The organism is Rhizobacter sp. P2_H3, from assembly GCF_056403355.1.
The window spans coordinates 1-44,913 of record NZ_JBFUFQ010000028.1 but is presented as its reverse complement, the minus strand read 5'-3'; the positions used below and the strand labels follow the sequence as shown (position 1 = coordinate 44,913).

Genomic DNA, 44,913 nt, shown 5'->3' with positions numbered 1-44,913 from the left:
ATGCCACGCTGCTGACCGGCCGCGAACGCCAGCGGCAGACGCGCCTCGGCTGGCTCGCCCGCTTCCAGACGGCCGATGGCGCCGTGCCGGCGCTCGCGCGGCTCGGCGTGGCCGGCGGCATCATCGCCGCGGTGCTGGGCCTGGGCGGCTCGGTGGGCGATGCGCAGATCGTCGTCTACAACGGGCTGGGCACGCCGGTGCAGGTGACGGTGGCCGGGCGCCCGCCGCTGGCGGTCGCACCGAACGCGCTGCAGCGGCTCACGCTGCCGGCCGGGCACATGGTGCAGGTCGAGTCGCGCACGCCGAAGGGCGCGCTGATCGAGTCGTTCGAGGCCGATGCGAAGGGCAGCTTCGGCACCTACGTCTACAACGTCGCGTCGGCCGCGCCGCTGGTCGAGTGGACCGCGGTGTACGGCCGCACGCAGAGCATTCCGGAGCGCATGCTCGGCACGCCGCGCTGGTTGTCGACCGGCGCCGAGCATGTGTTCGAGGAGCCGCCGAAGTCGATCAGCACGAAGGGCGGCGGCGGCACGCGCACCGTGTTGCAGGGGCTGGTCGACATGCCGCCCGATCGGCAGCTGGACGCCTTGGCCAACGACGTGCAGCGCCGCCAGCTGATCGCCACGCACCTGCGCTGGGAGGCCGGCGGCAGCGGGCCGGCCGTGCCGTGGCTCGGCATGGTCGGCGACGATGCCCAGCTGCTGGCGCTGGTGCGCGAGCGGCTGAAGGCGACGTCCGACGAAGTGGCGTCGCTGCGTGCCGAGCAGGACGGCACGCAGAATGCTGCGCATGCCGAGGTCTGCGCCCGCCATGTGGCGGCCAGCCGGGCGGCGCAGGACAACCCGAACCTGCGCTATGCCGCGGTGCGCTGCGACACCGAGAGCCCGCAGAAGTGGCAGGCCTTCATCGACGGCCATGCGCGCTGGCCGGCGCACGCGTGGTTCGGCTATGCCGCGGCGTATTCCGAACTCGACTTCGGCCGCCTCGATGCAGGCCTGGCCGGCCTGGGCRAAGCGCGCGGGCGCATGGCCTCGCTGGCGAGCTACATCGCGATCGACGAGGCGCGGCTGCGCCGCTTCCTGAAGCAGGACGACGCGAAGCGCATGGCCGAGCTGACCAAGGCGTCGCCGGTGCTGCGCGCGCGCCTGGCGATGGAGAGCGGGACCGCGCCGGCCGAGGAAGGCCTGCCGACCGAGTACGCCGAGCTGGCGCGCGGCCGCATCGATGCGGCGATGAAGGCCGCGGCCGGCGGCTCCGCGCACCGCCAGGCCCGCCTGCTGCGGTTGGCGGCGGCGTCCGACGGTGCCGATCAGCCACTCGTCCTGCGTGCGATCGCGCTGCCGACGGACAGCGGCGTCGACGATGCGACCGCGTGGCTCGCTGCTGCCGTCGCGGCACGCGGCGGGCAGGACATCGAGCCCTTCGTTGCCGCCGTCGCGCGCCGCTCGCCGACCGATGCAGCGCTGATGCGGGTGTTCTTCGAGCAACTGCAGAAGACGCGCGATGTCGGCGTGGCCGAGCGCGTGCTGGCCGAGATGTCGTTCCAATGGCGCGTGCACGCGTACGCGGCCGGCGTCGTGCTGCTCGGCCGCGAGGCGCCGGCGGCGTGGCGCGATGCGGCCCGCCGGCTGCTGTTCGCCGACGAGCGGCCGTATTTCACCCCGCCTGCATGACTTCGCGGATCAGCGCGATGAACGCCCGCAAGCCCGCCGGCACATGCCGGCGTGTCGGGTAGTACAGGCAGATGCCGGGGTAGGGCGGCGTCCAGTCCGCGAGCATGCGCAGCAGCCGTCCCTGCTTCAGGTCGTCGCCGACGTGCAGCTCCGACAGGTAGCCGACACCGACGCCGGCGAAGACCGCGCTGCGCATCAGTGACGGCTCGTCGAGCGTGATCGGGCCGGGCACGTCCAGCGTCAGCGATTCGCCGTGCCGCTCGAACTCCCAGCGGTAGCGCGCGCCGCTCGCCAGGCGCCAGCGGATGCAGCGGTGGTTCATCAACTCGCCCGGCGTGGCGGCGCTGCCGTGCGCCGCCACGTAGTCGTGCGACGCGACCACCGCCATGCGCATCGCGCCGCTCATCGGCACCGCGATCATGTCGCGCGGCACCGTGTCGGCCACCCGGATGCCGGCGTCGTAGCCCTCGGCGACGATGTCGATCAGCCGCCCTTCGGTGACCAGGTCGACCTGCATCTGCGGGTAGCGCTTCAGGAACTCGAGCACGATCGGCTCGAACACGATGCGCGCCGCACCGACCGAGGTGTTCAGCCGCAGCGTGCCGGCCGGCGTGTCGCGCAGCAGGTTCACCGCCTCCATCGCGCCGCGGATGTCGCCCAGCGCCGGCGCGATGCGCGCGACGAACTGCTCGCCGGCCCCGGACAGCGCCACGCTGCGCGTCGTGCGGTTGAAGAGGCGCACGCCGAGGCGCGCCTCGAGCCCGGCCACCGCGCTGCTCAGCGCCGAGGTCGACATGCCCATGTCGGTGGCGGCTGCACGGAAGCTGCCGTGCCGCGCCACGGCCAGCACCGCTTCCAGTTCGACGAGGCCTGACTTGTGCATTGTCCTGATTACCAGAACTAGTCATCGGGATTCGTGCAGCTTATCAAATCAATGCCCGGCCTCTAGATTCGATGCATCCCTTCATTGCACAGGACATCGACATGCACGGCATCACCCGGATCTACATCGACGGCGCCTTCGTCGCCCCGCACGGCCAGGAGCGTTTCGACCTCTTCAACCCGGCCACCGAGGCGCTTATCGGCCAGGTCGCGCTCGGTGACGTGGAGGATGCGCGCCGCGCGATCGCCGCCGCCCGGCGCGCGCTGCCCGGCCTGTCGCGCAGCCCGAAGGCCGAGCGCGTCGCGATGCTGCGCCGCCTGCACCGGGCGGTGCTGGCGCGCGTCGACGACATCCGCGACGCGACCATCCTCGAGTACGGCGGGCCGGTGTCGCGGGCGCAGTGGGGCGCGCAGTACGCGGCCGACGCCTTCCTGCTGGCGGCGCAGACGCTGGAGGCCTATCCACTCGAACGGCGCATCGGCAGCGCCGACGTCGTGATGGAAGCGGTCGGCGTGGTCGGGCTGATCACGCCGTGGAATGCGAATGCCGGCTTCATCTGCAATAAGCTCGCCACCGCGATCGCGGCCGGCTGCACTGCAGTGATCAAGCCCAGCGAGATGAGCGCGATCCAGACCCAGGTCGTCACCGAGGCGCTGCACGCGGCCGGCCTGCCGCCGGGCGTGTTCAACATCGTCAACGGCCGCGGCGACGTGGTCGGTGCCGAGATCGCCACGCACCCCGATGTCGCGAAGATCTCGTTCACCGGCTCGACGACCGTCGGCAAGGGCATCCTGCGGGCCGGCGTCGAGACGATGAAGCGCGTGACGCTCGAGCTCGGCGGCAAGTCGCCGACCGTGATCCTCGACGACGCGGACACCGACGCGGCGGTGAAGCTCGCCGTCGCGGCCGGTTTCATCAACAGCGGCCAGGCCTGCATCGCCGGCACGCGCATCCTGGTGCCGCAGGTGCGGATGGCGGAGTACGCGCAGCGCATCGGCGATGCGGTGGCGCAGGTGCGGGTCGGCGACCCGGCCGATCCGTCAACGGCGATCGGGCCGATGGTGAGCCAGCGGCAGTTCGATCGGGTGCAGCGCTACATCGGGATCGGCATCGCCGAGGGCGCCCGGCTGGTGACCGGCGGCGAGGGCCGGCCCGACGGCCTGCCGCGCGGCTGGTTCATCCGCCCGACGGTGTTCGCCGACGTGCGCAACGACATGACCATCGCCCGCGAGGAGATCTTCGGGCCGGTGCTGGCCCTCATCGGCTACTGCGACGAGGAGGACGCCGTCGCGATCGCGAACGACACCGTCTACGGGCTGCAGGCCTACGTCGCGTCGTCGAACCCGGCGCGCGCCCGCGCGGTGGCCACGCGGCTGCAGGCCGGCCGGGTGCTGATCAACGGGCTGCACAACGAGCCGCGCGCGCCGTTCGGCGGCTTCAAGCAGTCGGGCCTGGGCCGCGAGTTTGGCGCGTTCGGGCTCGAGGCGTTTCTCGAACCGAAGAGCGTGCTCGCGGGGGCCTGATCAGTCCGGCTTGCGGTTCAGCAGGCTGAAGCCGTGGCTCCAGTGGTTGTTGCCGAAGCCGTAGCGGATCCAGATCATCGCGAGCGACTCCAGCAAGCGGGCCTGTTCGATGCCGCCGAGGTCGATCGCGCTGCGCCAGCCGAAGCTGCGCAGGATCGCCGCGACCTCGGCCTTGGCGCCGGCGTCGTTGCCGGCGATGAACATGTCCGGCTCGCCGTCCGGCAGCTTCGGCTGCACCATGTGCGACGCCGTGATGATGTTGAAGGCCTTCACGACCTTCGACTGCGGCAGCAGCCGCTGCACCGTCTCGCCGGCCGAGTCGGTGAAGCCGAGGGCGAGCGCCGGCTGGCCCGAGCTGAAGTCGACCGGGTTGACGGCGTCGATCACGGTCTTGCCGGCGAGCGCGTCGGCGAGGGCCGGCGTCAACGCACCCTTCACGGCCGCCCACGGCAGCGCGATGACGGCGCTGTCGGCCTGCCGGGCGGCATCGACCAGGCTGGCTGCGGTGCTGCCGGGGACGGCGTCCAGCGCGGCGCGGGCCTTGGCGCCGGCGCTGTCGCGGCTGCCGAAGACGACACGGTCGCCGCGGGCGGCGAAGCCCTTCGCGAGCGTCGTGCCGACGGTGCCATTCCCAAGGATGGCGAAAGTGGAAGAAGGCATGTGGGGCTCCAGGTAGATGTCGATGGAAGGCATTGTGCGAACCGGTCATCCTCAACGTAAGATGGCTGAAGGTTCATGAACTCATAACCCGAGGTTGGGAATGGATGCAGCGCAGCGGGTGCCGGCCATCCTGTCGTTCGTGCAGACCGCCGACCGCGGCAGCTTCGCGGCGGCCGCCAAGGCGCTCGGCATCTCGGGGGCGGCGGTCAGCAAGAACGTGGCCGCGCTGGAGGCCTCGCTCGGCGTGCGTCTGCTCAACCGCACGACGCGGGTGCAGCGGCTCACGACGGAGGGCGAGGCCTTCCTCGAGCGGGCGCGCATCGCGATCGATGCGCTCGATGCGGCGGTCGACGCGGTCGCGGCACAGCGCGCCGAGCCGAGCGGCCGGGTGCGCATCTCGTGCCCGAGCAACTACGGCCAGCACTTCGTGCTGCCGCTGATGCCGGGCCTGCGGGCGCGCCATCCGGGGTTGATGGTGGAGCTGGATTTCGACGACCGGCAGGTCGACCTGATCGCGCAGGGCTACGACCTCGCGCTGCGCGGCGGCCATGCGAGCGATTCGAGCCTGGTGTCGCGGCCGGTCGGCCGGCTCGAGATGGTGCTGGTCGCGACGCCCGCCTACCTGGCCGGCCGCGGCGTGCCGCGCGGCCGTGCCGACCTGCCGGAGCACGATGTCGCGATGGTGCGTTTCCTCAGTGGCCAGGTCTCGCCCTGGACCTTCCGAGAGCCCGACGGCTCGACCGTCGACCTGTGGCCCGAGCGCTGCGTGATGACGATCTCGACCGGCGCCGCGGTGGAGGTGGCGCGCATGGGCCTGGGCATCGTGCAGGTCGGGCTGCCGCAGGCCTGGCCGCTGCTGAAATCAGGGGACCTGAAGGCGCTGCTGGTCGACGAGCACGTCGCGGGCGAGCGCGAACTGGCGCTGCACTACCCGCACCGTGCGTTGATCGCGCCGCGCGTGCGGGCGACGGTCGATCACCTGGTGACGCAGCTGTCGTCGAACGAGGCGCTGCACGTCACGCGCCAGGACGTGCGGCGCTACGCGGCCTGAGCCGCGCTCATCCGGTCACTGGAAGGCGACCTCCGCAAAGCTGCGCAGCTTGCGGCTGTGCAGCTGGTCGACCGTCTGCGCCCGCAGCAGCTCCACCGCCCGCATGCCGATGCGCAGGTGCTGGTCGACGCGCTCGCGGTAGAAGTGGTTGGCCATCCCCGGCAGCTTGATCTCGCCGTGCAGCGGCTTGTCGCTGACGCACAGCAGCGTGCCGTAGGGCACGCGGAAGCGGAAGCCGTTGGCCGCGATCGTCGCGCTCTCCATGTCGAGCGCCACCGCGCGGCTCTGGCTGAAGCGGCGCTCCGGCGTGCGCTGCGGCAGCAGCTCCCAGTTGCGGTTGTCGGTGGAGGCGACCGTGCCGGTGCGCAGGATGCGCTTGAGCTCGTAGCCGGTGAGCTGCGTGATGTCGGCCACCGCCTGCTGCAGCGCGACCTGGATCTCGGCCAGCGGCGGGATCGGCACCCACAGCGGCAGGTCCTCGTCGAGCACGTGGTCCTCGCGCACGTAGCCGTGGGCCAGCACGTAGTCGCCCAGTGCCTGCGTGTTGCGCAGCCCGGCGCAGTGGCCGAGCATGATCCACGCATGCGGGCGCAGCACCGCGATGTGGTCGGTGATCGTCTTCGCGTTGGCCGGGCCGACGCCGATGTTGACCATCGTGATGCCGGCGCCGTCGCCGCGCACCAGGTGGTAGGCCGGCATCTGCGGCAGCCGCGGCGGGATCGCGCCCAGCTCGTCGCCGGGCCGGTGTGCCGTGCCGGTGCGGCGCGTGATCACGTTGCCCGGCTCGACGAAGGCGAGGTACTCGCTCGCCGGATCGGCCATCGCCTCATGGCCCAGGCGCACGAACTCGTCGATGTAGAACTGGTAGTTCGTGAACAGCACGAAGTTCTGGAAGTGGTCGGGCGCGGTGCCGGTGTAGTGGCGCAGCCGGTGCAGCGAGTAGTCGACGCGCGGCGCGGTGAACAGCGACAGCGGGTGCGATTGGCCGGGCCGCGTCTCGTAGGTGCCGTTGGCGATCGCGTCGTCCATCGCGGCCAGGTCGGGCAGGTCGAACATGTCGCGCATCAGCAGCCGGCGCTCCAGGCTCAGGCTGCCTTCCAGGTGGTCGTGCTCGGCCAGCGAGAAGTGCACCGGGATCGGCTGGCCGCTGACGCCGACCTCGAGCGCGACGTTGTGGTTCTTCAGCAGCAGCCGGAACTGCTCCAGGTAATAGCCCTGGAACAGGTCGGGCCGCGTCAGCGTGGTCTCGTAGGTGCCGGGGCCGGCGACGAAGCCATAGCTCAGCCGCGAATCGGCGCGCGCGACGGTGTCGGTGTGCACCCGCACGAAGGGGTAGCAGGCCCGCACGTGCTCGGTGGGGGCGGTGCCGGCGACGAAGCTGTGCAGGGCACCACGCAGGTGCGTGAGGCTCTGCTCGTAGATGGCCTGCACCTGCGCGAGCGCGGCGACCGGGTCGGTGAAGCGCTGGGAGTCGAGAGACATGGAATGTTCCTGGAGCCGTTCGTGACCATTCTCTCGCGCCGCCATCACCCGTGCCGGCCGGGGTTTCCTACAATTTGCGCCATCAAAACATCGGAGGAGGAACGTTCATGCCCATTGCAGGCCTCGGGCTTCACATCGTCATCGCGCTGTTCTTTGCCGTGCACGCGGTGCGCAGCCGGCAGCAGACCTACTGGCTGTTCGTGCTGTTCTCGTTCCCGCTGCTCGGCAGCATCGTCAACTTCCTGGCGATCTACCTGCCGGATTCGCGGCTGGAGCGCGGTGCGCGCAAGGCGATCGTCGCGGCGGTGAAATCGCTCGACCCGACGCGCGAACTGCGCGACGCCCGCGCCGCGTTCGAGTACACGCCGACCGCGCAGAACCAGATGCGGCTTGCCGCGGCGCTGTACGACGCCGGCGAGTTCGGCGAATCGGCGCAGACCTGGGAGGCCTGCCTGAAGGGCCCGTTCTCGACCGACCTCGAGATCCGCCGCGGTGCGGCCCGCGCCAATTTCGCCCGCGAGCGGCCGCAGGAGGCGATCAGCCACCTGAACGTGATCCGCCAGCAGGACCCGAACTTCCGCGAGGAAGAGATCTCGCTGCTGCTCGCGCGTTCGCTGGCCGCCGCCGGCCGTCACGGTGAGGCGCGCGACGCCTTCGAAGCGACGGTCGCGCGCTTCGGCAGCTTCGAGGCGCGGGCCGAGTTCGCGATCTGGGCGCTGGTGCAGCGCGAGACCGAACTCGCCGGGCGCCTGCAGGTGGAGATCCAGCGCGCCACCGAGCGCTGGAACCGCCACACCCGCGAGCTCAACGGCGAGCTGATGCGCCGGTTGCGCGTCGCGCACGAGCAGACCAGGACGCCGCCGGCCTGATCCGGCGCCAGCGGTTTCAGGCCGCCGCCGGCTCGCCCAGGTAGACCCCGCGCGGCGCGGCCAGCCCCTGCCGCACGTTGCGGCTGAGGTCGTCGGCCAGCACTTCCTCGGCACCGCTCGCGAGTGCGTCGACCACCTGCTGCGCCACCTGGTCGGGGTTCGCCTTCGCCGCGTCCAGGCCCTTCGTCATGTCGGTGTCCATGTAGCCGACGTGCACGCCCACCACCTGCGTGCCCTGCGCGCGCAGTTCGCCGCGCAGGCCGTTGGTCAGCGACCAGGCAGCCGACTTGCTCGTGCTGTAGGTCGCCGCGCTCGGGATGTTGACCCAGCTCAGCACCGACAGCACGTTGACGATCGCGCCGCCGCCGTTGGCCTTCAGCACCGGTGCGAAGGCCTGGCTGAGCGCCAGCGGGCCGAAGAAATTGGTCTCCATCTCGGCGCGTGCCGCCGCGGCACTGCCGGCGGCCAGCAGCGGCGAGCCGCGCGTGATGCCGGCGTTGTTGATCACGACGCTCACGTCCTTCAGTTGCGCGGCGGCGCGCGCGACGTCATCGGCGTTCGTCACGTCGAGCTTCACCGCCTCGACACCCGGCAGCGTGATGCTGGCCGGGTCGCGGGCGGCGGCATAGACCTTCTTCGCGCCGGCGGCGAGCAATTGCTGGACCAGCGACTTGCCGAGGCCACGGTTGGCGCCGGTCACGAGGAAGACGGCATTGCGGATGTTCATGGCGGATCCTTTCGGGGGGATGCAGAGATGTTTTATATGACGGTCGTCATGATTGAAATTATATGACGTACATCATTTATCATGTCAAGCGGCATCTTGAGCGTCACCTCGCCGGAAAGGTCTTCTCCCCATGAAAGTCAGTCGTGAACAAGCCGAGCAGAACCGCGAACGGGTGCTGCAGGTGGCCGCGAAGCTGTTCCGCGAGCGCGGTTTCGACGGCATCGGCGTGGCCGACCTGATGAAGAGCGCCGGCATGACGCACGGCGGTTTCTACGGGCAGTTCGGCTCGAAGGAAGACCTGATGGCCGAGACCTGCGCGCGGGTGTTCGCGGCGGGCGGGCAGCGCTGGCAGCGGGTCGTCGGCGAGGCGGCGGCGCGCGGCGACAGCGGCATGGCGGCGCTGGCACGCGCCTACCTGTCGGCCGAACACCGCGACGATCCCGGCGACGGCTGCCCGGTGTCGGCGCTCGGTGCCGAGGCGGCGCGCCAGGGGCCGGCGCTGCGGGCCGCGTTCACCGCGGGGGTGCGCGACGCGCTGGACTTCATCGGCGGACTGGTCGGCGGGCGCAAGGCGCGGCGCCGCGAGCGCGCGATCGTCGCGTATGCCGCGATGATCGGCGCGCAGGTGCTGGCGCGCGCGGTCGACGACGAGGCCTTGTCGACCGAGATCCTGCAGGCGGTCGCGGCGGAACTCGGGGACGAGCCCGCCGCGGCCTGACCAGGATCAGTTCAGACCTTCAACGCAGCGGCGCGAACAGTGCCGCGAGCCGGTCCGGCGTGCCGTCGATGCGTTGCAGCGTCGGGTAGCGCAGCCCGCCGCGCCACTCGATGCGCACGCTGCGGTAGAGATCGCCGGACTTCAGCAGCAGCTCGATCGGCCCGCCGCTCTTCGCGGCGGTCACCGCCTCCTTCAGCAGGTCTTCGGTGTAGGCCCGGCCGTTGACGGCCAGCAGCGTCGCACCGGGCGCCATGCCGGCGTCGAAGGCCGGGCTGCCCCAGTTCACGTTGCGCACCTTCGCGGCTTCGCCGAGGTCGAAGCCGAGCGAGTAGCTGAAGTCGGTGACCTTCCAGGCCCCCATCTTCGCGCTGTAGTGCTCGCTCGGCTTGTCGCTCCAGCCGAGCTTCCAGCCCGACGCGGCGATGCCGGCCATCGGTGCCGGCCGGTCGTGCGTGTCCAGCCGCTGGCGCAGGAAGCCGGCCCAGTCGTACGCCTGCACGCGGTTCAGCTCGCGCACCACGTCGTCGAAGGTGTAGGTCAGCGGCTGCACGCGCTTCGGCTCGGCACCGAAGAAGGCGCGGGCGAAGTCGTCCAGCGAGCGCTTGCCGTTCGAGCGCTCGCGGATCAGCATGTCGGCTTCGAGCCAGATCAGCCGCGACTCGTCGTAGTAGTCGGCGCTGCGCTGCCACGAGCTCCAGTCGCGGCGCCCGCGCGTCGCCCACAGCAGCGGCTCGTTGGTGGTGTCCTGCAGGCTGCGCCAGGCGCGGCCGGCGCGGGCGTCGAGCCAGGCTGCGGTCTCGGCCAGGTCGGCGCGTGCGTCGGCGGCGCTGACCAGGCCGGAGCGCGCGGCCAGCACGGCGCCCCAGTACTGCGTCTGGCCTTCGTAGACCCACAGCAGGCTGTCGCGCATCGGCGTGTTGAAGTGCGGCGTCCACAGGTCGGCCGGGCGACGGAACTTGCCGTTCCACGAGTGGGTGTACTCGTGCGGCAGCAGGTCGCGCCCGGTCGAGCCCTTGGCCCATTCGGTGAAGTAGGCCGCCTTGACGCCGTTCTCGCTGGACTGGTGGTGCTCCAGCCCGATGTGGCCGAACTGCTCGCTGAGCGCCAGCAGGAACTCGTAGTGCGTGAAGTGCCGCGACGCGAACACCTTGTCGGCCTGCGTGACGAGCGCGCGGTGCGCCGCGAGCTGCTCCGGGCTGATCACGTTCTGCGAGGCGCGGTCGGCGACCACGTTCAGGAACACCGGCGCGCGGCCGGCCGCGCTGGCGCCGGGGTCGAGGTCCAGGCGCTGCAGGTGGCGGCCGGCGAACACCGGCGAGTCGACCAGCGTGTCGAGGTCGGTGGCCTTGAACGAGAAGCTCGCGCCACCGGTGGTGGCAACGGCCGGCGAGGCCAGCTCCAGCGCGGTGCCGGCCAGCCAGCCGGCCGGCAGCGTCAGGCTGGGCTGCACGCTGATCTTCGCGGCGGCGTAGCCGGCCGGGTACAGCACGACGGCGTTCCACTGCACGCCGAGCATGTCGGGCGTGACGACCTGGCGTTCGCTGCCGGGCTCGAGCGGCGTCAGGAACTGGAACTCGATGTCGAGTGCCGCCGCACCGGCCGGCACCTCGATGTGGAAGGCCGCGCTGTCGACGGCGTCGCGCACCCAGGCGACGGGCTTGCCGCCGGCGCTGACCTGCAGGCCGCTCAGCTGCGCGAGTGCGGCGCTGGGCGAATGCGTGCCGGGCAGCCAGCGCGGGTAGTACAGCGCGAGCGGGCCGGGCGAGACGGGGATCGTCTCGCGCACGCGGAAGATCTTGCGATCGAGGTCGGTGGCATCCACCGAGAGGCTGATCACGCCCGGGTAGGGCGCGTCGCTCAGTGCCGGCAGGGTTTGCGCGGCGGCGAGCGGGGCGAGGGCGGCCAGGCTGATGGCGGCCACCGCGGTGCGAAGGGTCGGGTTCATCGGGGTCCTGTGAGTTGGACCGAAAACGATAAGCGAAAAGACGGCCGGTTCGCTGTGACAAACTGATCTCACGTCGAATCCGTGGCGACAATCCACCCTCGCAGTACCCGCCACCATGGACCCCGCCACCGTCATCCTGATGCTCGCCATCCACCTGATCGCCAGCGGCGGGCTGATGGCACTCGTGTGGCGCCGCATGCCGGGGGCGCCGGGGCTGGGCCGCTGGGCGCTGGCGAGCGGCCTGTTCGGTGCGGCCTACCTGGCGCGCCTGCTGGCCGGGCTGCAGGGGGTCGATGCGCTCGGCCTGGTGTCCGACGGCGTGATGCTGCTCGCGGTGCTGGTGTTCGGCGACGGCGTGCGCGAGTTCGTCGGCCGCGCGCCGGTGCCGCCGCGGCGCGTCGGCGTGCTGGCGCTGCTGCTGATCGGCACCGAGGTCGCCGCGGCGGCCTTCGGCGGCGCGCAGGCGCGGCACGTCGCGCTGAACGCGATGATCGGCCTGCTGTATGCGCAGATCGCCTGGATCCTCGCCGCCGAGCGCACCCGCCAGAGCGCCCCGCTGCACGCGCCGCTGGCGCTGCTGGTCGGGATCGTCGGCGGCCTGTCGGCGCTGACGCTGCTGCGCGGTGCGCACATCGCGCGCGACGGCATGCCGGTCGCCTTCCACGGCCCGATGGCCCAGGGCTACTACCTCTACGCATCGGTCACGGCGGTGGTCACCGCGCTGACGCTGGTGTGGATGATGCTGCTGCGCCTGAACGGCCAGCTCGCCGACCTGGCGACCCGCGACGCGCTGACCGGCGTGTTCAACCGCAACGGCCTCGCGCAGGCGCTGAAGCAGCATTTCGACCAGCGCCAGGCCGCGCCGTTGACGCTGCTGCTGATCGACATCGACCACTTCAAGCGCATCAACGACACGCTGGGCCACGCCACCGGCGATGCGGTGTTGCAAGGCGTGGCGCGCGAGCTGCAGTCGCAGCTGCGCGCCGGCGATTTCGTCGCGCGCATCGGCGGCGAGGAGTTCCTGGTCGGCTGCGTCGGCGCGGACCGCGCGATCGTGCTCGCGCTGGCCGACCGGCTGCACCGCAGCATCGGCCGCCTGCAGGTGCCGGCGGCCACCGGCAGCGAGCGGATCGGCTGCACGGCGAGCATCGGCGTGTCGGCCAGCTTCGACCGCTTCGACGGCTGGGAGCCCGCCGCCTCGCAGGCCGACGAGGCGCTGTACCGCGTGAAGGCGGCGGGCCGCGACGGCGTGCAATCGCACCTGGTGGCGTGCAGGACCTGAGCCATGGCCACCGACCCGGCGCCGCAGATGCGCATCGGCGAACTGGCCGAGCGCACCGGCCGCAGCGTGCATGCGATCCGCTGGTACGAGGCACAGGGGCTGCTGCCCGGCGTGCTGCGCAACGCGGCGGGCCGGCGCCTGTACGGCGAGCGCCATGTCGGCTGGCTGGAACTGATGGAGCGGCTGCGCAGCACCGGCATGTCGATCGCGCAGATGCGGGCCTACACCGCGCTCGTGATGCAGGGCCGGCGCACGCTGCCGCAGCGCCAGCAGCAGCTCGCGGCGCACCGTGCGCAGGTCGAGGCGCGGATCGCCGAATGGAAGACGGCGCTGAAGGAGCTCGACCGCAAGCTGGCCTTCTATGCCGACTGGGTGGCGCAGGGCGCGCGCCCGCCGACGGACCCGCAGGGCCGGCCGCTGCCGCGCCCTCGCCCTCTCAAGCCGAAGACCAAGACCCTCAAGCGCTGACGGGTATCGCTTGATCTAGAGCCTGCTCTAGATCGCCCACTGGCGGCATGACCCACTCCCCCGTCAACGCCATGTCCTCCTTGTCCTCTTCTTCCGACAACAAGCTGCTGCTGCAGCGCATCTTCGGGCAGCTGGCCGTCGGCAACGGCCGGCCGCTGGTCGACGCGATGGCCGACGACTTCTGCTGGACGATCACCGGCAGCTCGGCCTGGTCCGGCACCTGGCGCGGCAAGCCGGCGGTGCGCGAGCGACTGCTCGCCCCCCTGTTCGCGCAGTTCGAAGGCACCTACACCAACACCGCCGAGCGCTTCATCGCGGAAGGCGAGCACGTGGTGGTGCTGTGCCGCGGCCGCGTCGACACCCGGGCCGGCAAGCCGTATGACAACAGCTACTGCTTCGTCTTCCGGCTCGCAGCCGGTCAGCTGAAGGAGGTGGTGGAGTACCTCGACACCGCGCTGGTGGATGCGGTGCTCGCGCCGCCGCCGCCGGCCGCAGCCTGACCGCGCATCTGGCGCAGCCAGCCGCCGGGCGTCAGGCCGGTCGCGCCCTTGAAGCGGCGGCTGAAGTGGCTCTGGTCCGCAAAGCCGGCGTCCAGTGCCGCGAGCGCGGGCGCGACGCCGGCCAGCAGCAGGCGCTTCGCGTGTTCCAGCCGCACCGCGTTCAGGTAGACGTGAGGCGGCACGCCGAAGTGCTGGGCGAACGCACGGCTCAGGTGCACCCGCGACAGCCCGGCCTCGCGCGCCAGCTCGGCCACCGACAGGTCGCGCGACGCATGGGCGCGGATGTGGTCGCGCACGCGCAGCATGCGCCGTGAACCGGCGGCCAGCGGGCTGGTGCCCGTCGCCGGTGTCTCGCCGTGCCGCTGCAGCAACCGCACCAGCACATCGGTGGTGAGGGCCTCGCCGCGCAGCGACTCCTGCGGCTGGCCGATGGCCGCCATCGCGCGCTGCAGCGCGGCGGCGGCCGGCGGGTCGTGCACCACCGGCTGCCGGAAGAAGGCGCTGGCGAGCGTGCCGGCCTCGCGTTGCAGGTGGCGCGGCAGCGCGGCCGGGTCGACGTAGAGGATCGCGTAGCCGAATCCTTCGTCGGTGCCGCGCTGGCCGTCGTGGGCCTCGTCGGGGTTGAACAGCAGCAGGTCGCCGGGCAGGCTGGCGTGGGCGGCGCCGCGGCAGTGGAAGGTCTGCACCCCGCTGTGCGTGACGCCGATCGCGTACTGCGCGTGGCTGTGCCGCTCGAACACATGCTCGGTGAAATGCGCCCGCATCAGCGTGATGTCGGGCGTGGCACCCGGCTGGAAGCGGGCCCAATCCGAAGGACTCGAGGCGTTGGCGTCGCCGGAAGGCAGGGTCGACATGTGACAAGCGTACAAGACCGTTGCCGCACGCGGCGGCAGACTGCGTGCAGTTCCACTCTCGATGCCAGGATTTCCATGAACGCGATCGACCTGCACGGCAAGCTCGAACTCTTCAGCGACCACTGGGCCCCACGCACCGTGGCCGAGTACAACGGCCACGACGTGATGGTGGTGAAGGTGAACGGCGAGTACCGCTGGCATGCCCACCCCGACACCGACGACTTCTTCCTCGTGCTGAAGGGCCGGCTGCACATCGATCTGCCGGACGGCACGGTCACGCTCGGCCCTGGCCAGATGTTCGTCGTGCCGCGCGGCGTGCAGCACCGGCCGTGGGCCGAGGAAGAAGTGCACATGCTGCTGATCGAGCCGACCGGCACGCCGAACAGCGGCGATGCGGCGACGGCCGCGCCGCGGCGCGTGCTGTGATGCCACGGGGTGGGCAGACAAAGCGCCGCCCGCGTGGCCGCTGACGGAACCGCCGGGCCGGCGCGGTCACCCACTGTCCGTCTTCAATCCTCCGTGAAAGTCACGCCGTGGGAGTTGCTCCTGTTGGAAATGCCGCGGTGCAGCTGGGCCTGATCGAGCCGCTGATCGCCGCACCCGACCGCCAGGCCTACCTGCTGCGGAAAGTGTCGATGTGCCGCGGCGGCGCCCGCGTCACGCTGGGGACGGCGGGCTTCGACGGCTCGGACGGGCAGGGGATCGACGCGCTGGCGGACGTGACCGGCGGGGACCCGCCGGGGGACGATGGAGGCTCCTTGGGCGCGGCGCCTTCCACCTCCCGGACGAAGGGCGGTGTCGCGCGTGCGACCCGCCCGTCGCGCGGTGGGCGCCGCCGGCATGGCGGCCAAGGCGATTCGCGGGGACGCGACACGCCCGATGACGGGGACAGCGACGACGAGGACCCGGAAGATCAGCCTTTCACCACCGCATAGCGCTCGAGCGTCCGCACTCGCGCCTCGTCGTGCATCACGACCGGCAGCGGGTAGCTGTCGCCGAGCCGCACGCCGGCTTCGGCCAGCTCGATCGGCCGCGCCAGCCACGGCGCATGGATCGCCTGGTCCGACAGCCCCGCCAGCGCCGGCAGGTAGCGCCGGATGAACTTGCCCGCGGCGTCGAACTTCTCGCTCTGGCTCACCGGGTTGAAGATGCGGAAATACGGCTGCGCATCGCACCCCGTCGAGGCCGCCCACTGCCAGCCGCCGTTGTTGGCCGCCAGGTCGTAGTCGTTGAGCTTCTCGGCGAACCAGCGCTCGCCCCAGCGCCAGTCGATGCCGAGGTCCTTGGTCAGGAAGCTGGCCGTCACCATGCGCAGCCGGTTGTGCATGTAGCCGGTCTGGTTGATCTGCGCCATCGCGGCATCGACCAGCGGGTAGCCGGTGCGGCCCTCGCACCACGCCTCGAACAGCGCCTGCGCGTGCTTGCCGTGCTCCCACTTGATGGCGTCGTACTCGGGCTTGAAGCTCGCGTCGACCACCCGTGGGTGGTGGTGCAGCACCTGGTGGTAGAAATCGCGCCACACCAGCTCCGACAGCCACACCGCCGCGCCCGCCGAGCCGTGGTGCATGCGCTGCGCCGCCTCGCGCGCCAGCGTGCGGATCGAGACGGTGCCGAAGCGCAGGTGCATCGACAGGTAGCTCGGCCCCCTCACCGCCGGGAAGTCGCGCGCCTCGCCATAGCGCTCGATGCGCGGCAGGAAGTCGTCGAGCAGCGCCCGTGCGCCGGCCTCGCCCGTCCCCTGGTGCAGTTCGTGCAGGTTGGTCGGCTCGAAGCCGATCTCGGCGAGCGACGGGATGTCAGCGGCGACATCTTCCGCCGGCGGTGCCAGCCGGTGCGCGTAGCGTTCCACCGGGTACGCGCTGACGTAGAACGGCTCCAGCTTGCGCAGCCACGCGTTCTTGTACGGCGTGAACACGCTGTAGGCCTTGCCGCTGCCGGTCAGCAGCTCGCTGCGCTCGAACACCACATGGTCCTTGCCGGTGTGCAGCGCGATGCCCAGGTCGGCCAGCGCGCCGCGCACCCGGGCGTCACGGGCCAGCGAGGCCGGTTCGTCGTCGTGGTTGGCGTACACCGCCTGCACGTGCAGTTCGTGGGCCAGCCGCGGCAGCTCCTGCGTGGCCAGGCCGTGCCGCACCAGCAGCCGGGCGCCGGGTGCGAGCGCTTGCAGCCGGGTGTCGAGCGCGACCAGGCAGTCGCGGATGAACTCGACCCGCCGGTCGGCGCGCGGCAGCGCATCGAGGATCGCCTGGTCGAGGATGAACCCGCAGTACACCTTGCGGGCGGCCTTCAGCGCATGGAACAGCGCGGCATGGTCCTCGGCCCGCAAATCACGCCGGAACCACACCAGCGCGGCGTCCAGCGAGGGCTCTGTAACCTTTTCCATCGGGCGAGTGTGCCGCAGTCATAAAATGCCCCGATGCCTGCCGCGACCATCAACCTGACGAACCAGTTCCTGATCGCCATGCCGGGCATGGCCGACGACACCTTCGCCGGCGCGGTGATCTACCTGTGCGAGCACACCGAGAAGGGCGCGCTCGGCCTGGTGATCAACAAGCCGATCGACATCAAGCTGAAGAACCTGTTCGAAAAGGTCGAACTGACGCTCGACCGCCCCGACCTGGCCGATGTGCCGGTCTACTTCGGCGGCCCGGTGCAGACCGAGCGCGGCTTCGTGCTGCACGAGCGGCTGGGCGGCGAAGCGGGCGAGGGCGGGCACTACAACTCGTCGCTGCAGATTCCCGGCGGGCTCGAGATGACCACCAGCAAGGACGTGCTGGAGGCGCTGTCGCACGGCGCCGGCCCGAAGAAGATCCTCGTCACGCTCGGCTACAGCGGCTGGAGCGCCGGCCAGCTCGAGGAAGAGATCGGCCGCAACGGCTGGATCAACGTCGTCGCCGAGCCCGGCGTCATCTTCGACACGCCGGTCGAGCAGCGCTACGACAAGGCGCTGTCGCTGCTGGGGATCGACCCGCGCATGCTCTCGCAAGAGGCGGGGCATGCATGAGGCCGCTGCTCCCCGCTCGTTCCTGGCTTTCGATTTCGGCACGCTGCGCGTCGGCGTGGCCACCGGCAACACCGTGACCCGCACCGCGACGCCGCTGCGCACCGTGGCGGCGGTCGGCGATGCGCGCTTCGCGGCGCTCGGCAAGCTGATCACCGAATGGCAGCCGAGTGCGCTGGTGGTCGGCGTGCCGGTGCACCCCGACGGCGCGCCGCACGAGAACACCGTCCGCGCGCAGCGCTTCGCCCGCCAGCTGCACGGCCGCTTCCGGCTGCCGGTGCACGAGGTCGACGAGCGCTACACCACCACCGAGGCCCACGCGATGGGGGCCGGCGACGTCGATGCGGCGTCGGCGGCCATCATCCTGGAGCAATACCTGCGAGCCCTGCCTTGACAAACGCCGCCTTGACCTCCACCGACAGGACCACCTGATGGGCACACTGCTTCTCGACGCCGAGGCGTTGTACACCGACCTGCAAGCGGTCGTGCGCAACCTGCTGCAACCCGACACCGTGCTGGTGGGCATCTGGTCGGGCGGCGCCTGGCTGGCCGAGCGGCTGCATGCGCAGCTGAAGCTGCCGGGCGAGATCGGGGTGATCTCCAGCGCGCTGCACCGCGACGATTTCGCGTCGCGCGGCATGTCCAGCGCCGACCCGACGCGGCTGCCGTTCGAGGTCGACGGCCGCCCGATCCTGCTGATCGACGACGTGCTCTACACCGGCCGCACGACGCGCGCCGTCATCAACGAACTGTTCGAYTTCGGCCGCCCGGCCAGCGTGACGCTCGCGGTGCTGGTCGACCGCGGCGGGCGCGAGCTCCCGATCCAACCAGCCTACTCGGCGGCGCGCATCACGCTGCCGCGCGAGCAGCGCCTTCGCCTCGCACGCGACGACGACGGCCGATTCACCTTCGACATCCAGGAAGGCAGCTGATGCTCTCGAAGCGAAACCCGCAACTCAACGCGCACGGTGAACTGATCCACCTGCTCTCGATCGAGGGCCTGCCGCGCGCGGTGATCCACCACATCCTCGACACCGCAGGCACCTTCCTGAGCGTCAACGACCGCGACGTGAAGAAGGTGCCGCTGCTGCGCGGCAAGAGCGTGTTCAACCTGTTCTTCGAGAACAGCACGCGCACCCGCACCACGTTCGAGATCGCCGCCAAGCGGCTGTCGGCCGACGTGATCAACCTCGACATCGCGAAATCGAGCGCGGCCAAGGGCGAGAGCCTGCTCGACACCATCGCCAACCTGTCGGCGATGCATGCCGACATGTTCGTCGTGCGGCACGGCGAGAGCGGCGCGCCCTACCTGATCGCGCAGCACTGCGCGCCGCACGTGCACGTGGTGAACGCCGGCGACGGCCGCCATGCGCACCCGACGCAGGGGCTGCTGGACATGTACACGATCCGGCACTTCAAGAAGGACTTCAGCAACCTGACGGTGGCGATCGTCGGCGACATCCTGCACTCGCGCGTCGCGCGCTCCGACATCCATGCGCTGAGCACGCTGGGCGTGCCCGAGATCCGCGCGGTCGGCCCGAAGACGCTGGTGCCGGGTGACCTGAAGGAGATGGGCGTGCGCGTGTGCCACGACATGGCCGAGGGCATCCGCGGCGCCGACGTGATCATCATGCTGCGCCTGCAGAACGAGCGCATGAGCGGCGCGATGCTGCCGAGCGCCGGCGAGTTCTTCAAGAACTATGGCCTCACCGACGAGAAGCTCGCGCTCGCCAAGCCCGATGCGATCGTGATGCACCCGGGGCCGATCAACCGCGGCGTCGAGATCGATTCGTCGGTGGCCGACGGCAAGCAGAGCGTGATCCTGCCGCAGGTCACCTTCGGCATCGCGGTGCGCATGGCCGTGATGTCCACCATCGCCGGAAACAACGCATGAAACTCCTGATCAAGAACGGCCGGCTGATCGACCCGGCCTCGGGCCTGGACCAGACCGGCGACCTCGCGATCGCGGCCGGCCGCATCGTCTCGATCGGCAGCGTGAACGCCGATTTCCACGCCAGCCGCACGATCGATGCGGGCGGCCTGGTGGTGGCGCCCGGCCTCGTCGACCTGGCGGCGCGGCTGCGCGAGCCGGGGCACGAGCATGAAGGCATGCTCGAGTCGGAGATGGCCGCGGCGGTGGCCGGCGGCGTCACGAGCCTGGTGTGCCCGCCCGACACCGACCCGCCGCTCGACGAGCCGGGCCTGGTCGAGATGCTGAAGTTCCGCGCGCGCAACCTGAACCACGCGCACCTGTACCCGCTGGGCGCGCTGACGCGCGGGCTGGCCGGCGAGGCGATCACCGAGATGGCCGAGCTGACGGAGGCCGGCTGCGTCGGCTTCTCGCAGGCCGACGCGCCGCTGACCGACACGCTGGTGCTGCAGCGCTCGATGCAGTACGCATCCACCTTCGGCTACACCGTGTGGCTGCGGCCGCAGGATGCGCACCTGGGCAAGGGCGTGGCGGCCAGCGGGGCGCTGGCGACGCGGCTCGGGCTGTCGGGCGTGCCGGTGATCGCCGAGACGATCGCGCTGCACGTGATCTTCGAGCTGATGCGCGTCACCGGCGCGCGCGTGCACCTGTGCCGCCTGAGCAGCGCGGCCGGCATCGCGCTGGTGCGGCGCGCCAAGGACGAAGGCCTGCCGGTGACCTGCGACGTGAGCGCCAATCACCTGCACCTGACCGACATCGACATCGGCTACTTCAACGCCGCGATGCGCCTGACGCCGCCGCTGCGCCAGCAGCGCGACCGCGATGCGATCCGCGCCGGGCTGGCTGACGGCACGGTGGATGCGCTGGTCAGCGACCACACGCCGGTCGACGAGGACAACAAGAACCTGCCGTTCGCCGAGGCCGAGCCCGGCTCGACCGGGTTGGAGCTGCTGCTGAGCCTGGCGCTGAAGTGGGGTGACGAGCAGGGCCTGCCGCTGACGAAGACGCTGGCGCGCCTGACCTGCGACCCGGTGCGGGTGCTGGGCGAGAGCCTGGGCTCGCTCGGCTCGAGCGCGGGGCGGCTGGTGCAAGGCGGCGTGGCCGACCTGTGCCTGTTCGACCCGGCGGCGCGCTGGACGGTGGAGCCGGCGAAGTTCCGCAGCCAGGGCCGGCATTCGCCGTTCTCCGGCTACGAGCTGCCGGGCCGTGTGGCCGCGACGATCGTGGCCGGGCAGGTGGCGTTCGAAGCCCCAGCGGCCCTCTGAGGCCGTGCGCACGCTGCGCGCCGTCTGGCGCATCGTGGCCTGCCTCGCGCACGTGGTGCGCGGGGTGCTGATCTGCGCGTTCATCTTTCCGTTCGTGAGCCCGGCACGGCGCGTGGCGCGCGTCGGGCCGTGGTGCGCGGCGATGCTGCGGGTACTGGGCATTCGCGTGGTGGTGCACGGCGAGGTGCATGCGGCGCCGGTGATGATCGTCGCCAACCATGTGTCGTGGATCGACATCCTCGCGATCAATGCGGCGCACACGGCGCGCTTCGTGTCGAAGGCCGACATCCGTCGCTGGCCGGTGATCGGCTGGCTGACGGCCTGCGGCGGCACGCTGTTCATCGAGCGCGAGCGCAAGCGCGATGCGATGCGCGTGGTGCACCAGGTGGCGCAGGCGCTGCAGGAGGGCCACGTGATCGCGGTGTTCCCGGAGGGCACGACCAGCGACGGGCACGGCGTGCTGCCGTTCCACGCCAACCTGCTGCAGGCGGCGATCACCACCGGCGTGCCGGTGCAGCCGCTCGCGTTGCGCTATGCCGATGCGTCGCACACGGTGAGCCCGGCCGCGGCCTACATCGGCGACACCAGCCTGCTGCAATCGCTGTGGTGGGTGGTGATGGCCGAGGGGCTGACGGCGCAGGTGACGGTGCTGCCGGCGCATTACTCGGCGCATGCGCAGCGGCGCGAGTTGTCGGAGGCGGTGCGGGCGGGGATCGTGGGGGCGCTGGGAAAGTGAACAACTGTCAAATCCGCGGCGTGGCAACGATGCCGGGGGCTGGCGGGTCTTGCCGCGGTCATTTCGTTCACGTCTAATCCGCCGGCCGCGTCGATGCAGTTCCTCCAGAGGATTCGCCGCGAGCACCGGTAGTCGGTCGAACACCGCAGGTGTTCACCGATGTCGAGGCGAGACGAGGAGTGGTCCGTGAAGAGCAGGAAGATAGCAGCGCTGACGCTGCTGATGGCGCACGCGTGGCTGGCGTGGACCGGATCGGTTGCAGCGCAGCCCATCACGCAGTACCAGGCGAACTACGAAGCCATCGGCGGGTGGACGTCGTCGGTGCCGGCCGCGGTCGAGGACCTGATCCGGATCCTGGAGACCGTCGGCGGCTCGTATTGCCAAACGGTTCAGCAGCCACCCGATGGATACACCCAGCGCAAGTGCAGCTACCTGGATCACGATCCGAACGAGCGCCGGTTCCGGATGCTGCAGGTGGTCGACGTGGTTCACCGCGGCAGTCAGACGCTGCACACCGAGACCATCCTGGGCGGCACCTACCAAATCCGCGGCCCCTGGTTGATGACGCGCATCAAGGGCCCGCCGCGCAGCTGCCCGGCCCAACTGAAGCCCGGGCACCCGATCCACCCGATCAGCGGCGGCAAGAGCCTGAGGGAAGACCTGGGCGTGGGCCGCATCGGCGGGCAGCCGCTGGTGGCGCTGTACGACACGATGAGCCTGCCGCCGCAGAGCGCGCCTGCGGCGGCATCTGCCGCGGCGCTGGCCGCCCATGCGAGCACCTCGTTCGGCGGATTCTGGCGTGGCAACCTGCACAAGCGCCTGCTCTTGCAGACCGATGCCGCCCAGGCCTTGCGCAGCGTGCTGGCCACGCGGGACGACGGCAGCTGGCAGGGCTTCAAGCGCGACGACACAGGGATCTGGCAGCCCGATGCCGATGTGCTCGACCGCCTGCAGCAGATCACTGGCGGCTGGCGCTACACCGACATGGCCGCGCAATCCGAGGAGCTCTACGACACCGAGGGCCGCCTGCTCAGCGTGGCCTATGCGAACGGCAACCGGCTGAGCTATGGCTACAGCACCGCCGGCGACGGCACACCCGAGCCGGGCCTGCTGACCGGGCTGCAAGACCAGACCGGCCGCAGCGTCAGCTTCAGCTACGAGTGGCCCGCCGGTGCACCCCGGGCGCGCATCCGCCAGATCACGAGCGATGCCGGCAGCACCTTCATCGCGTATGACGCCGGCGGCAACCTGAGCCTGATCACCGACCCGGCGGGCAAGACGCGGCAGTACCTCTATGAACGCAGCGACCTGCCCTGGGCGGTGACGGGCATCGTCGACGAGCGCGGCGCGCGGCTGGCCACCTACGGCTACGACCCGTTCGGCCTGGCCGTGGAGACGCAATGGGCCGGCGGCGCAGACCACTACACGGCCGCCTATGCGACGCCGCCGAAGTGGGACACGACCGACACCTACGATGCGGCCACCAACATCCTGTGGCGCGACCACCACTGGGTGGCGCCGACCGGGCTGACGCTGACCGACCCGAACGGCGCGGTGAGCGACATCAGCACCACCGTCATCAACGACAAGGTGTACCTGAGCGGGCGCAGCCAGCCGGCGGGCGCGGGATGCTCGGCCAGCACCAGCAGCCAGGCGTTCGATGTGAACGGCATCCTGAGCCGCCGGGACGATTTCAACGGCACGAGAAGCTGCTACGCCAATGACCTGCAGCGCAAGCTGCCGATCACGAGCGTGGAGGGGCTGGCACAGACCGATGACTGCGGCAGCGCCACCCAGGCGAGCAGCCTGCCGGCCCCCAGCCGTATGACCAGCACCGAGTGGCACCCGGACTGGCCGCTGCCGGTGCGCCAGGCGGGGCCGAACCTGCTCACCACCTGGATCTACAACGGGCAGAGCGATCCGTTCAACGCGAACCAGATCGCCAGCTGCGCGGCGACGGCCGCCGCCTTGCCCGATGGCAAGCCGCTGCCGCTGTTGTGCAAGCGGGTGGCGCAGGCGACGCTGGACCACAACGGGACCAAGCGCTTTGCGCTGGCCGGGCAGGCGGCGGTGCCGGGAGATCCGAACGGCGTGGATCCGAACTACGCGAGCGTGAGCCTGCTGCTGCACGTGGACGGCAGCAGCAACGCGGCGGGGCTGGTCGACAGCTCGGGCAATGCCTATACGGTCAGCGCCTTCGGCAATGCGAGCGTCAGCTCGTCAGCGGCACGCTACGGCAGCGGCGGCCTGGCACTCGACGGCAGCCAGGGCACCTATGTGACCGCATCGAGTGCGGCGCTGGACCTGGGCGCGAATGACTTCACGGTGGAAGCCTGGGTGCGGTTGAACGCGTACGGCAACTTCGCGACGCTGATGGGCAACTACGGGCAAGGGGGGCGCGGGGCTTCGAGATCCTGACGGGGCCCGACGGCATGCTGTTCACGCGGTGGTCGCAAAACGGATCGAGCGATGTCGCGGCCCTTGTGCACCCCGATCGGCTGGCGTTGAACAGCTGGGCCCACGTGGCGGTGGCGCGGCAGGGTAGCGCACTGCGGATCTTCCTGAACGGCGTGCCGAGTGCGCCGATGACGATCGACGGGGCGATCTACCCGTCAAGCACGCCGGTGAACATCGGGCGCACGCCGGACACCGGCCAGGGCGTGTGGCACCTGAACGGCGCGATCGACGACGTGCGCATCACCAAGGGCGTGGCGCGCTACAGGGCCGCCTTCACACCGCCCACGGCAGGACTGCCGGGCAAGCCGGTGACGCCAGCGGTGCCGTCGTGGTTCAACACCGCGGTGGCCGATGAGGTCCAGAGCTGGACCTATGACGCGGACGGAAGGGTGCTCACCGCCAAGGGCTCGCGCAGCGACGCCAACGACACGACGGTCAGCAGCTACCACCTCGACAGCAACGAGGACCACACCCGGGGCGATCTGAAGAGCATCACGCTGCCGACCGGCGAGACGACCACCTTCACGAAGTACGCGAAGTCCGGCCAGGTGCTGCAGAGCACCGGCCCGACCGGCGTCGTGACGACCTACACCTACGACCTGCGCCAGCGCATGGTGAGCCGCACGGTGGGCGTGCAGACGACGGGCTATGACTACGAGCCCACCGGCCTGCTGAAGAAGGTGACGCTGCCCGACGGCAGCTGGGTGGGCTACGAGTACGACGACGCCCRTCGGGTGGTGGCGGTGGCGGACAAGAAGGGCAATCGCATCGAGTACGTGCTGGACAACGCGGGCAACCGCACGGACCAGCGCGTGAAGGACCCGGCCGGCGAGTTGAAGCAGAGCCTGAACGCGTTGATGGATGCGCTCGGTCGTGTGCAGCAGGCCGGCGTGACCGATCCGGCGCCGGCAACACAGGCCTTCCCGCCGCTGCCGGCTTCACCGCTGCCGCTGGAGCGCTACGAGTACGACGCGCAGGGCAACCGCACGAAGATCACGCAAGGCGCGGGCACGCTGAACCTGCAGACGCGGCTGACGTACGACGCGCTGGAGCGGGTGAAGGACACGACCGACCCGAAGAACGGCACGACGCGCTTCGAGTACGACGGCGGGGATCGCACGACGCAGGTGACCGACCCGAGGAGCCTCGCGACGCAGTACCCGCGCAACGGCCTGGGCGATGCGACGCAGGTGATCAGCCCGGACACCGGCAACGAGGCGCTGACCTACGACGCAGCCCGCAACCTGAAGACCCGCACCGACAGCCGCGGCGTGCTGACGACCTACGGCTACGACGCGAGCGACCGGCTGACCTCGGCGGTGTACACGCAAACCGGCCAGCCGACGGAGACCGTGACGCTGGCCTACAGCCAGACCGGTGCAGGTTTCAGCTACGGCGCGGGCAAGCTGACGAGCAGCGGCTACCCGGGCGGCTCGGCGCAGTACGGCTACGACGACCAGGGCGAGGTGGTCAGCGACGTGCAGCGCGTCAATGCAAGCACCGGCAGCAACACCACGCAGCTGACGCACACGGTGGGCTACGGCTACACGCTGGGCAACCTGAGCGGCATCAGCTACCCGTCGAGCCGGCAGCTGGGCCTGACCTGGGTGGATGGCGAGGTCGCCGAGATCACGCTGGGCGGCACGCCGTTGATCCCGCAGATCGAGTGGACGCCGTTCGCCGGCACGGTCAAGCGCTGGGGCTGGGCGATGGCGAGCGGCACGAAGTCGAACGAGCGCTACTTCGACCTCGCGGGCCGGGCGATCCGGTACCCGCTGGGCGAGGCGCTGCGGGATGTGCGCTACGACGAGGCGAGCCGCATCGTGAGCTTCACGCACCTGAGTGCGGACGGCACGGCGCAGCCGGCGTTGGATCAGCAGTTCGGGTGGGATGAGAACAGCCGGCTCACCAGCATCACGACGAACGCGGCGAACTGGGGCATCAGCTACGACCCGAACGGCAACCGCACCGGCCTGAGCCTGAACGGCAGCCCGAGCACGTACAGCGTGGAGGCGACGAGCAACCGGACCACGAGCATCACGAACCCGGCGCGCAGCCTCGTGTTCGACAGTGCCGGCAACACGCTCAGCGACAGCGCGGCCGATGGCTCAGGCTACACGGCGAGGTACAACCTGCGCGGCCAGCTCGCGACGATCACCAAGGGCGGGGTGACGACGAGCTACACGTACAACGCTGCCGGACAGCGGGTGCGCAAGGTGAGCAGCACGGGGCCGCAGAGCACGGTGGTCTTCGTGTACGACCAGGCGGGCCACCTGCTGGGCGAGTACGACCAGAACGGAGCCCCATTGAGGGAATACGTGTGGCTGCGCGACACGCCGATGGCGATGTTCCCGCCGGATCCGGCGAACCCCTCAGGCGAGCCGCTGGTGTACTTCATCCACACCGATCACCTGAACACGCCGCGGGTGGTGGTGGACCGCCAGAACCGGGTGCGCTGGCGCTGGCTGGCGGAGCCCTTCGGGACGAGCGCGCCGGAGACCAACCCGAGCGGGCTGGGGGTCTTCGTGCAGAACCTGAGGTTCCCGGGGCAGTATGCGGATCAGGAGAGCGGGCTGTTCTACAACTACTTCCGGTACTACAACTCGGCGGGTGGGGGCTACACGCAGAGTGATCCGATCGGGTTGGCTGCTCGGAGTCTGACGACTTATGGGTATGTGGGGGGGAATCCATTGGCGCTTGTTGACCCGCGCGGCCTTCAAGCAGGCAGCATGGGGTTCCCAAATATTGAAGGGGAATTCAGACGCTATCAAGATGCCCTGATTAATGCGTACGCTGAAGTTGCGATCTTTGCGGCAACTGACGGGCTGATTGGGCTAGGGGTCGAGGCGCTGAATGCATTGCGTCTAGCAAAGGCAGCTGACCTTGCGCGCGACGCGGAAGGACTGAGAAGTATGAGGAAGTTCGCTACGTATGCAGGTGGACACGAGGCAGGTGAGGTTGTTGTTGGTACGTCAAGTAAGGCTCGCAGGATGTGCGCCGAAGATATGGTTGCTGAGCAACTTAGTCAAAATGCTTCAATGACAAAAGCATACGGATGGAGACGTAATCCGGAGACAGGCCTACTTGAGTGGACAGAAATCCCGGTATGTTACTCGTGCCAAGCGAAATATAGGCCATCCCAATTTCCTTCGGATGTAAAGGCTGAGCCAGGTGGGCCTTGGGGATGGTAGTTTGGGGATGCTATTCACGGAGATGGACATGAATGATGCTATCAAGAGGCGGATTTCGTCGGTGAGGTGGAGTGAATTTCCGCAGCCTTCATGGAACAAGTCAGGGAGTATTGAGTGTGCTCTCAATGATTTGGTTGATGGTCTTTCATCTGCATATGATGATTTAATGGGTTCTATTTGCAACAATCACGCTGGAACATATTATCCTGTGCTTCTGGGGGTGATTCCATTCCTTGCCGATGTGATAGTTTGTGGTGGCGAAAATTCGCAACGACTGGCCCTTTGTTTTGTTGATGATTTGTTTGCCTCCTTTCATCCGGAGGCGGGCTATGAAAAGATTTCTCTCGATGATAAGGGTATGCAAGACGTTGAGGTGGTGTTTTGCCGGTGGATTGGAGATCTAAGGCCTGAACTGGAGCGAATTTCAAGAGGTGGCGAGAGAAACTCTGTGCTGGCTGACAGCATTCTGGAGGTTATGAATTCAAGGAATTAGTCGGCCTTGCAAGATTCAAGGAACCCGCATGATTGCTGACGTTCCGGGGTAAGGGAGGGTACCGGATCCTCCAGGAAGCGTTGTCTGCGCAATTGATTTATTGGGGGATTTGACGAATGAGCACACCGGACTTATTCCGCGCCCGGCCGGACGAGATGGTCGACGCGATTTGGAGGGATATCGCATCCAGATGACATCGATGTGCTCGTCGCGACGGCGAACTGCCACGACGCACTGTGTCTGATCAACCGGTCGGTCCGGGGCCTGATGTGAATAACGTTGCGAAGCGCAACGACTTTCCGGGGACAAAGAAATGGCCATGGCGCTGGCGATGTCGAATGAATTTACGGCAACGCTCGTCTTCGATGGGCGGAGTTTAGATTTTGCGCTTGACGTGGATTCGTCGATCGAGGCAACAAGGACTCGAGTCGAACGAGGGCAGTCGTCAAGTGATATTTATCTTGAGGCTCATATATGTGTGCGGCGAAGCGAGGCGGATCCGACGACCCGCCTTTTTATTTCGGAACAAGATGCTGGTGAATTTGGATTTCTTTTGTCGCGATTTTTGAACCTGATTGATGCGGCGGGAATGGGTTTCCTGGATTTCGTCGATGGCAAGTCCCTGTCGGAATTAATCAGAGAAAAGTCATCCCTCGCTTACTCCACGGACCGTGTAGCCCTGGTGCAATCGCAAGTGCGGCTGCTGCGCATGATCAAGAGCCGGGGTGGGGCAAGCCGGGCTGGCGCGGCGGGCCGCGGTGGTTCCTTGAGTTCAAATGCAACAAACTCGTCAACACAGCCGTGACCGAGAGCGGATCGAATCCTCCGCTGGTCAAGGGGCGATTGGCCACTGCGGGAGAGATTGCTGATCCGAACACGCAGATCGACAACTGGCAGGTGGTCACCGGGCCGATGGAGCCTGGTGATGTGATCGCGATTGGCCACGCTGGGGAAGGCTATACCGGGCACACGGGGCTCTATGTCGGCAATGGCAAGGTCGCGTCCGCCAGCGACATCACGGGTCGTGTGGAACTCAACAATTGGGGGTTGCGTCCAGGCCAAACTCCAACAATTCGGAGGTGCGTCTGTGCGCAATAGTCAGGCTAGGAACTGGCTGTCGGCAACTCTTGTGGTTGGTTCTTCGGCATTTTTTGGGGCATGGCTCGGCACATTGCTTGGAGCTCTGGTCAATCACTTCAGCTATCGAGAGGTGTCTGTGGAGATCGACTTCCCATTGAGTGTCTTCTTTTCGGTCGGGATCGTGCAGCAAGTTGTCTTCTCGATGCTGCTCTACGCTCCAGCGCTGGTGATCTGTTGCCTGCTGCTGCGCCACATACCGCTGCTAGCGGTTGCATGGTTGTCAGGCCTGCACTTCTTGTTATCCGTCTTCGCCGGAAGCTCAAGGTGGTTTGCCACCTCAACTGGCTTGATCGGCATCTGGCAATACGTGGCGATCTCTTCATTTCCCGTCGCAATTTGCTTCATCGTTTGGGCTCGCCGAAGAAAGCGCATGCACGCTGGAGCCTGATCATTCAGGTGAGTTGCACGCTACCCGCTGGGCGATGCGCTGCGGGATGTGCGCTACGACGAGGCGAGCCGCATCGTGAGCTTCACGCACCTGAGCGCGGACGGCACGACACAGCCGGCGCTGGACCAGGCGTTGGGCTACGACGAGAACAGTCGGCTGACCAGCATCACGACGAACGCCGCGAGCTGGGGCATCACGTACGACGCGAACGGCAATCGCACGGGCCTGAGCCTGAACGGCAGCCCGAGCGCGTACAGCGTGGAGGCGACGAGCAACCGGACGACGAGCATCACGAACCCGGCGCGCAGCCTCGTATTCGACAGCGCCGGCAACACGCTCAGCGACAGCGCGGCCGATGGCTCAGGCTACACGGCCACCTATAACCTGCGCGGCCAGCTCGCGACGATCACCAAGAACGGCGTGACGACGAGCTACACCTACAACGCGGCCGGGCAGCGGGTGCGCAAGGTGAGCAGCAGGGGGCCGCAGGTCGACCGCCACAACCAGGTGCGCTGGCCCGGCCGGCGGACTTCTTCGGGACGACTGCACCAGAGGCCAACCCGAGCGGCCCTGGGGTTTTCCCTTGGAACCAGGTTTCTGCATATTCTCTGCATCATTCGTCCAGACACTCGATCCTCTCCACAACCACCAGGGAGCAGATCGATGTCACCGAACGAACGACCCGACCCGGAGCGTCGCGGACCCTCCGGGCTGACGACACTGGAGCTGGCTGAATTGCTCCCGCCGCTGGAGCCGCTCCCGCTTCCGCCGCCTGAAGCGATGCGCCCCCCGCAGACGCTGTGGCGCGAGGTTCCCCGGCTGCTCTTCTGCATCACCGTCGGCGTCATCTCGGTGATGCACATCAGCTTCTTCATGACACAGGCCGAAGAACCCGTCAGCACGATCCGTTGCGTGGACATCGTCCGCAACGCCGTCATCTTCGCCGGCATCGGGCTGCTGTGCGCCGTGGCCGGCGCCGCGCTGCTGTCGAGGCTGAAGCAGCTGCTGCGCAAGCGCCGCGTCGATCAGGTCACCGGCGCCGGGTTGAACAGCACCAGCGCGTTGTGAAGCTTCCAGCGCTCCGCCCAGGTCTTCGTGCGGCCGCTCGCCACCTCGAGCATCAGGTGGAACAGTTCCCAGCCCACGTCTTCGATCGTCGCGTCGCCGTCGGCAATGCGTCCGGCGTTCACATCCATCAGGTCATGCCAGCGCCGCGCCAGGTCGCTGCGCGTCGCCACCTTGATCACCGGGCACTCGGCCAGGCCGTACGGCGTGCCGCGGCCGGTCGTGAAGATGTGCAGGTTCATGCCGGCCGCCAGCTGCAGCGTGCCGCAGATGAAATCGCTGGCCGGCGTGGCCGCGTAGGTGAGGCCCTTGGTCGCGAGCTTCTCGCCCGGTGACAGCACGCCGGTGATCGGCGCACTGCCGCTCTTGACGATCGAGCCCATCGCCTTCTCGACGATGTTCGACAGCCCGCCCTTCTTGTTGCCCGGCGTCGTGTTCGCACTGCGATCGACGCGGCCCTTCTGCAGGTAGGCGTCGTACCAGGCCATCTCGCGCACCATCGCCTCGGCGATCTCGGGCGTCGCGGCGCGCGCGGTGAGCTGTGCGATGCCGTCGCGCACCTCGGTGGTCTCCGAGAACATCACGCTGGCACCGGCACGCACCAGCAGGTCGGTCGCGAAGCCGACCGCCGGGTTCGCGGTGACGCCGCTGAACGCATCGCTGCCGCCGCACTGCACGCCCACCACCAGGTCGCTGGCCGGGCAGGTCTCGCGGCGGCGGCGGTTCAACCGCTCCAGGTGCGTGCGCGCCGTCGCCATGATCGAGTCGATCATCGACATGAAGCCCACGTGCGCCTCCGCCTGCAGGCAGACCACGTCGAGCGCCTCGGCTGTCGTCGAGTCTCCGCCGCGCTCGTCGCGGATCGCGATCGTGCCCGGCGGCAGCAGCCGCTCGGGCTGCAGCTTCTCGCAGCCCAGGCTCACCACCATCACCTCGCCGCCGAAGTTCGGGTTCAGGCTGATGTTGCGCAGCGTGCGGATCGGAATGATGGCGTCGGGCGCGTCGATCGCGACGCCGCAGCCATAGGTGTGCTCCAGCCCGACCACGTCGTCGACGTTCGGGTAGCGCGGCAGCAGCTCGGCCTTGATGCGCTGCACCGCGAAATCGACGACGCCGGCCACGCACTGCACCGTCGTCGTGATCGCGAGGATGTTGCGCGTGCCCACCGAGCCGTCGGCGTTGCGGAAGCCCTCGAAGGTGTGGCCCTCGAGCGCCGGCATCGGCGGCGCAGCGCGCGTGGCCATCGGCAGGCCGGTCAGCTCGCGCGCCTCGGGCATCTGCAGCAGCCGCTCGTGCACCCAGCTGCCGGCCGGGATGTCCTTGGCCGCGAGACCGATGCTCACGTGGTAGCGCAGCACCGGCGTGCCGGCCGGCAGGTCGACCAGCGCCACCTTGTGGCCCTGCGGCACCGCATCGCGCAGCACCAGGCCGCTGTCCAGCACGGTGCCGGCGGGCAGCCCGCCATCGTTGGCCACGATCGCGACGTTGTCGAGATCGTGCATCCTGATCGTCAGGGGCTTCTTCGGGTCGGCCATGCTGCTCACCTGTTGCGCAACGTCACGGTTTGACGTTGCCGTCCTTCACGATCTTCGCCCACTTCACCAGTTCAGCGTGGCCGAAGGTCGCGAACTGCTCCGGCGTGTTGGGGCTGTATTGCAGGCCCAGCCCTTCCATCTTCGCCTTCACCTCGGGGATCGCGATGATTTTCGCGACTTCGGCGTTCATGCGCTTGACGATCGCCGGCGGCGTGCCGGCCGGCGCGTAGAAGGCCTGCCAGCTGGCCACGTCGAAGCCGGGCACGCCGGCCTCCTGCAGCGTCGGCACGTCGGGCATCGCGATGCTGCGCTTGGCCGAGGTCACGGCCAGCGCGCGCACCTTGCCGCTCTGCACGAAGGGCAGCGCCACCGTCACCGTCTCGAAGCTCATCGGGATCTGGTTGCCGATCACGTCCTGGATGGCCGGCGCACTGCCCTTGTACGGCACGTGCGTCAGCTCGGCGCCGGTCAGCAGCTTGAAGGTCTCGCCCGACATGTGCTGCGAGCTGCCCTGGCCGGACGACGCGAAGGCGATGTCGCCCGGCTTGGCCTTGGCCGCCGCGATCAGCTCCTTGACGCTCTTGTACGGCGCCTCGGTGCCGACCAGCAGCACGTTGGAGATGCTGCCCAGCAGGATCACCGGCGCGAAGTCCTTGGCCGCGTCGTACGGCATCTTCGGCTGCAGCACCGGGTTGATCGCGTGGCTCGCGATCGTGCCGAGCAGGAAGGTGTAGCCGTCGGGTGCCGACTTGGCGACCGAGTCGGCGCCGATCACGCCGCCGGCACCGGCCTTGTTCTCGACCAGCACGGTCTGCTTCAGCGCGACCTGCAGCTTGTCGGCCAGCAGGCGCGCGAGGATGTCCGAGGTGCCGCCGGCCGCGAACGGCACGACGATGCGCACCGGCTTCTCAGGCCAGGCCGGCGCGGCGTGCGCGCCGAAGCTGGTGCCTGCGGCGGCCACGGCCGCCAGCGCGAGAAGGGTTCGGCGAATGATCATGGGATGTCTCCTGAAGGGTCTTTGAAAGAGAGGCCTCGTGGCGCCGATCAGCGCAGCACCACGCCGGGCAGCCACAGCGAGAACGCCGGCACGTAGGTCACCAGCATCAGCGCGGCGATCAGTGCGCCGTAGAACGGCCAGATGGTCTTCATCACGGTGCCCACCGAGACACCGCCGATCGCGCAGCCGACGAACTGCGTCGTGCCCACCGGCGGCGTGTTCAGCCCGAGCGCGCAGTTGATCAGCATCACCATGCCGAACTGGATCTCGCTCATGCCGTAGTGCTGGCAGATCGGCAGGAAGATCGGCGTGCACACCAGGATGGTGGCAGCCATGTCGAGGAAGGTGCCGAGCAGGAACAGGATGATGTTGACCAGCAGGAAGATCACCCACGGGCTCGACGTCACCGCCGACAGCGCCTGGCCGGTCAGCGTCGGCACCTCGTACAGGCTGATGATGTAGCCGAACGCGGCCGAGATGCCGATCAGCAGCAGCACGACACCGGTGGTCTTCACCGCCTTGGCGGCCGCCTTCAGGAACTGCTCCCACTTCAGCGAGCGGTACACCACCACGCTCAGGATCAGCGCGTACAGCACCGCGACGGCGGCCGATTCGGTCGCGGTGAACACGCCCGACAGGATGCCGCCCAGGATCAGCACGACGACGAACAGCCCCGGCAGCGAGGCCGCGAAGGTGCGCGCCACGATCTGCCAGCCCGGGAAGGTGCCGGCGGGGTAGCCGCGCTTCACCGCCACCAGGTAGGCCGCCGCCAGGTTGCACAGCGTCAGCACCAGCGCCGGGATCAGGCCGGCGAGGATCAGCTTCGCGATCGACACCTTGCCGCCCGCGGCCAGCGTGTAGATGATCATGTTGTGGCTGGTGGGCATCAGCGCGCCGACCAGCGCCGCATGGGTCGTCACGTTGACCGCGTAGTCGGCGTGGTAGCCCTGCTTCTTCATCATCGGGATCATCACCGCGCCCATCGCCGAGACGTCGGCCACCGGCGAGCCGGAGACGCCGCCGAACAGCGTGCAGGCGATCACGTTCGACATGCCGAGCCCGCCGCGGATGTGGCCGACCGCCGCGTTCGCGAAGTTGACGATCTTGTCGGCGATGCCGCCGTACAGCATCAGCTCGCCGGCGAAGATGAAGAACGGGATCGCGAGGAACGAGAACACGTTCATGCCCGAGGTCATCTGCTGGAAGATGACCGCCATCGGCAGCCCTTCGTACAGGATGGTCGCGAGCGCCGACAGCCCGATCGAGAACGCCACCGGGACGCCGAGGATCAGCAGCCCGAAGAAGGTGACGCAGAGAATTGTCAGTGCCATGCCGGCTCCACTTCCACGCCGCGCAGCAGCGCGACGATGTGTTCGATCGAGAAAAGGATGATCAGGATGCCGGCCGCGACCAGCGGCACGTAGCGCCAGGATTCGGAGATGCCCAGCGTCGGGATCATGTAGTCGCGCACCGAGCCGAACATCAGCGCGCAGTTCCACGCCATCAGGCCGCCGAACAGCATCGTCAGCAGGTGGATCAGGATCTCGGTCGGCAGCTTCGCCTTCTCGGGCAGCAGGAAGCCGAGCAGTTCCATGCCGATGTGGCCGGCGTCGCGCACGCCGACGGCGCAGCCGAGCATGGTCACGTAGAGCACCAGCACCAGCGCCAGGCTCTCGGCCCAGGTGGGCGTGCTGTTGAGCACGTAGCGGCCGAACACCTGGTACAGCACCGCCGCGAGCAGCAGCACCAGGCCCGCCACGCCGAGCCGCAGGCAGGCCTTGGCGATGGCCGCGCAGAATTTCGTGTACATCGGGGTTCCTTCACCGCGGCGGCGCAGGCCGCCGCGGTGGGTCAGTGAGTGATCAGCAGAGCGCGGGAATTACTTCGTGTCCTGGATGCGCTTGACCAGGTCGCGCAGCTTCGGGTCGGCCAGGAACTTGTCGTACACCGGCTTCATCGCAGCCTGGAACGAGGCCTTGTCGACCTCGATGATCTGCGCGCCGGCGGCCTTCACGGTGGCCAGCGACTTCTCCTCGCGCTCGTCCCACAGCTTGCGCATGAACGGCACCGATTCCTTCGCGGCCTGGCGGATCGCCTTCTGGTCCTCCGGGCTCAGGCCGTCGAACACGCGCTTGGAGAACAGCAGCACCTCGGGCGCCATCGAGTGCTCGGTCTTCGAGTAGTACTTGGCGACCTCGAACTGGCGCGAGCTCTCGTACGACGGGTAGTTGTTCTCGGCGCCGTCGACCAGGCCGGTCTTCAGTGCGGTGTAGACCTCGCCGAACGGCATCGGCGTCGCGTTCGCGCCCATCGCCTCGAGCAGCGCGACCCACAGGTCGGATTGCTGCACGCGGATCTTCAGGCCCTTCGCGTCGGCCAGCGTCTTGATCGGCTTCTTCACCGTGTACATCGAGCGCGCGCCGCTGTCGTAGTAGGCCAGGCCGATGAAACCCTGCGCCTCGCAGCTCTTCAGGATCTCCTCGCCGATCGGGCCGTCCAGCACCGCGCGCATGTGTTCCTTCGAGCGGAACAGGAACGGCATCGTCGGCACCACGGTGGCCGGGCAGATGTTGTTCATCGGCGCGATGTTCACGCGCGTCATCGGGATCGCGCCGATCTTGGTCTGCTCGATGGTGTCCTTCTCGGCACCGAGCGAGCCGTTGTTGAACACCTTGATGCTGTGCTTGCCGTTGGTCAGCTTCGACAGCGTCTGGCCCATCTGCTTGACGGCCAGCACGGTCGGGTAGTCGTCGGGGTGGATGTCGGTCGAGCGGAACTCGGTGGCCTGCGCCGTGCCGAGGGTGGCCAGCGCGATCGCGGCGGCCAGGGTGCGGATTCTGTTTGTCATGGTCTTGTCTCCGGGGTGGATGGGGCTAGCGAAATCGTCAGCGGATCAGAAAGCGAAGGCAGCCTCGGGCAGGCCGGCCACGCCGGGCTCGGTGACGAAGACCGAGCCGTCGCTTGCGTCGTCGGCCGCGCTCGGCAGCCGGATCGAGGTGATGAACAGGTGGCGCAGCTGCGGACCACCGAAGGCGCACATCGACGGCTTGGGCACCGGCACCGGCAGCGACCGGTCGAGCCGGCCGTCGGGCGTGAAGCGGTGCACCAGGCCGGCGTCGTTGGCGCAGATCCAGTAGCCGCCGTCGGCATCGACCGCGGCACCGTCGGGCCGGCCCGGGTGGCGGTTCATGTCGACGAACTCGCGGCGGTCGGTGGGCGTGCCGTCGGCGTCCAGGTCGAAGGCCCAGATGCGGCGCACGCTCGGGTGCGAGTCCGACAGGTACATCACCTCGCCGCGCGGGCTGAACGCCAGGCCGTTGCCGGTGATGAGCCCCGAGACCAGCGGCGCCGAGAGCCCGTTCGCATCGAGCCGGAACAGCGCGCCGGACGGCGATGCGAGCGACATGTCGCGCACCATCGTGCTGGACCAGAAACGGCCCTGGCGGTCGCAGCGGCCGTCGTTGAAGCGCATGCCGTCGCGCGGGTGGGTGATGCTGCGCAGGCGCGTCGACGTCAGGCCCGCGGCCGACAGGCGCAGGTGGAACACGCCGCTCTCCATCGCCGCCACCAGCCCGCCCTGCGCATGCAGCGCGATGCAGGCCACGCGCTCGGCGCAGGCCCAGCTCTCGACGCGGCGCGTGGCCCAGTCGAAGCGGCGCACCTGGCGGCCCTCGATGTCGACCCAGTACAGCGCCTGCTCGGCCACCGACCACAGCGGGCTTTCGCCCACCTGGTCGCGCGATGCGTCGAGCTTGTCCATCGGCAGCGCGACGCTCATTCGAACGGGCCGGTGCGCACGAAGGCGCCGCCCTGGTACAGCACGGCCGGATCGTTGTAGTCGAGCGGGGCCTGGCGGGCTTCGACCGCGGCGCGGAACGGCTCGGAGCTGTCCTGCGGCACGTAGCCGAGGTGCTTCGCCTTGGTGTTGTCCCACCACTGCGTGCGGTTGTCCGACATGCCGTAGACCACGCTGTAGCCGACCAGCGGCGCCGTCAGGCACGACACCACCAGCCGCTCCAGGTCGTCGAAGCTCATCCAGGTGGCGAGCATCCGGCGGTCCTTCGGCTCGGCGAACGACGAGCCGATGCGCAGGCAGGCGGTCTCGATGCCGTAGCGGTCGAAGTAGAAGCGCGCGAGGTTCTCGCCGAAGGCCTTGCTGACACCGTACAGGCCGTCCGGGCGCGGCAGCGCATTCGTGTCGAGCACCTCGTCCTGGYGGTAGAAGCCGGTCACGTGGTTGGAACTTGCGAACAGCACGCGCTTCACGCCGTGCTTGCGCGCCGCTTCATACAGGTTGTAGGTGCCGACGATGTTGGCCTGCAGGATCGGATCGAACGCCGCCTCGACCGAGACGCCGCCCAGGTGCACGACGGCATCGACGCCCGCCAGCAGCCCGTGCACCGCGGCGGCATCCTGCAGCGGCACCTGGCTGACTTCTTCGCCGGCGGCCGCCGCGCCCAGGTCGGCGAGATCAGACAGGCGCAGCACGTCGCAATAGGCTTTCAGGCGTGGCCGCAGTACGCGGCCGAGGCCGCCGGCAGCGCCGGTCAGCAGCAGGCGCTTGAAGCGCAGGGACGTGGTGGAGGTCGGCGGGGTCGTCATCGAGAGAGTCTTTCACGGCCGACCGCGGGTCACGCTGTCGGCAACAGGTACGTCATCAGTTGTCGTACAACAGGCCGAATGATTGGTGACGGGCAGGGGGCTTGTCAAGCTGGCGGGATGAGGGTAATCCCGAGGCTTGTGCGCCGCGCCGGGCTGCCAAACGGTGTCGTCAACGACGTACATTGTTGTACGACGACGGGCCGCCTTTGTCGATCCGCGGAAGCCCCGCAGTCCGGGGCGCCGCCTGTCGTACATTGAAAGCCCTTTCAACGACCCCGTCATGAGCCGTTCGATGCACGTTCCGTCTTCTCCCGCTGCGACCGATCTGCCGCGCCGCCGTCCGCGCAGCCTGGCCATCGGCCTGGTCGAGACGCTGAGCGCGCGCATCCGCGACAACGTGATGCGATCGGGCGACAAGCTGCCCACCGAGGCCGCGATCATGGATGAGTTCGGCGTCAGCCGCACCGTGGTGCGCGAGGCGCTGTCGAAGCTGCAGGCCGGCGGGATGGTCGAGACGCGGCACGGCGTGGGCACCTTCGTCGTCGGTACGGGCGGCACGCAGAATTTCCGCATCGATCCCGAGCAGATCGCCACCGCCCGCGAAGTGATCGCGGTGCTCGACCTGCGCATCGGGCTCGAGGCCGAGGCGGCGGGTCTCGCGGCGGTGCGCCGCACCGATGCCAACATCGAGGTGATGCGCGGCGCGCTGGCCGCGTTCTCGGCGGCCATCGAGCACGACGGCGACGCGATCGCGCCCGATTTCCAGCTCCACATGGAGATCGCCCGCGCGACGCAGAACGTGCACTTCGTCGAGCTGATGACCTACCTCGGCACGATGATCATCCCGCGCGCACGCCTCAATACCGCGAAGGTGGCCGGCGAGGGCCGGCGCGAGTACCTGCAGCGCGTCAACGTCGAACACGAGAGCATCGTCAATGCGATCGCCGGGCGCGACCCCGAGGCGGCCCGCGCCGCGATGCGCACGCACCTGGCCAACAGCCGCGAGCGCCTGCGCCGCGCTGATGACGGCCCCCCAGTCGCTTCGCTCCTGCCCCCGAGGGGCGCCACCCCTGGGCCCGGCGGAGCCGGATCCCGGGGCGTTGCTTGATCAGCGCAGCTGTGTAGTGGGTTGCGACAGCCTCTCTTGTGCCTCCACAAATGATGTTGTACGATGACTGACAACTAGACCCGACCGCCCAACTTCATTGGAGACGCGCATGTCACCCCAGGAACTCAAAACCACCATCTCGTCCGGCCTGCTGTCCTTCCCGGTGACGGACTTCGACGCGCAGGGCAACTTCCAGCCGTCGACCTATGCGAAGCGGCTCGAATGGCTGGCCCCGTATGGYGCGACCGCGCTGTTCGCTGCCGGCGGCACCGGCGAGTTCTTCTCGCTGGTGGGCGAGGAATACGGCCAGGTCATCAAGGTGGCGGTCGACACCTGCAAGCACAGCGTGCCCATCATTGCCGGCGTCGGCGGCCCGACCCGCCAGGCGATCGCGATGGCGAAGCAGGCCGAGGCGCTGGGCGCCAAGGGCCTGCTGCTGCTGCCGCACTACCTGACCGAGGCCGGCCAGCAAGGGCTGGTCGCGCACGTCGAGGCGGTGTGCAAGTCGGTGAAGATCGGCGTGATCGTCTACAACCGCGCGGTGTGCAAGCTCAGCGCGGCGAGCCTGCAGCAGCTGGCCGACCGCTGCCCGAACCTGGTGGGCTTCAAGGACGGCGTCGGCGAGATCGAGGCGATGGTGACGGTGCGCCAGAAGCTCGGCGACCGCTTCGCGTACCTGGGCGGGCTGCCGACGGCCGAGGTCTATGCCGCGGCCTACAAGGCGCTCGGCGTGCCGGTGTATTCGTCGGCGGTATTCAACTTCGTGCCGAAGACCGCGATGGAGTTCTACCGCGCCGTCGCGGCCGACGACCGCGCGACGCAGAGCCGCCTGATCGACGACTTCTTCCTGCCGTACCTCGACATCCGCAACCGTCAGGCCGGCTACGCGGTCAGCATCATCAAGGCCGGCGCGACGCTGGTCGGCCACCCGGCCGGCCCGGTGCGCCCGCCGCTGACGGACCTGACCGGTGAAGAAGTCGAGATGTTGTCGGCCTTGATCAAGCGCCTCGGGCCGCAGTAAGGATTCGCCGCGGGCCGGCCGAGCGCCGGGCCGCCCCAAGCCGGCCGGCATCCCCTCGGGGGATCGGCCGATGTACTCATTGGACGAGGGGCAGACATGTCTGAGCATCTGAATTACATCAACGGCGCCTGGGTCGCCGGTTCGCGCTTCGTGCCGAACATCAACCCGTCGGATCTCGCCGACACCGTCGGCCTGTTCGCGAGCGCGACGGCCGAGCAGGTCGACGAGGCGGTGAAGGCCGCGCGCGCTGCCGCACCGGCCTGGGCGCTCTTCAACGTGCAGGCCCGCGCCGACGCGCTCGACCGCATCGGCAACGAGATCCTGGCGCGCCGCGAAGAGCTCGGCACGCTGCTCGCACGCGAGGAAGGCAAGACGAAGCCGGAAGGCATCGGCGAGGCCGCCCGCGCCGGCAACATCTTCAAGTTCTTTGCCGGCGAATGCCTGCGCACGCCGGGCGAGCTGCTGCCGTCGGTGCGGCCGAACATCGGCATCGAGATCACGCGCGAGCCGGTCGGCGTGGTCGGCATCATCAGCCCGTGGAATTTCCCGATCGCGATCCCGGCCTGGAAGATCGCGCCGGCGCTCGCGTTCGGCAACTGCGTGGTGTTCAAGCCCGCCGACCTGGTGCCGGGCTCGGCCTGGGCGCTGGCCGAGATCATCACGCGCGCCGGCCTGCCGGCCGGCGTGTTCAACCTGGTGATGGGCGCCGGCCGCGAGGTCGGGCAGGCGATCGTCGACCACCCGGGCATCGATGCGATCAGCTTCACCGGCTCGCAGAACGTGGGCAGGCAGGTCGCGCAGGCCGCGGTCGCGCGCGGCGCGAAGGTGCAGCTGGAGATGGGCGGCAAGAACCCGCAGGTGGTGCTCGACGACGCCGACCTGAAGCAGGCGGTGGAGCTGTGCGCGCAGAGCGCGTTCTTCTCGACCGGCCAGCGCTGCACGGCCTCGAGCCGGCTGATCGTCACTGCCGGCATCCACGACCGTTTCGTCGAGGCGCTGGCCGAGCGCGTGCGCGGCCTGAAGGTCGGGCATGCGCTGGGCGCCGGCATCGACATCGGCCCGGTGGTCTCGAAGGCGCAGCTCGAGCAGGACGAGCGCTACATCGAGCTCGGCCAGGCCGAAGGCGCGCGCCTGCTGGCGGGCGGCCAGCGCGTGAAGGCCGAGACCGAGGGCTTCTTCCTCGCGCCGGCGCTGTTCATCGACTCGACGCAGCGCATGACGATCAACCGCGAGGAGATCTTCGGCCCGGTGGCCTCGGTGATCCGCGTGAAGGACTACGACGAGGCGCTGGCCGTCACCAACGACACGCCGTTCGGCCTGTCGGCCGGCATCGCGACCAGCTCGCTGAAGTACGCGACGCACTTCAAGCGCCACGCGCAGGCCGGCATGGTGATGGTCAACCTGCCGACCGCCGGCGTCGACTACCACGTGCCGTTCGGCGGCCGCAAGGGTTCGAGCTACGGCCCGCGCGAGCAGGGCAGCTACGCCCGCGAGTTCTACACGACGGTGAAGACGGCCTACACCGGCGTCTGATCGGACCAGGAGCATGCGCACCGGGAGGTGATGCATGTCCTCTTGCCGGCGCCTCTTGCGGCGTCGACATCCCCGCAAGCTCGGTGCCTTCGCACCGCGCAGGATGCGTGGAGGTCGTGATGGAGTTGCTCAGATTGGTGCAATCCCAGGTTCGCCTGGGGGCCCCGCTGCCGTGGGGCGTGCGGGACGAGGCCGGCGTGCTGCTGCTGGCCAMGGGCCACGTGTTCGTCGACGGCGGCCAGATGCAGGCCCTGCTGCGGCGCGGCGCTTACGTCGACCTGGAAGAGGTGAAGGCCGCGGCCCGCGCGGCGCAGCCCCGGGAAGCGCGCCCCGCCAACCTGTTTGACCTGTGGGAGAAGACGCTGTGGCGGCTCGACCGGCTGCTGAAGAGCCTGGCCGAGCCGGGCTTTCCGGCGCGCATCGACGAGTTCGCGGGCAGCCTGGTTGCGTTGATCGAGCGCGATCCCGACATCGGCATCTTCCTGTCGGTGCGCAAGGACCGGCCGCGCATGCTGCTGTACGGGCTGACGCATTCGCTGCACACCGCGCTGCTGTGCTGCCTGATGGCGCGCCGCCTCGGCTGGAGTGCCGCGCGCACGCTCAGCATCGTGAAGGCCGCGTTGACGATGAATGTCGCGATGCTGGAGCTGCAGGGGCGGCTGGCCGCGCAGGGCGTGCCGGCGATGCCGCCGCAGCTGGAGAAGGTGGCACTGCACCCGCAGCAGGCGGTCGAGCTGCTGCAGGCGACCGGTGTCGACGATGCCGAGTGGCTGCAGGCGGTGGCCGAGCACCATGAGCGCCCGGGCGGCGGCGGCTACCCGCTCGGGCACGCGCAACCGTGCGAGATGGCGCGCGCGCTGCGCCTGGCCGATGTCTTCATGGCGCGCATCACGCCGCGCATCAGCCGGCCGGCGATCAGCACGCAGGATGCGGCGCGCCAGCTGTTCCAGGATGACGGCGGCGGCCCGCTGTCGATGGCCATCGTCAAGGAGCTGGGCATCTACCCGCCGGGCGACTTCGTGCAGCTGAAGAGCGGCGAGCAGGCGGTGGTGGTGCGGCGCGGCGACAGTGCGAGCACGCCGATCGCCGCCAGCATCACCGACCGCCGCGGCATGCCGGTCACGCAGACGACGCGGCGCGACACCGCGTGCCAGGAATTCGCGATCGTCGCGGCGCTGCCCGACAAGTCGCTCGCGGCGCGCATGCTGCCGGAGCGGCTGTACGGGCTGCCGGCCTGATCAGGCCTTCCTGCCCTGGTTCGCGACGGCGGCGGCAGCAGCGGCGGCCGCCGCGGCATCGCCCAGGTAGTAGCTCTTGATCGGCTTCAGGTTCTCGTCGAGTTCATAGACGAGCGGGATGCCGTTCGGGATGTTGACGCCGACGATGTCGGCATCGGCGATGCCGTCGAGGTACTTCACGAGCGCGCGGATGCTGTTGCCGTGCGCGGCGATCACGATGCGCTTGCCCGCCTTGATGGCCGGGGCGACGCTGTCGTTCCAGAACGGCAGCACGCGGGCGACGGTGTCCTTCAGGCATTCGGTCAGCGGCACGTCCTCGGGCCGCAGCTTCGCGTAGCGGATGTCCTGGCGCTGGCCACGCGGATCGTTCGCGTCGAGCGCCGGCGGCGGCGTGTCGTAGCTGCGGCGCCAGATCAGCACCTGCTCGTCGCCGTACTGCCTGGCCATGTCGGCCTTGTTGAGCCCCTGCAGCGCGCCGTAGTGGCGCTCGTTCAGGCGCCAGCTGTGCACCACCGGCAGCCAGGTGCGGTCCATCTGGTCGAGCGCGTGCCACAGCGTCCAGACCGCGCGCTTGAGCACCGAGGTGTAGGCCACGTCGAAGTCGTAGCCCTCGGCCTTCAGCAGCCGGCCGGCCTGCCTGGCCTGCTCGACCCCGGTGGGCGTCAGCTCGACGTCGGTCCAGCCGGTGAAGCGGTTTTCCAGGTTCCAGGTCGATTCGCCGTGGCGGATCAGCACGAGTTTGTACATGGCAGGCAGTGGTTGTGGGGCGGGCGGGGTGCGACCCCGGGAGGTAGAGCGGCGAATTCTATAATTCCGCCCTTTGCCTCCAACCCTGGGCTTCGCAGTGAAATTCCTTCTCGACAACTGGTATCTGTTCGCGGTGGCCCTGGTGTCCGGCGGCCTGCTGCTGTGGCCCTCGCTGCGGCGCGGCGCGCAGGGCAGTGCGCTGAGCACCGCCGATGCGGTGCACCTCATCAACCGCGAGAAGGCGGTGCTGATCGACGTGAGCGAGGCCGCCGAGTTCGCCGCCGGCCACCCCGCCGGCGCGAAGAACGTGCCGCTGGCACAGATCGAGACCTCGAACGCGCTGCCGAAGAACAAGGCCTTGCCCCTCGTGGTGGTGTGCGCGAGCGGCGCACGCGCGACGCGCGCGATCGGTATCCTTCGCAAGGCAGGCTACGAGAACGCCCGCGTGCTGGCCGGCGGCCTGAAGGCGTGGCGCGAAGCGAACCTGCCGGTCGAGAAATCGGCCTGAGGATTCAGGGGCACGCACCGTGCGGGCCCGTCGTTGGAGCGAAGCGATGCAAGCCGTGAAGATGTACACCTCGATGGTGTGCCCCTACTGCCACCGCGCCAAGCAGCTGCTGAAGTCGCGCGGCGTCGACCAGATCGACGAAGTGCGCGTCGACCTGCAGCCGGGCCTGCGCGACGAGATGATCGAGCGCACCGGGCGCCGCACCGTGCCGCAGATCTTCATCGGCAGCACGCACGTCGGCGGCTGCGACGACCTGGTCGCGCTCGACCAGCGCGGCGGCCTGCTGCCGCTGCTGTCTGGCTCGGCCGCCTGACACACCAGGCGTTTCAATTCGCCCCTGGCGCCTCGGACATAATCCGCGCCGCAGCCCGCGCATCCCGTCTGCGGGCTTTTTTCACTCGTCTTCGTCAATCGCGAGATCACCATGTCCGACGACACCCAAACCCCCGTGTTCCAGATCCAGCGCCTGTACCTGAAGGACCTGTCGCTCGAACAGCCGAACTCGCCGCAGATCCTGCTGGAGCAGACGCAGCCCCAGGTCGACATCAACCTCGGCCTGGCTGCCGAGCCGGTCGCCGACGGCATCTACGAGGTGAGCGTCACCGCCACCGTCACGACCCGCGTCAGCGACAAGACGCTGTTCCTGGTCGAGGCCAAGCAGGCCGGCATCTTCGAGATCCGCAACATCCCCGAAGACCAGCTGCAGCCGATCATCGGCATCGCCTGCCCGCAGATCATCTACCCGTACCTGCGCGCCGTCGTCTCCGACATCTGCACGCGCGCCGGCTTCCCGCCGGTGCTGCTGGCCGAAGTGAACTTCCAGGCGATGTTCGAGGCGCAGCAACAGCAGGCCGCGAACGGCGCTGCCGCGCCCGCCATCAACTGACGCACGGGTTGCCGCGGTGAAGCTCACCGTCCTCGGGGCCGGCGCGTGGGGCACGGCGGTGGCCGTGAGCACCTCAACGCGCCATGACACCCGCCTGTGGGTGCGTGATCCGCAGCAGTGCGCGCGCCTGCAGGCGCGCGGCGAGAACCACCGCTACCTGCCCGGCGTCGCGCTGCCGCCGGGGCTGGTGGTGTCGTCCGATTTCGACAGCTGCGTCGAGCATGCACGCGGCGGGCTGATCATCATCGCGACGCCGATGGCGTCGCTGTCCGAGGTGCTGCGGCGCCTGCCCGCCGATGCGAGCGGCGTGATGTGGTTGTGCAAGGGCTTCCAGGACAGCACCGGCTGGCTCGGTCACGAGGTCGCACGCGCGGTGCGGCCGACCGACGGCCGCGTCGGCGTGCTGTCGGGGCCGACCTTCGCGCTCGAGGTCGCGC

44 protein-coding genes and 1 pseudogene are annotated in these 44,913 nt (G+C 69.0%); 30 read left to right on the top strand and 15 right to left on the bottom strand.

Going from position 1 to position 44,913, the window contains the following annotated elements; genetic code table 11:
* Positions 1-1,673 (top strand): hypothetical protein (locus AC1D1T_RS08335; RefSeq protein WP_477991751.1); only part of this gene is annotated, 1,673 nt, incomplete at its 5' end.
* Here AC1D1T_RS08335 and AC1D1T_RS08330 read toward each other — a convergent pair.
* The gene (locus AC1D1T_RS08330; protein WP_477829251.1) at positions 1,657-2,556 is read right to left on the bottom strand and encodes a LysR family transcriptional regulator; all 900 of its coding nucleotides are present in this window, start codon (positions 2,554-2,556) and stop codon (positions 1,657-1,659) included. The two genes, AC1D1T_RS08335 and AC1D1T_RS08330, sit on opposite strands and share 17 nt — an antisense overlap.
* Positions 2,557-2,657: 101 nt before the next feature.
* On the opposite strand from AC1D1T_RS08330, the gene AC1D1T_RS08325 reads away from it, so the two are divergent.
* Positions 2,658-4,079, top strand: a complete 1,422-nt coding sequence (locus tag AC1D1T_RS08325; protein ID WP_477991750.1) for an aldehyde dehydrogenase family protein — start codon at positions 2,658-2,660, stop codon at positions 4,077-4,079.
* Here the strand turns inward: AC1D1T_RS08325 and AC1D1T_RS08320 are convergent, their stop codons facing one another.
* Positions 4,080-4,739, bottom strand: a complete 660-nt coding sequence (locus AC1D1T_RS08320) for an NADPH-dependent F420 reductase (RefSeq protein WP_477828366.1) — start codon at positions 4,737-4,739, stop codon at positions 4,080-4,082.
* A gap of 100 nt (positions 4,740-4,839) precedes the next feature.
* Here AC1D1T_RS08320 and AC1D1T_RS08315 point away from each other — a divergent pair, with 100 nt between their 5' ends.
* Positions 4,840-5,790: a LysR family transcriptional regulator gene (locus AC1D1T_RS08315; protein WP_465114146.1), complete on the top strand. Its 951-nt coding sequence runs from the start codon at positions 4,840-4,842 to the stop codon at positions 5,788-5,790.
* A 15-nt stretch (positions 5,791-5,805) separates the two neighbouring features.
* Here AC1D1T_RS08315 and AC1D1T_RS08310 read toward each other — a convergent pair whose 3' ends face one another.
* On the bottom strand, positions 5,806-7,272 hold the full coding sequence (locus AC1D1T_RS08310; RefSeq protein ID WP_465114145.1) for an AMP nucleosidase: 1,467 nt from the start codon (positions 7,270-7,272) through the stop codon (positions 5,806-5,808).
* Positions 7,273-7,379: 107 nt separating this feature from the next.
* Between AC1D1T_RS08310 and AC1D1T_RS08305 the strand changes: the two genes are divergently transcribed.
* On the top strand, positions 7,380-8,141 hold the full coding sequence (locus AC1D1T_RS08305) for a tetratricopeptide repeat protein (protein WP_477828016.1): 762 nt from the start codon (positions 7,380-7,382) through the stop codon (positions 8,139-8,141).
* Between the two features lie 16 nt (positions 8,142-8,157).
* On the opposite strand, the gene AC1D1T_RS08300 is transcribed toward AC1D1T_RS08305, so the two are convergent.
* Positions 8,158-8,868, bottom strand: coding sequence for an SDR family oxidoreductase (locus tag AC1D1T_RS08300; RefSeq protein WP_477828015.1), 711 nt, complete (start codon positions 8,866-8,868; stop codon positions 8,158-8,160).
* Between the two features lie 130 nt (positions 8,869-8,998).
* On the opposite strand from AC1D1T_RS08300, the gene AC1D1T_RS08295 reads away from it, so the two are divergent.
* Entirely contained in the window at positions 8,999-9,586 is a 588-nt protein-coding gene (locus AC1D1T_RS08295) for a TetR/AcrR family transcriptional regulator (protein WP_477991749.1), read from the top strand.
* Positions 9,587-9,605: 19 nt separating this feature from the next.
* Here the strand turns inward: AC1D1T_RS08295 and AC1D1T_RS08290 are convergent, their stop codons facing one another.
* The gene (locus AC1D1T_RS08290; RefSeq protein WP_465114142.1) at positions 9,606-11,531 is read right to left on the bottom strand and encodes a M61 family metallopeptidase; all 1,926 of its coding nucleotides are present in this window, start codon (positions 11,529-11,531) and stop codon (positions 9,606-9,608) included.
* Positions 11,532-11,646: 115 nt separating this feature from the next.
* Between AC1D1T_RS08290 and AC1D1T_RS08285 the strand changes: the two genes are divergently transcribed.
* The 3 genes from AC1D1T_RS08285 (at position 11,647) to AC1D1T_RS08275 (ending at position 13,781) form a co-directional block, all read left to right on the top strand.
* On the top strand, positions 11,647-12,813 hold the full coding sequence (locus tag AC1D1T_RS08285; RefSeq protein ID WP_477840075.1) for a GGDEF domain-containing protein: 1,167 nt from the start codon (positions 11,647-11,649) through the stop codon (positions 12,811-12,813).
* A gap of 3 nt (positions 12,814-12,816) precedes the next feature.
* On the top strand, positions 12,817-13,281 hold the full coding sequence (locus AC1D1T_RS08280) for a MerR family transcriptional regulator (protein ID WP_477826146.1): 465 nt from the start codon (positions 12,817-12,819) through the stop codon (positions 13,279-13,281).
* 71 nt (positions 13,282-13,352) lie between these two features.
* Entirely contained in the window at positions 13,353-13,781 is a 429-nt protein-coding gene (locus tag AC1D1T_RS08275; RefSeq protein WP_477826145.1) for a nuclear transport factor 2 family protein, read from the top strand.
* On the opposite strand, the gene AC1D1T_RS08270 is transcribed toward AC1D1T_RS08275, so the two are convergent.
* On the bottom strand, positions 13,700-14,635 hold the full coding sequence (locus AC1D1T_RS08270) for a helix-turn-helix domain-containing protein (protein WP_477826144.1): 936 nt from the start codon (positions 14,633-14,635) through the stop codon (positions 13,700-13,702). The two genes, AC1D1T_RS08275 and AC1D1T_RS08270, sit on opposite strands and share 82 nt — an antisense overlap.
* A 75-nt stretch (positions 14,636-14,710) precedes the next feature.
* Here AC1D1T_RS08270 and AC1D1T_RS08265 point away from each other — a divergent pair, with 75 nt between their 5' ends.
* A complete protein-coding gene (locus AC1D1T_RS08265) occupies positions 14,711-15,061 on the top strand; it encodes a cupin domain-containing protein (RefSeq protein WP_465114137.1) in 351 nt (116 codons plus the stop codon).
* Positions 15,062-15,198: 137 nt separating this feature from the next.
* Positions 15,199-15,570 carry a hypothetical protein gene (locus AC1D1T_RS08260; RefSeq protein ID WP_465114136.1) on the top strand — a complete coding sequence of 124 codons (372 nt, stop codon included), beginning with the start codon at positions 15,199-15,201 and terminating at the stop codon, positions 15,568-15,570.
* On the opposite strand, the gene AC1D1T_RS08255 is transcribed toward AC1D1T_RS08260, so the two are convergent.
* Entirely contained in the window at positions 15,549-17,018 is a 1,470-nt protein-coding gene (locus tag AC1D1T_RS08255) for a cryptochrome/photolyase family protein (protein ID WP_477826143.1), read from the bottom strand. The two genes, AC1D1T_RS08260 and AC1D1T_RS08255, sit on opposite strands and share 22 nt — an antisense overlap.
* A gap of 33 nt (positions 17,019-17,051) precedes the next feature.
* Here AC1D1T_RS08255 and AC1D1T_RS08250 point away from each other — a divergent pair, with 33 nt between their 5' ends.
* From AC1D1T_RS08250 to AC1D1T_RS08195, 12 genes are all read left to right on the top strand, one after another.
* Positions 17,052-17,639 (top strand): YqgE/AlgH family protein, encoded by a 588-nt coding sequence (locus AC1D1T_RS08250; protein ID WP_047499672.1) that lies wholly within the window; start codon positions 17,052-17,054, stop codon positions 17,637-17,639.
* Positions 17,632-18,030: a Holliday junction resolvase RuvX gene (gene ruvX / locus AC1D1T_RS08245; RefSeq protein ID WP_477826142.1), complete on the top strand. Its 399-nt coding sequence runs from the start codon at positions 17,632-17,634 to the stop codon at positions 18,028-18,030. The genes AC1D1T_RS08250 and ruvX overlap by 8 nt, the downstream gene beginning before the upstream one ends.
* Before the next feature lie 37 nt (positions 18,031-18,067).
* Positions 18,068-18,568, top strand: coding sequence for a bifunctional pyr operon transcriptional regulator/uracil phosphoribosyltransferase PyrR (gene pyrR, locus AC1D1T_RS08240; RefSeq protein ID WP_047499677.1), 501 nt, complete (start codon positions 18,068-18,070; stop codon positions 18,566-18,568).
* Positions 18,568-19,530, top strand: a complete 963-nt coding sequence (locus AC1D1T_RS08235; RefSeq protein ID WP_477826141.1) for an aspartate carbamoyltransferase catalytic subunit — start codon at positions 18,568-18,570, stop codon at positions 19,528-19,530. Before pyrR ends, AC1D1T_RS08235 begins: the two co-directional genes overlap by 1 nt.
* Positions 19,527-20,831: a dihydroorotase gene (locus AC1D1T_RS08230; RefSeq protein ID WP_047499681.1), complete on the top strand. Its 1,305-nt coding sequence runs from the start codon at positions 19,527-19,529 to the stop codon at positions 20,829-20,831. Before AC1D1T_RS08235 ends, AC1D1T_RS08230 begins: the two co-directional genes overlap by 4 nt.
* A 4-nt stretch (positions 20,832-20,835) precedes the next feature.
* Positions 20,836-21,567, top strand: coding sequence for a lysophospholipid acyltransferase family protein (locus AC1D1T_RS08225; RefSeq protein WP_477826735.1), 732 nt, complete (start codon positions 20,836-20,838; stop codon positions 21,565-21,567).
* Positions 21,568-21,753: 186 nt separating this feature from the next.
* Complete coding sequence (locus tag AC1D1T_RS08220; protein WP_477826736.1) at positions 21,754-23,985, top strand: hypothetical protein; 2,232 nt, start codon at positions 21,754-21,756, stop codon at positions 23,983-23,985.
* 14 nt (positions 23,986-23,999) lie between these two features.
* Complete coding sequence (locus tag AC1D1T_RS08215; protein ID WP_477991748.1) at positions 24,000-27,215, top strand: RHS repeat-associated core domain-containing protein; 3,216 nt, start codon at positions 24,000-24,002, stop codon at positions 27,213-27,215.
* Positions 27,216-27,243: 28 nt separating this feature from the next.
* On the top strand, positions 27,244-27,708 hold the full coding sequence (locus AC1D1T_RS08210) for a hypothetical protein (RefSeq protein ID WP_477828279.1): 465 nt from the start codon (positions 27,244-27,246) through the stop codon (positions 27,706-27,708).
* A gap of 313 nt (positions 27,709-28,021) precedes the next feature.
* Positions 28,022-28,513 (top strand): hypothetical protein, encoded by a 492-nt coding sequence (locus AC1D1T_RS08205; protein ID WP_477991747.1) that lies wholly within the window; start codon positions 28,022-28,024, stop codon positions 28,511-28,513.
* A gap of 282 nt (positions 28,514-28,795) precedes the next feature.
* The gene (locus tag AC1D1T_RS08200; RefSeq protein ID WP_477829108.1) at positions 28,796-29,236 is read left to right on the top strand and encodes a hypothetical protein; all 441 of its coding nucleotides are present in this window, start codon (positions 28,796-28,798) and stop codon (positions 29,234-29,236) included.
* Positions 29,237-29,284: 48 nt separating this feature from the next.
* Positions 29,285-30,304 (top strand): hypothetical protein, encoded by a 1,020-nt coding sequence (locus AC1D1T_RS08195; RefSeq protein ID WP_477991746.1) that lies wholly within the window; start codon positions 29,285-29,287, stop codon positions 30,302-30,304.
* On the opposite strand, the gene garD is transcribed toward AC1D1T_RS08195, so the two are convergent.
* The 7 genes from garD to AC1D1T_RS08160 all read right to left on the bottom strand — a co-directional run bounded on the left by garD (position 30,262) and on the right by AC1D1T_RS08160 (position 37,435).
* Positions 30,262-31,836: a galactarate dehydratase gene (gene garD / locus AC1D1T_RS08190; RefSeq protein WP_477991745.1), complete on the bottom strand. Its 1,575-nt coding sequence runs from the start codon at positions 31,834-31,836 to the stop codon at positions 30,262-30,264. The genes AC1D1T_RS08195 and garD overlap by 43 nt on opposite strands.
* Before the next feature lie 22 nt (positions 31,837-31,858).
* Positions 31,859-32,833: a tripartite tricarboxylate transporter substrate binding protein gene (locus tag AC1D1T_RS08185; RefSeq protein WP_477991744.1), complete on the bottom strand. Its 975-nt coding sequence runs from the start codon at positions 32,831-32,833 to the stop codon at positions 31,859-31,861.
* A gap of 47 nt (positions 32,834-32,880) precedes the next feature.
* Entirely contained in the window at positions 32,881-34,164 is a 1,284-nt protein-coding gene (locus AC1D1T_RS08180) for a TRAP transporter large permease (protein WP_047590519.1), read from the bottom strand.
* Positions 34,155-34,643 carry a TRAP transporter small permease gene (locus tag AC1D1T_RS08175; protein ID WP_047499699.1) on the bottom strand — a complete coding sequence of 163 codons (489 nt, stop codon included), beginning with the start codon at positions 34,641-34,643 and terminating at the stop codon, positions 34,155-34,157. Before AC1D1T_RS08175 ends, AC1D1T_RS08180 begins: the two co-directional genes overlap by 10 nt.
* Before the next feature lie 69 nt (positions 34,644-34,712).
* Positions 34,713-35,681: a TRAP transporter substrate-binding protein gene (locus AC1D1T_RS08170; RefSeq protein WP_047499701.1), complete on the bottom strand. Its 969-nt coding sequence runs from the start codon at positions 35,679-35,681 to the stop codon at positions 34,713-34,715.
* 45 nt (positions 35,682-35,726) lie between these two features.
* The gene (locus AC1D1T_RS08165; RefSeq protein ID WP_477825746.1) at positions 35,727-36,611 is read right to left on the bottom strand and encodes an SMP-30/gluconolactonase/LRE family protein; all 885 of its coding nucleotides are present in this window, start codon (positions 36,609-36,611) and stop codon (positions 35,727-35,729) included.
* Positions 36,608-37,435 (bottom strand): NAD-dependent epimerase/dehydratase family protein, encoded by an 828-nt coding sequence (locus AC1D1T_RS08160; RefSeq protein ID WP_477991743.1) that lies wholly within the window; start codon positions 37,433-37,435, stop codon positions 36,608-36,610. Before AC1D1T_RS08160 ends, AC1D1T_RS08165 begins: the two co-directional genes overlap by 4 nt.
* 280 nt (positions 37,436-37,715) lie before the next feature.
* Here AC1D1T_RS08160 and AC1D1T_RS08155 point away from each other — a divergent pair, with 280 nt between their 5' ends.
* The 4 genes from AC1D1T_RS08155 (at position 37,716) to AC1D1T_RS08140 (ending at position 42,335) form a co-directional block, all read left to right on the top strand.
* Positions 37,716-38,543 carry a FadR/GntR family transcriptional regulator gene (locus tag AC1D1T_RS08155; protein WP_465114125.1) on the top strand — a complete coding sequence of 276 codons (828 nt, stop codon included), beginning with the start codon at positions 37,716-37,718 and terminating at the stop codon, positions 38,541-38,543.
* Between the two features lie 109 nt (positions 38,544-38,652).
* Positions 38,653-39,564, top strand: coding sequence for a 5-dehydro-4-deoxyglucarate dehydratase (kdgD, locus tag AC1D1T_RS08150; protein WP_465114124.1), 912 nt, complete (start codon positions 38,653-38,655; stop codon positions 39,562-39,564).
* A gap of 96 nt (positions 39,565-39,660) precedes the next feature.
* Positions 39,661-41,097, top strand: coding sequence for an aldehyde dehydrogenase family protein (locus tag AC1D1T_RS08145; RefSeq protein WP_477825749.1), 1,437 nt, complete (start codon positions 39,661-39,663; stop codon positions 41,095-41,097).
* A 119-nt stretch (positions 41,098-41,216) separates the two neighbouring features.
* On the top strand, positions 41,217-42,335 hold the full coding sequence (locus AC1D1T_RS08140; protein ID WP_477991742.1) for an HD-GYP domain-containing protein: 1,119 nt from the start codon (positions 41,217-41,219) through the stop codon (positions 42,333-42,335).
* Here the strand turns inward: AC1D1T_RS08140 and gpmA are convergent, their stop codons facing one another.
* Complete coding sequence (gene gpmA, locus AC1D1T_RS08135) at positions 42,336-43,082, bottom strand: 2,3-diphosphoglycerate-dependent phosphoglycerate mutase (protein WP_477991741.1); 747 nt, start codon at positions 43,080-43,082, stop codon at positions 42,336-42,338. It abuts the gene before it with no gap.
* Positions 43,083-43,179: 97 nt separating this feature from the next.
* Between gpmA and AC1D1T_RS08130 the strand changes: the two genes are divergently transcribed.
* The 4 genes and pseudogenes from AC1D1T_RS08130 to AC1D1T_RS08115 form a co-directional block, all read left to right on the top strand.
* Positions 43,180-43,590: a rhodanese-like domain-containing protein gene (locus AC1D1T_RS08130; RefSeq protein ID WP_047499715.1), complete on the top strand. Its 411-nt coding sequence runs from the start codon at positions 43,180-43,182 to the stop codon at positions 43,588-43,590.
* 46 nt (positions 43,591-43,636) lie between these two features.
* Positions 43,637-43,903, top strand: coding sequence for a glutaredoxin 3 (grxC, locus tag AC1D1T_RS08125; RefSeq protein ID WP_477828456.1), 267 nt, complete (start codon positions 43,637-43,639; stop codon positions 43,901-43,903).
* A 111-nt stretch (positions 43,904-44,014) separates the two neighbouring features.
* On the top strand, positions 44,015-44,476 hold the full coding sequence (secB, locus tag AC1D1T_RS08120; protein ID WP_047499719.1) for a protein-export chaperone SecB: 462 nt from the start codon (positions 44,015-44,017) through the stop codon (positions 44,474-44,476).
* Between the two features lie 16 nt (positions 44,477-44,492).
* Positions 44,493-44,913 (top strand): annotated as a pseudogene (locus tag AC1D1T_RS08115) (NAD(P)H-dependent glycerol-3-phosphate dehydrogenase); the annotation flags it as partial.

Excerpts from the sequence above, each read along its gene's own strand:
- secB (WP_047499719.1), top strand. The coding sequence starts at position 44,015 with ATGTCCGACGACACCCAAACCCCCGTGTTCCAGATCCAGCGCCTGTAC.
- AC1D1T_RS08285 (WP_477840075.1), top strand. The coding sequence starts at position 11,647 with ATGGACCCCGCCACCGTCATCCTGATGCTCGCCATCCACCTGATCGCC.
- AC1D1T_RS08290 (WP_465114142.1), bottom strand. The coding sequence starts at position 11,531 with ATGAACCCGACCCTTCGCACCGCGGTGGCCGCCATCAGCCTGGCCGCC.
- grxC (WP_477828456.1), top strand. The coding sequence starts at position 43,637 with ATGCAAGCCGTGAAGATGTACACCTCGATGGTGTGCCCCTACTGCCAC.
- AC1D1T_RS08265 (WP_465114137.1), top strand. The coding sequence starts at position 14,711 with ATGAACGCGATCGACCTGCACGGCAAGCTCGAACTCTTCAGCGACCAC.
- AC1D1T_RS08185 (WP_477991744.1), bottom strand. The coding sequence starts at position 32,833 with ATGATCATTCGCCGAACCCTTCTCGCGCTGGCGGCCGTGGCCGCCGCA.
- AC1D1T_RS08155 (WP_465114125.1), top strand. The coding sequence starts at position 37,716 with ATGAGCCGTTCGATGCACGTTCCGTCTTCTCCCGCTGCGACCGATCTG.
- AC1D1T_RS08205 (WP_477991747.1), top strand. The coding sequence starts at position 28,022 with ATGGCCATGGCGCTGGCGATGTCGAATGAATTTACGGCAACGCTCGTC.
- AC1D1T_RS08280 (WP_477826146.1), top strand. The coding sequence starts at position 12,817 with ATGGCCACCGACCCGGCGCCGCAGATGCGCATCGGCGAACTGGCCGAG.
- AC1D1T_RS08310 (WP_465114145.1), bottom strand. The coding sequence starts at position 7,272 with ATGTCTCTCGACTCCCAGCGCTTCACCGACCCGGTCGCCGCGCTCGCG.
- AC1D1T_RS08275 (WP_477826145.1), top strand. The coding sequence starts at position 13,353 with ATGTCCTCCTTGTCCTCTTCTTCCGACAACAAGCTGCTGCTGCAGCGC.
- ruvX (WP_477826142.1), top strand. The coding sequence starts at position 17,632 with ATGCATGAGGCCGCTGCTCCCCGCTCGTTCCTGGCTTTCGATTTCGGC.
- AC1D1T_RS08330 (WP_477829251.1), bottom strand. The coding sequence starts at position 2,556 with ATGCACAAGTCAGGCCTCGTCGAACTGGAAGCGGTGCTGGCCGTGGCG.
- AC1D1T_RS08305 (WP_477828016.1), top strand. The coding sequence starts at position 7,380 with ATGCCCATTGCAGGCCTCGGGCTTCACATCGTCATCGCGCTGTTCTTT.
- garD (WP_477991745.1), bottom strand. The coding sequence starts at position 31,836 with ATGGCCGACCCGAAGAAGCCCCTGACGATCAGGATGCACGATCTCGAC.
- AC1D1T_RS08320 (WP_477828366.1), bottom strand. The coding sequence starts at position 4,739 with ATGCCTTCTTCCACTTTCGCCATCCTTGGGAATGGCACCGTCGGCACG.
- gpmA (WP_477991741.1), bottom strand. The coding sequence starts at position 43,082 with ATGTACAAACTCGTGCTGATCCGCCACGGCGAATCGACCTGGAACCTG.
- AC1D1T_RS08325 (WP_477991750.1), top strand. The coding sequence starts at position 2,658 with ATGCACGGCATCACCCGGATCTACATCGACGGCGCCTTCGTCGCCCCG.
- AC1D1T_RS08210 (WP_477828279.1), top strand. The coding sequence starts at position 27,244 with ATGAATGATGCTATCAAGAGGCGGATTTCGTCGGTGAGGTGGAGTGAA.
- AC1D1T_RS08170 (WP_047499701.1), bottom strand. The coding sequence starts at position 35,681 with ATGACAAACAGAATCCGCACCCTGGCCGCCGCGATCGCGCTGGCCACC.
- AC1D1T_RS08145 (WP_477825749.1), top strand. The coding sequence starts at position 39,661 with ATGTCTGAGCATCTGAATTACATCAACGGCGCCTGGGTCGCCGGTTCG.
- AC1D1T_RS08175 (WP_047499699.1), bottom strand. The coding sequence starts at position 34,643 with ATGTACACGAAATTCTGCGCGGCCATCGCCAAGGCCTGCCTGCGGCTC.
- AC1D1T_RS08165 (WP_477825746.1), bottom strand. The coding sequence starts at position 36,611 with ATGAGCGTCGCGCTGCCGATGGACAAGCTCGACGCATCGCGCGACCAG.
- AC1D1T_RS08315 (WP_465114146.1), top strand. The coding sequence starts at position 4,840 with ATGGATGCAGCGCAGCGGGTGCCGGCCATCCTGTCGTTCGTGCAGACC.
- AC1D1T_RS08250 (WP_047499672.1), top strand. The coding sequence starts at position 17,052 with ATGCCTGCCGCGACCATCAACCTGACGAACCAGTTCCTGATCGCCATG.
- AC1D1T_RS08295 (WP_477991749.1), top strand. The coding sequence starts at position 8,999 with ATGAAAGTCAGTCGTGAACAAGCCGAGCAGAACCGCGAACGGGTGCTG.
- AC1D1T_RS08180 (WP_047590519.1), bottom strand. The coding sequence starts at position 34,164 with ATGGCACTGACAATTCTCTGCGTCACCTTCTTCGGGCTGCTGATCCTC.
- AC1D1T_RS08300 (WP_477828015.1), bottom strand. The coding sequence starts at position 8,868 with ATGAACATCCGCAATGCCGTCTTCCTCGTGACCGGCGCCAACCGTGGC.
- AC1D1T_RS08270 (WP_477826144.1), bottom strand. The coding sequence starts at position 14,635 with ATGTCGACCCTGCCTTCCGGCGACGCCAACGCCTCGAGTCCTTCGGAT.
- AC1D1T_RS08235 (WP_477826141.1), top strand. The coding sequence starts at position 18,568 with ATGCTCTCGAAGCGAAACCCGCAACTCAACGCGCACGGTGAACTGATC.
- AC1D1T_RS08255 (WP_477826143.1), bottom strand. The coding sequence starts at position 17,018 with ATGGAAAAGGTTACAGAGCCCTCGCTGGACGCCGCGCTGGTGTGGTTC.
- AC1D1T_RS08230 (WP_047499681.1), top strand. The coding sequence starts at position 19,527 with ATGAAACTCCTGATCAAGAACGGCCGGCTGATCGACCCGGCCTCGGGC.